This is a genomic window from Candidatus Methylomirabilota bacterium (assembly GCA_036002485.1).
Taxonomy (GTDB): Bacteria; Methylomirabilota; Methylomirabilia; order Rokubacteriales; family CSP1-6; genus AR37.
This window is the reverse complement of sequence record DASYTI010000175.1, coordinates 1-57274: the sequence shown is the minus strand read 5'-3', so window position 1 is coordinate 57274 and position 57274 is coordinate 1. Positions and strand designations below refer to the sequence as shown.

Sequence of the window (57274 nt, the reverse complement as noted above, 5' to 3'; positions counted from 1 at the left end):
TCTACCAGACCGACGTGCTCCACTTCTCGCAGCAGTTCATCGGTCACCTGAGCGCGCTCGCCGCGGTGGCGGGCATCGGCGGGGCCTTCATCTACGCTCCGCTCTCGCGGCGGGTGCCGCTGCGCCGGCTGATCAACTTCTCGATCGGCATCGCGGTGGCGGGCACGCTGGCCTATCTCCTGTATCGGGACATGTGGTCGGCTCTCGCCATCGACATCGTGTTCGGCGGCATCGGCATGATCACCCAGCTCGCCTTCCTCGATCTGGCTGCCAAGTCCTGTCCACGCCACGTGGAGGCGACCTTCTTTGCCTTGCTGATGTCGATCTTCAATGCCGGGACCCAGGCTTCGCAAAACGTGGGGGGCCGGCTGTACGACCACTTCGGCTTTGTCCCGCTCGTCCTGATCTCAACGGCCATGACGGCGGCAACCTGGCTGCTCGTCCCCCTCGTGAAGATCGAGCGGATCGAAGAGAAAGCCCGGCGCGCCGAGGCGCCCGCCCCCTGATGCGGTGGGTGCGGCTCGGCCTGCTGCTCTGTGGCACCGCGCTCTTTCTCGGGCTCCTCGTCCACATCGGCCCCGGCGCCGTCGCGCAGGCGTTCGCGGATCTCTCGTGGCGGCTGCTCGTCATCCTCGTCTTCCCCTTCGGAGTCACCACGCTGCTTGACACCTTGGGCTGGCGCTTCGCCTTCAGGCGGGACCGCGCCCCGTTCCGGGCGCTCCTGGCGGCCCGGCTCGCCGGCGAGGCCTTCAACCTCACGACGCCGACCGCGGCCGTGGGGGGCGAGCCCGTCAAGGCCTGGCTCGTGAGACCCTGGGCGCCGCTCAGTGAAGGCCTGCCCTCCGTCATCGTGGCCAAGACCACCATCATCATCGGCCAGGCGCTCTTCCTTGTCGTGGGCCTCGTGGCCGCCCATGCGGCCCTTCCTTCTGACTCGCTCGTGGTGCGCGCGATGCAGTGGCTTCTCGTCATCCAGGTACTGGCCGTGGGCGCCTTCGTCGCCGCGCAGGCGGGTGGAGCTCTGGGCGGGGGCACGCGATGGCTCCAGAAGCTCGGCTGGCTTTCGGGCAACCCCGGGCAGACGCTGGTCCAGGTCAATGACGAGCTGGCTCATTTCTACCGGCGCGAGCCCGGCCGGCTGGCCCTATCCATCCTCTTTCACTTCGCGGCGTGGCTGATCGGCGCCCTCGAGCCCTGGCTCATCCTGCGCTGGATAGGATTGCCGGTTTCCCTCGCCCAGGCCACGGCCATCGAAGCCTTCAGCACGAGCATCCGCTTCGCGGCGTTCCTGGTGCCGGGTTATGTAGGCGCGCTCGAGGCGGGGCATGTCGCGATCTTCGCGGCGCTGGGACTCGGAGCGCCGGCGGGGCTGTCCTTCACCTTGATACGCCGCGTGCGTGAGGCGGCGTGGACGGGATTGGGATTTCTGGCCCTGGCGCCGTTGAAGGCCCAGGCTCCTCCAACGGCCGGGTCGAGCTAAGGGCGCGGCGGCGCGGCGAGTTGCTCGGCGATCACGCGCAACGCCACCTCGAGCGCGCGCACGCCGAGGCCCGTGTCCATGCTCGGCTGCTCGAGGCCGGAGAGCGCGACCATGGGGGGAGAGAGAGGAACGTGCATGAATCCGACCTGGGCGCGCCGTCCGTCCCGTGCCACGCCGTGAAGGGTGGCATAGAGCGTCTGGTTGCAGAGATAGGTGCCCGCCGAGTTGGAGAGATAGGCGGGGACACCTTCGCGCGCCAGGGCGTCCAGGATCTCGGGGAGAGGGAGCGTGGCGAAATACGCCGCGGGCCCGCCCGGCACACACGGCTCGCCGCGCGCCAGATAGCCAGAATTGTCGGCAAGCTCGTAGTCCATGACGTTCACGGCGACCCGCTCGAGAGCGATCCGCGCGCGACCCGCGGCCAGACCTACGTGGACCACGCCCAGCGGATCGTGCTCGACGAGCAGGCGCGCGGCTTCCCGCGCGGCTTCGAGGTGGTGCACGGGCAAGATGACGGCGCGCACGGCCAGTCCTCCCACGATCCTGCCGTTCACGGCCTTGGCGATCTCCTCGGACGGGTTGGACGGATGGCCTCCGAAGGGCTCGAAACCCGTGACGAGGATCATCGCCTCTCCTCCTGTTCCACGATGTGCTTGGCCGTCTCGTAGCTTCGCTTGAGCCAGCCCAGCACCCGCGTCGCCTGGCTCAGATTTTCCACGCGGGTCTCGACCCAGCCGCTTGCGCTCATGCGCCGGTGGGGCGTCACCACGCCCGAGTCGATGGCACGCCGCTGGTCCTCACGCGAGAGCCGGATCCAGAGGTCCGTGTCCTTCACGCGCAGCGGAAAGCAGGCGAAGAGTCGCGGCCCTACGAAATACCCCCACCGCCCGAACATGGGGGTGATCTTGACCGCGGGCCAGGCGCTCAGACGCTGGTTGAGCTCGGCCGCGATTCCGGATCCGCCCTGGGCCAGCGTCCGGCGTGTCCGGCGTCCCGCCCCGAGGCCGCGCACGCGTCTGGGAGCGGCTATGGCCAGACCTTCCTCGGGATGGTCGCCTCGACGATGAACAGCACCGTGGCCATGCCGCCTCCAGGTTTCGAGTCAACGCTTGCCGCCGGCCAGCCGCCGCGACTCCGGCAGCGTGCGCAGCCACAGCATCGACAGCAGTCCGAGCACCCCGCCCACCCCCAGCACGGTAAAGGCCCACCCCCAGCCGGCGGACTGCGCGCTCGGTGCGCCGTAGATGTCGAGCACACTCCCGAATACCAGAGGCGACACCGCGCCCGCGCCGAAGCCCAGGAGCGAGCGTATGGCCAGGGCCGTGCCGAGGCGCTCGGGCCTCACCGTCTCCGTGATTCCCGTCGAGTATACCGACGAATCGCCGAGGGCGGAGAAGCCATAGACGCTGCCCACCAGCACGATGAGCAGGAGGGGCGCCGTGAGCATCCACCCGAATGTGAAAGAACAGGCCGAGCTCACCAGCATCATCCCGGCGATGACGGCGGTCCGGCCCCAGCGATCCGAGAGCGTGCCCCCGACGGCCGAGGCGACGATGCCCATGATGTGGAAGAGGGCCGCGAGGGAGGCGCCGAGACCCGCCGCCTCCGTGGCAGACGTGCCGCGCGCGGCAAGCGCGGCCGCCACGAAGGCGGGCGTCCACGCCCACATCCCGAGGAGCTCCCAGGAATGAAACACGTAGCCCCAGATCATCAGCTGAGCCGGTCGATTGCCCGACAGATCGGCATCGAAGCTCAACCGTCGCGGCGCGGCGGAGGCCGGGCGTCTCGAGGGCTCGCGGTGAAAGAGCACGAGCGAGAGCAGGAAGCAGAGGAGCGGCCCCAGGGCCAGCACGAAGAGCGCGCTCCGCCAACCGGCGCGCGCCACCACGGCGCCCCCGATCAAGAGGGCCAGAACATAACCCAGGGAAGACGCGGCAAGGAACCAGCCGACGGCGCGTCCCCGGCGCGCCGGCTCGAAGCGCTCGGCGAGCAGCATGATCCCCGGCGTATAGATGCCGGCCACCGCCACGGCGGCGGCGCCGAAGAGCAGCAGGGCCGAGAGATGGCCCTGGGCAAGCACGGGGATGAGCAGCGACACGACCGCCGTCAACCCGGCCGATACGCGGAAGACCAGACGCGGGTTGAGATAGTCGGCGAGCGCCGAGACGAAGACGAGGGCCACGGCGGTGCCGAGCTGGTAGGCGGAGGAGATGGAGCCGGCGGCCGTCGAGGACAGATGCCATTCCGCCTGGACCACGGAGAGGACGGCGGGGTACGCCATGGCCATCGTCGAGCCCGCGGCCCGGGCCGCGCACAGGCCGACCAGCCAGAGCGTGTCGCCGACAACCCGCCCCTGCCGCCCCCTGTCCGTTTACTTGACCTCTGGGTCGGGACGCGTCACGAGCGAGAGGGGGCGCGGGTCACCGACGATACCCGCCCTGAGGGACGCGATCAGGGGAAATGATAGCGCGAGATGTGCAGATGGACGTTGTTGCCCGCTTCCGGCTTGAGGGTGATCTCGCTTGCGCCGAAGAACATCATGGCGTCGATCTTGGAGAGGCGCTGCACGAGCGTCACCATCTCCGGGGCGACCATGGACAGAGCGGCCATGCCGAGCGTGCCCCCCACCTCGCTGGCCGGGACCATGAGCAGCGTCCCTCCCCCCGTCCAGCCGAGCATGCTCCGGGGCCCGTCGTTGACGGCGACCTCGGGCAAGCCGAAGAGCTGCTGATACGACTTGGCGGTCTCCTGCGGGTCGCGACAGCCGATGACGAGCCGCTTGAAGCGCACGGGCGAGTCGGGATGCTCGGCGGTCGGAGGCGGGGTGGCCAGCTCCACGAGAACGCCCGCGCACGCGGTTGGATGGAGAAAGGCGATGCGCCCGGCCAGCCCCTGGCGCGGCGTCTCGTCGATCAGGGGGACCCCCCCCGCCTTGAGGGCCGCGAGATCACCCTCGACATTGGCCGTCTCGAAGCACAGGTGATGGAGCCCTTCGCCGCGCTTGGCGAGGAAGCGGGCCACTCCGCCCTCCGTGCCCGTGGGCTCGAGCAGCTCGATCTCACTGTCGCCGGCCGCCAGCAGCGCCGCGCGCACGCCCTGGTCCGCGATCTCCGCCTCGCGCAGGAGGGGCAGCCCGAGCGCGTCGCGCCAGAAGCGATACGCCCGCGCGAGGCTCTCGACCACGATGCCGACGTGGTGGATCTTCTTGACCATGCTTTAAGTCACCCGATCCGGCCGTCGGAGGATGGCGTCTCAATGACGACGTAACACCGTAGCCGAGCCCTCATGGAAATTCAAGCCCTTTCGCCCCTCCGCGCCGGCTCAGGCGGGCGAGAAGAGCTTCTGAAACTCCGCCCACGGCACCGGCGCCACCGCGGCCAGGCCGAGCGCCTCGTCCACGTGGGGAATCGTCTTCATGCCGCAGAGCGCGGTGCCCACGCCGGGCGTCGAGCGCACGAACTGTAGCGCCCGTTGCGCGTCGGTCGAGAGCCCGGGCAGAAACTGTCCGATCACGGGCGGCAGGTTGCGGGCGAGCTGTCCCTGATAGATCGAAGCCGAGGTCATCACGTAGATGCCGAGGGCCTGCGCGAGCTCGAGCGCCGTCACGCTCGCCCGGCCACGCGACTGGGTGGGCGCCGTGAACGCCTCCGTCATGGCGAGGTTGTACGGGAGCTGGACCACGCGGAAATGATGCCCGGTCCCCCCCACCGCTTTCGCCGTCTTCACCACCTCGGCGAGGGAGAGCGCGTCCTGCGCGTCGGACGGCTGGCGGTAGGCCGTCCAGGTCGCCGTCCCGTAGACGCCGATGGTACCCGACCGCGCGGCGCCCTCGAGAAACTCGAAGGCCGCGCTCAGCCGATCGAGGACGGCCGCGCGGGGCAGCTCGGCGAGCTGGGTCTCCGGGTTGTGGACATAGTAGATGTCGACTCGCTCGAGCCCGAGATTGGTGAGGCTGCGCTCGAGCTGGTCTTGCAGATAGCGCGGGCTCATGCAGTGGCTGCCCGCGACGAGATCGCCGGGGTCGAGGAGTCCCCGCGGGGCGGGCCCGTCGAACGGGAGGAAGCCGCCCTTCGTCGACACCACGATGCTCTCGCGCTTGACCCGGCCCGACTCGTGGAGCGCGGTGAGGGCGCTCCCCACCGCGCGCTCGCTTCGCTGTCGTCGGTAGTTGATGGCCGAGTCCACGACATTGAGGCCGCCCGCCACCGCCCGCTCGATGGCAGCCTGGTAGGCGCGATCGGTGGCCTCGTCCTCAGGGCCGAGATACGTGCCGAGGCCGATGGAGGACACCGCGAGCCCTTGCCACGAGCGGAAATGATCGGCGGGGACGGTCGATCCGAGAGCCGCGCGATAGGATTGGGTGCCGGATGAGGTCGCCTTGCCTCGAAGCACTCAGGTCTCCCGGTAGACGAGCAGGACACAGTCGACACCATCCACGAGGGCCGACCGCGCGACCAGGCCGACGCCCAGGAGGCCGACGCCCAGAAACCCTCCGAACAGGGTCACGCGGCTACTTGGCCTCCAGGACGGAGAAGCGGAGGGCGCCTTCCGTGATATGCCCGTCGGCCGCCAGGACTTTGTAGCGGACGATGTAGGCGCCGGGACGGAGGGGACCGAGAGGGAACGAGAGGCGATCCGGGGCCTGACGGCCGTCCGCGACGACGGGGAGGGGAACGGCGCGGCCGTCGGAGGCCGTGATGCTGACCCGCGTCAGCCGCTTCTCGATCTTGCTGTTGAAGCGAAGATAGATGCGGGCGGGCGGCCCCGCGAGCCTGGCGTCACGGGCCGGCTCGGACTCGAGGATGATGGCGTGGGCGGGGGCGCCGGCGGGAACGGCGAGGAAGCCCCAGAGGGCGATGGGGGCGGCCGCGGCGCCGCGGAGAAGCCGGGCGCGCATGGCCTCAGCGCCAGTCGTCGAGCACCAGGTCGTCCGGGCGCTCGTCGTCGTCCTGCTTACCTTTCTTCATGCGCACCATGGTGAAGTCCGGATGGTATCCGCGCTCGAGCAGACTCTGGTAGGCGGCCCAGTAGTACGTGTACACGGGCGCCACCACGCGCTGGAGCTGCGCGGCATGCGCCATCTCCTCGACGGCGGCCAGCAAGGCGTGGAGATGCTCGGGCTTCCGGTGGTGCGGCTCTATGGCAAGGAACTTGATGTAGACGCTGCCGTGGGGCGCCTCGCTCACGCCCGGCATGTGCACGATGGCGAAGCCGATCACGTCGCGCCCCTTCTCGAGCAGCAGGGTGTCGCCGAGGGCGAGACCGTCCACGATCTCGACCTCCTTGCCGAGATCCATGCCCCGGTACAGCGAATTGGTGATGCGCCGCACCCGCTGCATGGCGGACTTCTTCTTCACCTCCTCCAGCGAGGAGTACCGGCGGACGCCAAGACCGGGCTTGGCGGGGCGCGTGGCCTGCACGATCTCGCGCCGATCCATGGGCTTGCCCGTCACCACCACGAGCCCCTTGGGCCGGTAGCCGAACCTCTGATACAAGCCGAGATGCTTGGGACTGTACGGATACGTCGCCACGCCCTGCAGCGTCGCCTTGTTCTCGTCGAAGAACCCCTGGCAGGCGGTCAAGAGCTGCTGCCCGATGTCCTGGTTCTGATAGTTCGTGAGGACGGCCACCGGGCCCACCAGCCCGACCGTCCCCCACATGACGGCGAGGGCGGCGCCCACGATCTTGCCGTCGCCTTCCTCGGCGACGAAGCATCCCCACGGCTCCATGAGCCAGCGGTGGTGCACGTACTGCGCGCCGTTGAAGACCTGGCGCGGGCGCGTGCCCATCTGGCGCTCGAAGAAGTCGCCAAAGGCCTGCTCGAGCACATCCCGCACCTTGCTGAGATCGCCCTTGCGGACGCGCCGGATCTTGATCAAGGGGGTGCGGCCCTGATTGTCCAGTCCCGGCCGGTCCACGGTGGCCCTCATGTCGGGTTTGGCATTCCTGCCAGCTCCTCCAGCAGCGTGATCACCCCGGAATGATCGAGCCCGCCCTTGCCTTTGACCCGGAGCGCGTTGAAGAGCTCCTGGACCACGGCCGTGCACGGCAGGGGGACACCCAGGGCGCGCGAGGACTCCATGATGAGCCCCAGATCCTTGAAGTGGAGATCGATCTTGAAGCCGGGGTTGTACGTGCCCGCGACATAGTTGGGCGTCTTCTGCTCGAGGCATTTCGAGCCGGCCAGCCCGCCCGCGAGCGCCTTGAGGGTCAGGGCGCGATCGAGGCCCGCTTTGCGCGCGAGGGTGAGCGCCTCGCCGAGAGCGGTCAGGTTGACCGCCACGATGATCTGGTTGGCGAGCTTGGTGAAGCCGCCGGCCCCCAGCGGCCCCAGGTGCGTGATCGTCTTGCCGAGCGCTTGAAAGACGGGCAGGGCCGCGTCGAAATCGGCCTTCTCGCCGCCGACCATGATGCTGAGCGCGGCCTCGATGGCGCCCTTCTCGCCTCCCGAGACCGGCGCGTCCAGCATCCTCACGCTCTTGGCGGCCAGCGCCTTGCCGACCTTCTGAGATACGAGCGGCGAGATGGTGGACATGTCGAGATAGAGCAGGCCCTTCTTCGCGCCCTCGACAATGCCGTCGGGCCCGAGCGCGACCAGCTCCACTTCAGGTGAATTTGGCAGCATGGTGATGAGGACATCCACCTGCCCGGCCACTTCCTTGGCGCTCGAGGCGCGCTTGGCGCCGGCGCCGACCAGCTCGTCTACCGGGCCCTGGCTCCGGCTATGGACCACCAGCGGGTAACCGGCCTTCAGAAGATTCTTGGCCATGGGTCGACCCATGATCCCGAGCCCAATAAATCCAATGGTTTGCGCCATGACGACCTCGCGGGGGACTGAAAAATTTGGGGGGACGACGTGAGCCCGCAAGGCGTGAAGTAACACATGCCGCCGCGACGAGTCAAGCCAGAACTCGCAGAAACCCGCGAAAACGCGGCCCTACAGCCTCAGTTCACCCGACGCTCACGACCCACCCAGTACGGCTCGCGCAGCTTGAACTTCTGGAGCTTGCCCGTCGCGGTGCGGACGAGAGCATCCCGAATCTCGATCGACGTCGGGCACTTGTAGTGCGCCATCCGGGACCGACAGTGCTCGATGAGCTCCCGTTCGGCGCAGGCGGAGCCCGGGCGCAGGACGACGAGGGCCTTGATGGTCTCGCCCCACTTCTCGTCGGGCACGCCGATCACCGCGACTTCGGCCACCGCGGGGTGCTGGAAAAGGCAGTCCTCCACCTCGATGGACGAGACATTCTCGCCGCCGCTGATAATCACGTCCTTCTTGCGGTCGGTGATGGCGATGTAGGCCCCGTCGCGGACGCCCCCGTCGCCCGTATGGAACCAGCCGTCGGCGATCGCCTTGGCCGTCTCCTCGGGCTGGTTCCAGTAGCCCTCGAACACGTGGTTGGAGCGCGCCAGCAACTCGCCCTCCTCGTCCACCCGCATGCGCACGCCCACCGCGGGGACGCCCGCCCGGGAGAGCCGGCGTGACCGCTCCGCCGCGTCGAGGCCGTCCCATTCCGCGGGCGCGCGGTTGAAGGTCAGCAAGGGCGCGGTCTCCGTGAGCCCGTAGATCTGGATGAACTCCCAGCCCAGCTCGGTCTCGACGCGCTCGATGGTCTTCGACGGCGGCGGCGCTCCGGCCACGACCACGCGCACCCGCCCGCGGCCCGGCACGGCCACGCCCGTCTGGCGGCGGACGGCCGCGGCGTCGAGCACGGCAGCGATCACCGCGGGCGCGCAATTGAACAGGGTGACGCCCTCGGCCTCCACCCGATGCAGGATCTCCTCACCGTCGATCTTGCGGATGATGACCTGACGCACCCCCATGCCGGTGACCGCGTACGGCATGCCCCAACCATTGCAGTGGAAGGTGGGCAGCGTGTGCAGGTACACGTCCCGATCGGTCATGGCCAGGTGCCAGCCAAAGGTGACGGCATTGAGCCAGAAGTTGCGATGGGTGAGCTGCACGCCCTTCGGGCGCGCCGTCGTCCCCGAGGTGTAGTTGATGGACACGGTGGCGTTCTCGTCGCTGACCTGGAGCCGCGGGGCCACCCCCTGGCGAAGGAAGAGCTGAGGATCGGTGCCGGCGCCGAGCACGAAGCGATGCTTCACCGGGATGTGCCGCAGGGACTCGTCGAGCTCGGGATCGACGAGCAGCACCGAGGAGCCGGAGTGCTCGACGATGTAGCGGATCTCCTCGGCATTCAGCCGGAAGTTGACGGGCACGAGGATGCGTCCGAACACGCTGACCCCGAACAGGCTGACCAGGAAGCGGGCCGCGTTGGGGGAGACGATGGCCACGCGTTCGTGCTCGGCGACCCCGAGCTCGTCCAGGGCCCCGGCGAGGCTTCGCGCCATGTCGCCGAACTGCGAATAGGTGAAACGGCCAAGTCCTCCGCCCGGCGGATTGGGTTCGTCGGCCACCGCCTCCCGGTGGCCATACACGAGCTCGGCGCGCTCCAGGAAGTCTCCCAAGGTGAGGGGGACAATCATGCCGGTTCTCCTTCAGCGAGCGGGAGGGCTCCGCGTGCGTGCTTGGCGCGCTCGGCCTCCTGGAGGGCGTCGATGGACTCCGCCGAGCGACCAAAGATGTCGGGCACGGGCCAGCCCTGCAATCCGGCATAGGCATCGATCTGCGAGCGATGGTGCACCTCGTGCTCGAGCATCATCATGAGAAGGCGCCAGCCGGCCAGCGACTGGCCGGGGGTATCGATCATCTCGATGCGGCGCGTGAGCCAGTCAGCCGGCGTCTCCCTCACCAGCGCCGCGAAGCGCTCCGCCGAGGCCTGCAGCCAGGGCAGCCATGTCTGCTGGTCATCGGGATCCGCCTCCGCCTTCGTCCAGATCCACCCCTCGTCGCGGTAGGCGCTGGCGAAGTAGAGCCGCGAGCCGCCGATGTGGAGGACGATCTGGCCGATGCTCCAGCCCGTCTCCCCGCCGATGGCGGGCGGCCGCCACGCCGCCGCCGCGGAGGGCAGGGCCGCCACGTCTCGCTCCGTGCGCCGCCGCACGCTGTCGAAGAATCGCAGATAGGACGGCATGTCGCTGATCATGTCGGCGCTCCGGCCCGAGCTGCGGTGCGGATGCGCGAGTAGCGTGACCGTCTCGTCATGGCATTGTCCTCCCGCCCCTACTGTGCCACAGGGGACTCCGTCGGCGCGCCCTGGCGTGGAGGATCAGCTAGCGCGGGGGACGCTGACGCACCTGGCGGCGGACCCAGTCCTTGTCGAAGGCCGTGATCTTCCAGGAGCGGTCCGGCTGCCGGCTCATCTTGAACTGCGTGACTCCTTGGCCCGGCTCGGTATAGGTCACCCACACCTCGTCTCCCTGCCGGACCATGTCCGCACCCTGGATGACGGCGAGGAGGCCGAGGGGCAAGACGCTGCCTTGACCCGCCGCGTCCGCCATCCGCTCCACCTCGGCGCGCAGTCGCGCGGCCGCCTGGAGCTTGACGTTCTGCTGCGCGGCGGATCGCGCGATCCCCTGCCCCATGGCCTCGAAGACATTCCTCGGCGGGCGCTGACGGGCAAAAGCATCGGCAACCAGCACGTCGGCCGCCGCCTCGGCCACACGGTCCACGTCGACGTAGGCGAGGGCGCCCGCGGGATCGCGGGAGTGAAGGGCGTGGGCGAAGCGATAGAGGGAGTAGGAGGGCGTGCCGACAACGTAGAACCAGCCGGAGAGGAGCGCGACGGCCAGGACAGCGATCCCGAGCCAGCGACGCGATCGTCGGGGCGGCGGCAGCGGTCGCGGGGCGTCTTCCCTTACCGGCTCATGATCAGGCACGACCCGCCCATGAACTGACCCAGCAGGGTGATCCGGTCACCATCTTTGAGCGGCGAATCGAGCTCGTGGGTGACGCCGAGGACGGCGTCGTTGACGATGACCTCGATGTGCTCGCCCAGCTCCGCGTGATCGGGGCTCCACAGCGCCGCATCCAGCTCCGGGTGTCGCGCCGTGAAGCGCCGCAGCACCTGGCGCACCGTCTCGCCGAGGGCGAAGGGCTCCGTGAAGAGCTTGCTGCCCGAGCCGTCGCCCCCCACGTGCTTGGTGACCCACGTGGTCACCTCGATCTGCGCCGTGAGGGAATCGCGGGCTATTTGCGCCACAGGTCTCGCGTGAGCCAGTCCAGGCCGAGCTTCTTCAGGGTCTCGCGGGTGGGCTTGCCCGTCTTGCGGTCATAGCCCACCGTCTCGTACCACACGTCCACCATGTGCTCCCACTGGTCCATGATGTTGTGATCCTTCGCCGGCCCGTCCACGGGCCTCGACCCGTAGCGCGCCGAGGGGTACTCGAGGTCGGTGCCGATGCCGCACCGGAGATTGAAGGCACGCAGGATGGCCGCCGTCCGCCGGCCCAGGCGGAGAGCCTCCGGCATCGTGTAGTTCCAGCCCGTGGCGGCGGAGAGAGCGCGGGCCAGCATCTCGATCCGCGAGCGGAAGGTGAAGATGCAGCCGCCCAGCGAATCCTCGAAGTGCTTCCGCCCCAGGATGCCCCCCACGAGCTTCGCCACCTCTTCGCCGTTGAAGGGATTGATGCGGCCGGGCTGCCCGAACTCCGTCTGGTGCGTCGGGTTGGCGCTCTCCATGGTGCCGTTCGACGACGTGCAGGTATCGAGCATCTCCTCCCACCGGCCGCGATGGTCGTGGCCGCGCGGCGAGGCGCCCTTCATGGTGTACACCGCGCACTTGGCGGCCTCGCCGCCGATCTTCTCGGACGCGCGCTTGACGCCCTCGGCCAGGAGATCCCCGAAGCCCTGCCGGTGGCTGATCATCTGGAGCAGACGGTACGCGCCGTCGATGTCGCCCCACGAGAGCTTGAAGCCGACCTGCTTCTCCGTGAGATAGCCCTTCTCCATGCATTCCATGACCCAGCCGCAGACCCAGCCGAACTCGTTGACGTCCACGCAGGCCCGGTCGAGGCGTGTGTTGAGCCAGCTGATCCCTTCCTGGTCCGTGGCTCCGATCGTCCAGCCTGCGCCCGACCAGCCTTCGTACTCGGGCTCGTCGACGAGCTCGCCGGCTTTGGGTCCCTTCCGTATGACCTGGATATGGCAATGGTGCATGCCGCAGGCACTGCACTGATGACCCCGGTGGTCGAATCCGTTGCGAAGCTTGGCCGGCTCCCACGTCGTCATGTCGACCGTGGTCAGGTTCGTCGTGTAGTTCTTGATGGGCAAGGCGCCGAGCTTGTAAAGGTTGGTGACGCCGGGCAGCGTGCCCCAGCGATAAAGCGTGGAGGCCGCGGGGTCGGTCTTGAGATCGTGGGCGATATCGTCGGCGGCCTGGACGAGCCCCCGCGCATCATGAGGGGTGAGGGCCTTGGTGCCGCGGACGATGCAGACGGCCTTCAGCTTCTTCTTGCCCATCACCGCGCCGCAGCCGTTCTTCGAGGCGACGTGGCCGTAGTCGCCCTGGATGGCGGCGAAGCGGACCAGGTTCTCTCCCGCGGGCCCGATGGAATACACGGACAGGCGATGCCCGGAGAGCCCGTGCTCGACCTCGAGCGCTTCCTGGGTTTCCCAGGTGTCCTTGCCCTTGAGGTGCGAGGCGTCGCGGATCTCCACCACGTCATCGTTGATGTAGAGGTACGAGAGCTTCTTGGCCTGGCCCTGGACAATGATGGCGTCATAGCCCGAGTACTTGAGGGCCGCCCCGAAGAAGCCATTGGCCTGGGTCGAGGTGGCGCCGTTGGTCTGCGCGCCGCGCGTGATGACGCTGAGGCCGCCCGTGCCCCAGACAGGCAGGCCGGCCAGCGGACCTGTGGCCAGGATGAGCCGGTTATCGGGATGGTCCCAGTTGACCTTGGGCCCTACCTCCTCGTAGAGGATCTTGGCGCCCAGGCCGACGCCGCCCAGATACTCGCGCATGTGCTCGGCCCAGGGCTGAGTCCAGATCTTCCCCGTGGAGAGATTCACGCGCAGGAGCTTGCCGGCGTAGCCGGGCACGGTGGCGGAAGCGGCGGAGGCCTTCGTCGTGGGGCGCGAGGCGGTCGCGGTCGGGCTCATTGGACCATCACCGATTGGGGCAGCTGGGGTGAATGGGATGCCCGTCCCAGGATAGTCTGGGGCAGGAGCTTGCCGGCCGTGTGCGTGGCCAGGTAGGCGGGCTTGACGTCGAAGGGATTGCCCTTCAAATGCGTCTTCCAGGCCGAGAGATCCGCGCCCGAATAGACGAGGCCCTTGAGCATGCCGACGTCGTTCGTCGTCCAGATGTCTTCGGCGGGGCCGCAGATCATGGCGCCCGTGAGCTTGCCGCCGCGGAAGAGAAGCTTGCGGTACTGCGAGCGATCGGCGCGCGTCGCCGTGAAGACCTCCGCCTTGGCGTCGTCCCACTGGCCGAAGGAGGCGATGTCCAGATGGCAGACCTCGACGATGTTCATGATGAGGCTGCCGCGGTAGGCGAGATCCCGACCGGCCATGTTGGCGCCGACCACGCGCCCGTGCTCCTGCGCGGTGGGCTCGATGGCGTGGACCTCGAGTGTCCCCGTGAGCAGGTTGGGGCCGCGGGCGACATCGCCCGCCGCGTACACGGTCTTCACGCTCGAGCGCAGATGATCGTCGACGAGGATGCCGCCGCCCGGCTCGGCCGAGACCTCGATGCCGGAGCCGTCGAGCCACTCGAGGTTGGTGCGGATGCCCGTGGCCATGATCACGACGTCGGCGAAGATGGGCGCGCCCTTCTTGAAGGTGAGCTTCCGCTTGCCCTTCCCCTCCTCGATCTTGGTCAGGGTCGCTCCCGCGCGGATGGTGACCCCATGGCGCTCGAGCCAGCGGGCCACGATGGCCGCGCAGGCCTCGTCCACCATGCGCGGCAGGATGCGCGGGGCCACCTCCACGATGGTGAGGGCGGCGCCGCGCGAGAGGATGGCGTTGAGGATGGTGAAGGAGATGAAGCCCGCCCCCACCATGACCACCTTGGTGCCGGGCTGCACCTCCGCGATCACGGCCCGTGCCTCCTCGAGCGTCCAGAAGGAGTGGACGCCCGGTCCCTCCGCGCCAGGGATGGGCGGCCGCGCGGCGCGCGAGCCCGTGGCGATGAGGCAATCGTCGTAGGCGACCGTGGCGCCGTCATCGAGGGACAGCCGGTGCTCGGCGGGATCGAGCGAGGCGGCCCGACGTCCGAGCATGGTCTTGACGGCCCAGGCGGCCAGCGAGGCCGGCGTCGCGGTATAGACGTGGGACTCCGAGATGGTCGCGCCCAGGTAGTACGGCAGGACCATGCGCGAGTACGGGCGCTCCCGAGAGACCAGGGTGATCTCCGAGGTGCTGTCTTCTTCCCGGAGGGTCCTGATGGCATTGAGCCCCGCGGTACCGCCGCCGATGATCAGGTGCCGGGTTGCCATCAGGCATGCTCCCGGGCCAGGATGCGGCTCGTGCGCGCCGCCGCGAAGTCGCCGATCCAGTCGGCCGTCTCGCCTTCGATGAACGTGATGGCCTGGGTGGGGCAGGCCTCCGCGCAGGCCGGGGCCCCGTCGCAGAGATTGCACTTGTAGGCCTTGGTGGTGTCCGCGTCATAGAACATGGTGCCGAAGGGACAGGCGATGGTGCAGAGCTTGCAGCCCACGCACTTGTCGTCCAGCACGTCCTTGGCGCCCGCCGCATTGATGGTGATCGCCCCCACCGGACAGGCCGTCATGCACCACCCCTCCGCGCACTGCGTGCACGTGTAGGGCGCATAGGACGTATAGCCCTCGAAGGGTGACACGCGGATGACGGACTTGGACGGCTGGTATGTGCCCGTCTGCATGTAGGAGCAGGCCAGCTCGCACCGGAGGCAGCCGGTGCACCTGTCGGGGTGGAGCGCGAGGACTCTCATGGGGCGGGAGTATAACAGAGCGGCGCACAGGCGGCTGAAAAGGGCCCATCTGCTTCGTTGGCGCCCTCGGCAGCAGGTTCAACGTACAGAGAGTACGCCTCACCTGCTGCCTTCGGGCGCCGCCTCGCATCTGGACCCTTTTGAGCCGCCTGGAAGCGTCCGCTACTCTTGGCAGACAGCTAGTCGGAGTCGTGCTCACCGATGGCGAACTCGATGCTGCCCTCGCCCGCGGTGGCCCGTTTCGTCTCGCCGACGGGCAAGCGCTTCTCTTGAATCCCCTCGGTTTTCACCATCCGTTCCCTGGTGACGGCCAGCCGCGCCTCCACGAGCTCCTTGACCTTTGGCTCGGGCACGGGCTCGCGGTCGCGCAGGAGCTTGAGCTGATCGTCAGGGGTCGGGGGGAGCTTCTCGCCGGGCAGCCGCACGGCGAAGTATCCGCGGATGGCCATGACCTGCTCGCTGATGCCCCGCTCCTTGGCGAATTGCTGGACCTTGGCCGCGACGGCCTCGGCCTTGAGCGTGTCGAGGTCGGCGGGAGCGACCACGGGATTGAGGGTCAGGGACACGTAGGGCGTCTGCCGCATGAAGTCGGCCACGCGGAGAAGCTGCTGCCCCGCGGCCGGGGCGAGCACCGCGCTGCCCGCCGCGAAGGTCACGGGGTTGACCTTGGGCTCTTCCATCTTCTCCTCGCTCGAGAAGAGGCTCCCGATGAGCCGGAACGGCGAGGCGAGGATGTTCTTCAGAACGTTCCTGACGGCGGACCAGATGGTCTCGGACCAGTCGAACTTGGGATCCTTGAGCGAGCCCGCGACGGGAACGTTGACCACGATGTTTCCGTTGCCGTCCTTGATGAGGGCAACGATGAGGCCGAGGGGCAGCCCGAGGCGCTTCTTGGCCTCGTCGTCCGGCCGGCTGGACTTGGCCACCCGCAGCTTCTCGACGAGCACCTCGTTCATGGCCACGACCTGATCGTTCTCGACCTTGAGATTGAACTTGTACTTGAGGTTGCCGCGCTGGATGAGCCAGGCTGTCATCTGATCTGAGTACGGGTTGGCCACGGGCAGCTTGACATCACGGATCTCGCCCACGAGATCGAGATACAGGGGCGCCCCCACCGCGCCGATATCGCCCCGGATGTCGATCGCACCTTCCCCTCCGATCAGGCTCGTGAAGACGAGCTTGGCGCGCTGGTCCGGCTTGTTCCCGAGCCCGGTGACGAGGAGATCCATCTTCGAGAGATCCTCGGAGAAGGCAGGCTCGGTCGTCCGGTCGAGGAAGCGGATGGAGCCTTCCTCGAGGCGGACTTCGCCGATCTGCAGGCTCATGGTCTCGAGCAGCCCCTTGGGCTTGCTCGCTCCCGCGGGAGGCGGCGTGGGTGTCGGAGGGGGCGTGGATGCCGGAGGGGGCGGCGGCGCCGCGGCATCCCCGGCCGGCTGAGCAGGACCGCCGAAGACCTTCGAGATGTCGAGGCTGCCGTCCTTACCGCGCTCGATTTCCGCCGCCAGCTTTTTAAAGCCCGCCTTGGCGACGGCCGCGCGCTTCGGCCAGTCGAGATCGATGCCGACCAGCTCCATGCGCTCGATACTCAAGGAGGGCCGCGGGGCGTCCGGCAAGCGCGCTTCGAACTTCTCCGCCCAGCTCGTGCCCGTGGACGTGAGGATGGTCTTCCCATCCTTGAACGCGACGCGGTTCTTGCTGTCGCCGTTATAGCGTCCGGAGAAGCGACCCGGGACCGGGATATACGCCTGGTAGGGCTCGATCGGCGCATCGCGCATCTTCATGGTCCAGGTGAAGTCGAGCGGCTGGGGAATGAGCGAGCCGTTGGTGATCTCCAGACGGCCCCCGCCGGGCAGCTTCATCCCCGCGGTGACCCGCGCGGGTCCGACGGCCGGCCAGGCCAGACTCTCGAGGGTCAGGCTCAGGTCGGCCAGCGTGAGCGTCGTCCGCGGCGACACGGACTCATCCACGAAGCTGGCCGTCCCCTTGGTGAGGGCCAGGCGTTCAAGGAGGAACTTGAAGGCGGGCCCCGGCTGGGCCTCGGTGACGGGTGGCTTGACCGGGGCCTTCGTGGGCGCCGCAGGTTTCTCTGGGGTGGCCGGTGGGGCCGCGGCCATTCGAAGCAGATCGATGTTGCCCTTCTTGTCTTTCAGGGCCTGTATGTTCAGGCCCTCGATCTCCACATTGGAGACCACCACGATGCGCGAGAGGAGATCAGCCTCTTTCACCCGCACGCTCAGGCGCGGGACGGTCATGAACGGCGCCGGGCCATCGCGGAGGATGAGCTTCAGGTCATCGAGGCTCACTTCGCCCGTGGCCACGGCTCGGGTGACGCCTTCCGTCCCGCGCTCGAAGGCGATCCGGACATTGAAGCTGAGCCGCCCCGCATAGGGTCCCGCCGGCACCGTAGCGGGCACGTAAGGCAAGACCTGGGTCAGGTCGAAGTCCTTGAACGACAGACCCAGCGAGACCGCGCCGGGGGCCAGGCGGATCTCGTCCGAGCGAAGCTCGAACGGCGACTCGCCGACCTTGGACTGGATGGCCAGGCGACCCGCGCGCTGCCCGGCTCGCGTCGTGAGATCGCCCGCCTCGATGGTCAGCCCCTGTATGCGCAGCTTGGTCGGTGGCGAGACCGCGTCGTCTCGAATGATGATGTTGCCCAGCACCAGACCAAGCCGCTCCATGGTGAACTTCCAGCGCGAGGGCTTGGCCTTGGGGTCGGCGGGCGGGATCAGGTCGAGCAGGTCGGAGAAGTTGAACTCCGTCGGACCCGTCCGGGCAAGCTGCACAGTGGGCGACACCAGCCTCACGTCCTTGAGGCGGATGTGGGCTCCAAGGAGCGATGGCCACGACCAGCGGGCTTCGAGACGCTCGAACTCCACGAAGGCCTGGCGCGGGTCGCGCTCGGCCAGCCGGAGATTCTTGACGACGAGCCGGCCCGTGAACAGATTGAGGTCGATGTCCCCGATGCTGAAGGCGCGACCGGTGATCTTGGGAACCCGAGTGACCGCCTGGCGTCGAATCAGCTCGGGCAGCGCCCACACGAAGGCCCCGCCCAGGAGCAGCACCACCACGAGGACGGCTATCCAGATCTTTCGGCGTCGGGTCACCGGCCGCTCCTAGACGGGCGCCTGGTCCGAGGACGGCTTGAGAAACGTGAAGACGCTCGTGAAGTCCTTGCGCCCCAGTCCGTGCGAGGAGGCCAGCCGGTACACCTGCTGGGCCGCCGGGGCCACGAAGAGGGGGATCCGCAAGGCGCGCGCGGCATCCACGGCGAGCCCCACGTCCTTGCACATGAGGTCGGTCATGAAGCCGGGAGCGTAACCATTGCTCGAAGCGGCGCGGGCCACCAGCCCGGGCACGGGATGCATCTGCTCCATCAGCCAGGTATTGCCCGAGGACTTGGAGATGACGTCGGTGACGACCTTGAGGTCGACTCCGAAGCCCTCGGCGATCCGGAAAGCCTCGCTCACGGCCACGGCGGCCACGCCGGCGATGAGGTTGTTGCAGAGCTTGGCGACCTCGCCGCTCCCCACGGGCCCGACATGAATCACGTTGGCGCCCATGGCCTGGAGCGCGGGCAGGGCGGACTGGAAATCCTCGGGGGTGGCGCCGACCATGATGGCGAGCGTCCCGTCGGTGGCGCGCGGGGTCCCGCCGGAAACTGGCGCGTCCATGAAGCGGATGCCGCGCTCGCCGGCCGCGGCCGCCACGCGCCGCGAGGCCGCGGGATCGATGGTGGACATGTCCACGCAGAGTGTTCCTTTCCGTGCCGCGGCCAGCACGCCGCCATCACCCGTGTAGGCCGACTCGACATGGGGCGATGAGGGCAGCATGGTGATGACGAGATCCACGCCGGCCACCGCCTCGGCCGCCGAGGCGGCGGCCGTCATGCCGCCCGCCGCGGCCGCGCGGACGGCTTCCGGGTTGAGATCGTACGCGGTGACGGCAAAACCCTTCTTGACGAGGTTCCTGGCCATGGGCAACCCCATGGTGCCCACGCCGATGAAGCCAATGCGCGTCATGCTGAATGGTCTCCTTTAGGTTCTGGGGGGAAGCGCGCCCCGCTCCTCCCCCAAATCTCCCCACGGCCCCACAAAGCGCGGAATCACTCCGCCTACGCTAGTACCCTCCGGAAGCGCTCCGAGTTCGACGCCGTCCTTGCTCTGGCCTCCGCCTATACTACCCGCGAGATGCTGCTGGGACTCGTCCTCGTCGGTCTGGCCGCGTGCTCTTGGGGCACGACCGGCGCGGCGATGACGCTCCTGGCGCGCGAGGGCACCTCGAGCCCGCTTGTCGTAGGCTGGGCGCGCATGGCGGGCGCGGCGCCCTGTCTCCTCCTCGCTACCGCCATCCTCCGGCCAAAGGCGCCCGTGGCCGGACCATGGGGATTTCGGGACACCGCGCTCACCGCCGTTCTCGGCGGCGCCATGGCGGCGTACCAGGTCTGCTATTTCTGGGCGGTGCCACGCACGGGCGTCGCGCTCACCGCATTGCTCGCCATCTGCTCGGCGCCCCTCATCATCGCTCTCGGCGCCGCGCTCTTCCTTGGCGAGCGACTGAGCGCTCCCGCGCGGGTGGCGCTTCTCCTCGCCGTGGTGGGCACCGCTCTGCTCCTGGCGGGGCCGCGCAGCCTCGATCGCCTGCCCGATGGCTTTGTCCTGGGCTCCCTTTCCGCGCTCGGCGCGGGGCTATCTTACGCCGTCTACGCGCTGACCGCCAAGGGCCTTCTGGCGCGCGCGGCGCCGCTGCCCCTCGCGGCGGCCACCTTCACGCTGGCCGCGGTATTGCTGACGCCGATCCTGCTCCTCGAGCGCGACATCGTCGGTCAGCTCACCGCAGGCTGGCCTCTCCTGCTCTACCTCGGCCTCGTCCCCACCGCGGTCGCCTACCTCCTCTTCAGCGCGGGGCTCAAGCGCGTGCCGGCAACGGCCGCGGGCATCGCGACGCTGCTCGAGCCGCTCACCGCCTCGATCCTCGGAGTGCTCGCCTTCGGTGAGCACCTGGGCACCTGGGGCTGGCTCGGCGCCGCCCTCCTCGCGATCGCCTTGGTCCTTCTCGCGCGCGAGCGCGCCGACAACGCGGCGACTGGAGCAGTAGGCAAGACAACCACACGAGCTTCATGAGTGAGTAGCCGACCGACCCAGCGCGGAGGGCGGGGCTGGACCGGGCATTCCCTCGGGAGCGAATCCGACGAGCCGTAGCGCGCCCCGAAGCGCAGGGCGCCTCCGCCGCGCGAGCCGCCCTGCTGCGCAGGACGACTCGCGCGGCGGAGGCGCCCGAGCGAGGAGGCGCGCGAGGCGAGGAGGTTGAGCGAACGAGGGAATGCCCGGTCCAGCCCCGCCCGTGACCTGGCGGGCACGCATCCTAGCGACGCGAGAGCGTGCTAGGCGGCGGCGAGGCGGTAGATGTGGACCGGATCTTCCACGTTGCGAAGCGGCTGCTCGCCCAGGTCTTCGAAGGTGAAGCTGCCGTCGAGGCGCCGCGCCGTCTCCGGGCCAATGAAGACCTCGTCGCCGATCCCGAGCGCCGCCAGTCGCGCCGCCACGTTGGTGACCGGACCCGAGGCGGTATACGTCCAGCGCGTGCCCGCGGCGGCCTCCAGTTTCGTCGCGCCCACCTGCGCGGAGCCCGAGTTGACGCCGACATGGAGCTGGATGGGCTCGGGCAGGTCTTTGACCTCCAGGTTGATCTCGCGCGCGCGTCGGACGATGCCGAGGGCCGTCTCCACGGCGGCCCGCGCGTGGCTCTCCGGGTCCTCATCCTGGAAGATGACCATGAGGCCGTCGCCCGCCGTCTCGTTGATGTCGCCGCCGTGCCCGATGATCTCGTCGAGGAAGGCCCCGAAGTACCGCTCGACCGCCTCGTTGAGGCGATCGGCATCGTGGCGCTCGGCCAGCCGCGTGTAGCCGGCGATGTCCACGAAGAGCACCGTCACGTCCATCTCGCGCTTGGCGAGCTCGGGCGCCTCCGGCGCCTGCTCGATCAGCTCGCGCACCGTGCGCGGCACGAACTTCGACAGATTAGCCCGGATGGATTCCAGCATCTCCACGCGACGGAGGGCCCGGCCGAGCTCGCGGTTGGCGTCCTGGAGGTCGGCGTAGGCCCGGGCGTTCTCGAGGGCGACGGCGCTCTGATTGACGAGCGTGCGGAGCAGCCGCAGGTCGCTCGTCGAGTATGCCGCGCCCGAGCGCTTCTCGCCCAGGCCGAGGAGCCCGGTCAGCCGCTCGCGAAAGAGGACGGGCAGCACGAGATCGATGCCGAGGGCCGACATCTGGGCCACACAGCTCTCCCGGCACGACGCGAGCTCGGGATCTTCCTCGTGCCGGGCGCGCGTGAGGGGCGACCGCTCTTCGGCCAGGTGAAGGGCCAGGGATGATTCGGCGGAGATGAACCCGCCCGCGCCCATGGGCCCGGCGCTTCCGGAGAGGACGCGGAAGCCGCCGCGCGGCTCGTCGAAGATGGCCAGGGTCTGCCGGACGGGATGGAAAGCCTCGTCCACCACGCGGCTGATGGAGGCCGCGATGCGATCGAGGTCGAGGGCCGAGGTCATGGTATCGGCGAGCTGCTCGATCGATCGGCGGACGTCGAGGCGCTGGCGAAAGAAGAGCCGGTCGACCAGCGCCTGCGTGCGCGAGTACACGGGATTCAGGAAGAGCACCACGGCGAGAGCGACCACCGCCGCGGGGACGAGGGGATTGACGGCGTCCTCGAGCCGGCCGAACAGCACATTGAGGCCGGCAATGGCGCCCGCATAAACCGCGACGACCACGCCGGTGACGACGCCGTAGATCGTGCCCAGGCGGAGAATGCCGCGGAAATCGAAGAGGTCGTAGCGAGCCATCGCATAGGCGACGGCGATGGGAAAGAGGATATTGAGGCGCCACAGGGCAAAGAGGAACGGCACGCGGGCGCCCGACACCATCTCCCACGCGGTGGCGAGCACCGGCACGAGCTGCCCGATGGCGAGCCCGCCCAGAAGCACCCGTCCCCGCTGCCGCCCTATGGCCGTGGCCCCGCCCACGGCCGTCTTGGCGAGCGAGAGCACGAGCACGAGCATGGCCGCGCCCCAGTAGATGGCGCTGACGAGGGGAAGCCAGAAGATCGCCGCCCGGGGAACGCTCGGCGGCGGAAGCACCAGCAACAGGGAGTCCACCGCCGAGAGCACATACGCGGCCACGATGAGCCGCGGATAGCGCGTGGCCACGCGATGGGGCTCGGGAAATATCCGGGCCAGATGCAGGTACACGGCGGGCGAGAAGGCCCAGGCCGTGAGGAAGATCCAGTCGAAGCGGTACTCGGAGACCGCGTCGGCGTACAGGGCGCTGCCCGCGAACCACGTCAGGCAGGCGGCGAGGAAGACGCGCGTCTGGGGCACTCCCGGCTTGAGGATGAGGACGGCGGCGCCAAGGGCCAGGTAGAGGAGTCCGGGCAGGACCGCGTCCATCACGAAGCGCTTGAAGCCCTGGATGGTCTGGAGGCGGCTCGGGATGTCCTCCTCGACGAGCTGGCCGCGTCGGCTGACGATGTAGTGGAAGACCGTGCCCGGCGGGTGACGGCGAACCTCGTCCTGGACTTCCCGGCCGGCCGTGAGCACCTGTCCGTTCATGACGCGGACCAGGTCGAAGGGCTCAAGCGCGCTCGTCTCGGGGCCACCGATGCCGACGAGGAGGACGCGCAGGACGCCGAAGCCGGGCTGGGGCGCCCCCACACGATGCCAGGCATCGAGCGTGGTCCAGCCCGCCAAGGACAGACAGATGGCCAGCACCAGCCACCAGAGCGCCTTCTCTTTCAATGCAATCCTCTTTAAGTTTCGCACCTCGAGGCGCCTTCGCAGAGCCTCCGGCGCCCGAGGGTCGGGCGAATCACTCTCTACTTCGGTTCTTGCCGGAGGCGCCTTCGCAGAGCCTCCGGCGCCCGAGGGTCGGGCGAATCACCCTCTACTTCGGTTCTTGCCGGAGGCGCCTTCGCAGAGCCTCCGGCGCCCGAGGGTCGGGCTGATTACCCTATGCTTCTATGACCTTGCTCACGGCCCGGCTGAAGCAGCAGTTGGGCACGACGCAGGAGTGCTTGCCCGATCCGCCGCCGACCAGCAGGTATACGTCCTCGGGCGCGGGCACCATGGGCAGAAGCGCGGCCTCGTCCGTGACCTTCTGCATCCAGAGGGGCCAGTCGTGCATGCCCCACATGCCGCCGAGCTTGAGCCGGCCGAGGGGGATGCGCGCATGCTCGAACACGAAGCGCTGCACGTCCGCGGCGCTGAAGCCGTCGGCGGCCACGGTGGCCGCGTGCTCGGGGCCCAGCACGACGAGGAGCTGGCTCTGGGCCATGTACCAGCCGACATTCGAGCCCAGCGTCGCCGCGACGTCGGCCACATTGTTGAGGATGCCCGCCGCGGTGGTGGCCACGTGATCATTGACGTTGTGCGGCGCCTCGCCGCCGAAGACGGTGACCACGCTCTGCTCGGCCGTGAAGCCCAGCCGCGCGTGGAGGGGCAGCCACGGCGAGACGTCCTCACGCTCCGCGATGGCGAAGGAGAACTTGGCCGGGCTGCCCTGGGTGGCCATGTCGTGGCGCCCCGGCCAGCCCCCGCCCACGTTCATCAGGATGAGCCGGATGGCGCGCCCGATCGTCGCATTGGCCCGAAAGCCGGGGCCAAAGAGTCCGGATCCCGCATGCATGCCGATGGCCCGCGCGACGGGCCCGCTGACGATCAGGAGCGGCGCCACGGGATGGGTCGTCGCCTGCACGCCGTAGAGGTTGAAGGCCGGCTCGAGCAGGGCGCGCACGGCCGCCACGATCACCGGAAAGTACGCGGGCTCGCAGCCGGCCATGACGGCATTGACGGCGAGCTTCCCCACGCTCACCTCGCGCCAGAGGGGAGGCATGACACCCAGCACGCGGGAGGCATCGGCTCCTCCGAGCATGGCGGCCACGCGCTCCTGGGTGGGAGGCACGATAGGCAGCCCGTCGCACCAGTCGCGCTTGACGAACTCCGCGTAGACCTCGTCTTCGGGGACCTGGAGATGGTCAAGGGCAGCCGCGGGATCGGACACGGGCACTCCTCCCTCGAAAGATGACCGCTCAGCGAGATAGTGTACCGCTCTTGAAGCGCCGGAGCGTCTCCCGGAACTCCGCGTTGCCCGGCTCGAGGGCGGTGGCGCGCTCGAGATACGCGCCCGCCTCCTGGACGCGGCCGAGCCACCAGGCCGCCACACCCGCGAGAAAGAGCGCCGCGGGCGGCGGAGGCTGCCGAGCGAGGGCCCGCCGCGCGAACTCGAGCGCAGGGGCCGGATGACCGAGCTGCAGCGCGGCGGTAGCCGCCGCGATGGCTGCGGGGGCATGGGTCGGATCGAGCTGGAGCACCCGCTCGAAGTGCGCGAGCGCCGAGGCGGGATCCGCGCGCCGGAGACAGCCCACGCCCGTCCAGTACCGGTTCTCTGTCTGCTCCATCAACGGCGCGCTCTCCGGGGTCAAGGCGGGCAGGTCGGCGCTCCGGAAAAACGCGACCATCGCGCGATTCGGGATCGAGGTCTCGAGATAGAGCGCGCGGGGGGCGCCGAATTCGAGAGGCAATCGATCGTCGGTGTTGACGCCCGCGCCCGCGGCCAGCCGAGCCGTGTCCTCTTCCCCCAGGACGAAGAGGCCGAGCACGCCCGCCCAGCTGCCTATCCCCAGCCGCTCGAGGTCGGCGCGCACTCGCGGCTCCGTCTCCCACCGCTCGCGCAGCCGGCGCGCGTCCAGCGGCACCTTCTCGACCCGGCCCAGGAGCAGAAAGTCGCCGGGTCTCGGCTCCCAGATGCTCGTGGCCGGGAAGGTCTCCCGGAAGGTGGCCACCACCATCTTGAGGTCGTCGGGGGCCAGGTTGTAGCTCTGCACCCACTGCAGCATCACCCCGCCCGGCCGCAGGCGCTCGCGAGCGAGCCGGAAGAACTCGCGCGAGAAGAGCGCGGCCAGCCCGCTCATCCAGGGATTCGACGGCTCCGAGATGATCACGTCGTAGCGCGCGGGCGAGGCTTGCAGGAAATTCCGCCCGTCTCCGACCATGGCGCGAACACGCGGATCGCGGAGGACGTCGCCGTGGAAATCACGGAAGAAGCGCGATGCCTCGATGACGGCGGGCTCGATCTCGAGAACATCCACGCGCTCGACGGGATGGCGCGCGGTGGCCCCCGCCGTCATGCCCGAGCCCAGGCCCAGGATGAACACCGTCTTGGGGGCCGGATGCGCGAGCAGCGGGAGATGCGCGGCCATGACCTGGGTCGGCATGTCCACCACGGTGCCTGCATCGATCTTGCCGTTGATGCGCAGGAGTGTGTGGCCCCCCTGTCGGGTCACCGCCACCGTGCCGCTGCGTCCGTCACGATAGAAGAGGACCTCCTGCCCTCCCACGAGCTCTCGCAGGGGGCGGGTGGTCCCGGCTTCGAGATAGCTGCGAGCGTAGACGGCGGGAGCGCTCGACATCAGGCGCGCATCCCAGCTCGGCAGGAAGGCGGCGCCCATGGCCAGCAAGAGCGCGGCGGCGGCCCCGACCCCGCGCCGGAGGGTCGAGCCCCGGCCGGCGGCGAGGAGCGCTCCGCCGAGAGCCAGGGTGGCGACGATGGCGACCTTGAGCGCGCCGTGAATCCCCCACGTGGGAACGAGAACGAGACCGCCCAGGAGAACGCCGACAATGGCGCCGGCCGTATTGGCGGCGTAGAGGCGGCCCACCCCCTGCCCTATCCTGATTCCGGCGCGAGCTCCTCCGGACGCCGCGGCAATGGCGCACGGAAAGGCCGCTCCCATCCAAATCGTCGCCATGGTGAGAGCGGCGACGCTCACGAGAATCTCGACGAGATCCACCCAGCTGGGCGACGTGGACATGCGGAGCGCGGCCAGAATCACATCTGGGAAGCGCTCGAAGCTTGCCAGGACGACCGCGGCCGAGACACCCACGCCTATCTGGATCACGCCCAGGGCGGCCGGGCCGACCAGCCGATTCCCCCAGCGCCATGCATAGACCGCGCTGCCCGTGGCCAGGCCCACGAGCACGGCGAGGAGCATGGCCGCGAAGGCGTACGTCGAGCTTCCCAGGAGGAGCGAGAGCGCGCGCGTCCACGCGACTTCGAAGACCATGGCCGCCGCGCCCGAGACCGCCATGGCCGCCGGAATCAGCCCGCGGCGCACTCCGAACGTCTCGCCCGCGGAGGGAGCAACGGCGGATTCACGCGGAGAGCGCGGCTCGAGACGGCGCGAGATGATGAAGGCAAGCGCCGCCGCCACCATGTTGGCGCCGGCAGCGATCCACACGGTTGCCCGATTGCCCATGGCGGGGAGCAAGAAGTATCCGGCGGCGAGCGCCCCGGTCACCGCGCCCCACGTATTGACCGCGTAGAGGGCGCCCACCCGACGGCCGGGCGCCTCGCCGCCCGAGGCGAGGGCCTGGGACACCAGCGGCAGCGTGGCCCCCATGAGCGCGGTGGGAGGCAGCAGCACGAGGAAGGCGAGCGCCACCTGCAGCAGGCTCCAGCCTTCATACGAGAGGCCGAGGGCGCCGCGAACGCTCAGCGAGACACGGGTGAGGGCGGGAAGCCCGGCGGGCAGACCGAGGGCATAGACCGCGATGCCCACTTCGAGCCAGGCATAGGCCGCGAGCGGCGCGCGCAGGCGGGAAGAGAGCCGGCCGCCCACCGCGCTGCCGAGGGCGAGCCCCGCCATGAAGGCGACCAGCACGGCAGTGAGCGCGTCCACGGCGTGGCCGAAGACGAGCCCGAGCATGCGGAGCCAGACGACCTGATAGACGAGCCCGGCCGCTCCCGAGAAGAAGAGAGCGGCCGAGACGACGAGGAGCGAGAGCCGCATCAGACCCGAAGCAGCCTGAAGCGGGGAGGAGTTGATCTTCGAGCTGAGACGCTGCCGACGAGCCGCAGGCGAGGAGAGCGGCGAGGCGAGGGCTGAGTGAAAACGGCGCCCGGTCGCCTCACGCCGAGCCGAGCAGGCTCGCCAGCTGCTCGATGGCCTGCAGGGCGCGGCGGCTCACGGCCTCAGGCTTCTCACCGCCGAGCGGGTGCTGCACCACCAGAAGCGGCAGGGCGGTGGCGCCCAGGGCCGCCATCTCGCTCGTGGCGAGCCCCTGGAAAACGGTGGTGGCAATGAGCCCCGAGGGGGTGCCGCGCTTGGCCAGCTCCAGCGAGTCGTGGAGACTCCACGACGTGCAGGAGCCTCAGTCACCCGAGCCGGCGAAGACGACATCGCAATCCTTGGCCAGTCCCTCGATGATCTCGTCGGCCGCGGGCGTCGAGGCATTGGCCTTCTTCCGGTGTATGACGGCCTTGACGCCGAAGCGCTCCTTCAGGAGGGCGGCCATACCCTCGACGAGAAGATCAAAGTTGTGCTTGGTGTTGTCCACGAAGCCGACGGTAAGGCCACGGAGGTCCGCGGGCAGGGGCGGCACCGCGAAGGTCGCCTGCCTCAGCTCCCCCACGGGGCTCAGCACGGTGATGATGGCCATGGAAGCTCCTCGATAGGTACTAGCGGGAAAACCGTGTGGAGCGCGTGAGGAGACGCTGCAGGGTGCGCGACACCTCCTCGAGAACGCTCCGCTTGACGCGCAGCCGCACCTGCTCGACCGGCTCCGCGTGGCCGGCCCGGTGGATGACGAAGGTGCCGACGAACTCGGCAGCCGTCTCGTCGGTCATGGACAGCCCCTGCACCGTCAACAGCTCCCACTCGGGCTCCGCCATCCGGGATCCTCTCTTTCCTTCGCGCGCCGGCAAAAATCCGTGCCGCACTCGCGCGCCGCGTAGCCCAGAATATACCGCACCCATGTGGGTTCTGGCGCTGGATGTGGGCACGAGCTCCGCGCGTGCCGTCGGTTACGATGCGACGGCCCGCCCGGTGGCCGGCCTCGACGCGAGTGTGGCCTATGAGCCGGTCTTCACCGCCGAGGGCGGGGCCGAGCTCGACGCCGATCGCCTGCTGGAGGCGGTGGTCGACACCATCGATCGATGCCTGGCCGCCGCCCGCGAGCCGCCCGCCGCCATTGGCGCTTCCATCTTCTGGCACGGCCTCCTGCTCCTCGACGGGGCAGGCGCTCCGCTCACGCCTGTATTCACCTGGGCCGATACCCGAAGCGCGGCGGCGGCCAGAACGCTTCGCGCCCGACTCGACGAAGCCTCGATTCACGCACGCACGGGGGCGCCGCTCCACGCCACCTTCTTCCCGGCCAAGCTGACCTGGCTCCGCGAGAGAGATCCCGCGCTGCTCGCGCGCGCGGCCACCGTCTGCGGATTCGCCGAGTATCTCCTGATGCGGATAACGGGGCGGCTGGCCTCGAGCCTGTCCATGGCCTCGGGCACAGGACTCCTCGATCAGTCGGGCGCGGTCTGGGATGAGGCCATGCTCGAGGCCTCGGGCGTCACGGCCCGTCAGCGGCCGCCCATCGACGACGCGCCGGCCTGCGGCCTTCGGCCTGAATGGCGGCGCCGATGGCCGGCCCTCGACAAGACGCTCTGGCTGCCCGCTGCCGGAGACGGCGCCTGCTCGAATCTCGGCTCGGGGTGCACGGGGCCCGACCGCATCGCGCTCAATGTCGGAACCTCCGCCGCGCTCCGACTCGTGACGCCCACCGCGCCACGCGTGCCGGGGGGGCTCTGGCACTATCGCATCGACGCTCGCCGGCACCTGGTCGGCGGCGCGACGTCGGAAGGCGGCAATGTCTGGGCCTGGGCGCGTCGCGTGCTTGCCTTGCCGGAGCGTGACGGAGCCGTCGAGGAGGCTCTCACCGCGGCCGCCCCTGATGAGCACGGCCTCACGGCGCTGCCCTTCCTCGCGGGCGAGAGGAGCCCGGGCTGGAACGAGGACGCGCGCGCCGCGCTCTCTGGGCTCGGTCTCGCCACCACGGCGACGGACTTGCTCCGCGCCCTCCTCGAAGCCGTGGCCTATCGTCTGGGTGCGGTCTACGAGCTCCTGGCCCCCTTGGCCTCACCCGACCACACCGTCGTCGCCACCGGGGGCGCCCTCGCGCGCTCGCCGGCCTGGGCCCGCATCGTGGCCGATGTCCTGGGCCGGCCACTGGAGATCTCCTCGCTGGCGGAGGCCTCGAGCCGTGGAGCCGCGCTCCTGGCCATCGAGGCCCTCGGGGCGCCCGCGCCGCCCGCATTGCCGCCCGGCCGCCTGGTCGTGCCCGATGCGCGCCGCCACGCCGTGTACGACGCCGCCATGAGGCGCCAGCGACACCTGTATGACATCATTGTGGGGCCACGCCTCTCCTGAGAGAATAAGGGGCCCCATGCGAATCGCCATCGGCTGTGACGACACTGGCTTTCCGCTGAAGGAGTACGTAACCGCAGCCCTCGAGACGGCAGGCCACGATCTCCTCGACCTCGGCACCTTCTCGACTGATCCGGTGGACTACCCGGACTATGCTCGCGCGGTCGGGCAGGCCGTGCTGCGGGGCTTCGTGGACGCGGGCATCCTCATGTGCGGCAGCGGCACCAGCGCCTCGATCTCGGCCAACAAGCTCCGCGGCATCCGGGCCGCCCTCTGCCACGACGCGCAGGCGGCCCGCCTGTCCCGCGAGGAGGACGACGCCAATGTCCTCTGCCTGGGCGCGCGGGAAGTGGACGCGGCGCGCGCCGTCGAGATCAGCACCGCCTGGCTCGCCTCCGCCTTCAAGAGCGACGAGCGCTTCGTGCGGAAGGTCTCCAAGGTGGCCCTGCTCGAGGCCAGCCCGTCGGTGATCGACAAGGCCCCGCCTCGTCCGGGCGCCGTCCCCCCGCGGCTAGACGCGAGGCCGGTCGCGGCCGGCGCGCGCGAGGCCTGGGCCGAGCCTCCGGATGCCATCGCCGAAGCCTACGAGGAGAGCGCGGCCGAGCCGGATCGGGCGCCGGAGCATGCCGCGAGCAGCCTGGCCACGGGGGCGCCGGTCGTCCCAACCGGCGCCGCCCAGCCCGTGGACGAGGTCTTCAAGCTCCCGGCGGTGCAGGAGACCATGGATCTTCTCGAGAGGCAGGATTTCCTCGACCGGCTCTGGGTCAAGGACGCCTCGCTCTGGAAGGGTGAGACGACGGCCATTCGCAACCGGCTTGGATGGCTGACCTCGCCGACGATCATGCGCGGGCACTCCGATGACATCAAGAGCTTCGCCGACGAGATCCGGCGGCTGCAGTTCACCCACGTCGTGCTCGTGGGTATGGGCGGCTCCTCGCTCGCCCCCGAGGTCTTCAATCTGACCTTCGGCTCCAAGATGGGCTTCCCCGACCTCCTCGTGCTCGACTCCACGGATCCGGAAGCGGTGAAGCGCACGCTCGACCACCTCAACCTGACGCGCACCCTCTTCATCGTGTCGAGCAAGTCCGGGGCCACCGCCGAGACCCTCGCCTTCTACCAGTTCTTCCGCGGCCAGGTCGAGTCCTCCTCGGTGCCGCGGGCGGGAATCCACTTCGTGGCCATCACGGATCCGGGCCGGCCCCTCGACAAGCTCGCCACCGAGTCCGGCTTCCGACGCACCTTTCTCAATCCCTCCTCCATCGGGGGACGCTACTCGGCCCTCTCCTTCTTCGGCCTCGTGCCCGCCGCCCTCATCGGCATCGACATCACCATGCTCATCGACCGCGCCCATGCCATGGTCGAGACGTGCGGCAATGCCCTGGGCCCCCGCGACAATGCCGCGGTGCGCCTCGGGGCCGCCCTGGCCGGGCTCGCCAAGAGCGGACGCGACAAGGTCACGCTCGTGCTGTCGCGCAAGCTGCGGAGTCTGGGTCCCTGGATCGAGCAGCTCCTCGCGGAGTCCCTCGGCAAGGACGGCAAGGGTCTGGTTCCCGTGGACGACGAGCCGCTAGGGTCACCCATCGTGTATGGCTCAGATCGCGTCTTCGTGGCCATCACCCTCGAGGGTGACAGCACCCACGAGGTGTACCTCACCGCCCTCGAGGACGCCGGGCATCCCGTCATCCGCATTCCCGTCAAGGATCCTCTCGAGATCGGCGCGGAGTTCTTCCGCTGGGAGCTGGCCACCGCGGCCGCCGGCGTGGCCCTCGGCGTCAACCCCTTCGACGAGCCTGACGTCACGCGAGCCAAGGAGAACACCACCGCCCTCCTCGCCGCCTGGAAGAAGAACAAGAAGCTTCCCGAGTGGCCGGCGGACGCGGAGGAGAACGGCCTCCTGCTCATGACGAATTCGAAGTCAGGCAAGACGGTGGCGGGCTTCGCCGCAGGGCTGAGCGCCCATTTCGCGCAGGCCCAGCCCGGCGACTATCTCGCGATTCAGGCCTACCTGGCCCCCACCGCCGACACGTGGAGCCGGCTGCAGGAGCTCCGGACGCTCCTGCGGGACCGCCTCAAGATCGCCACCACCGTGTCCTTCGGGCCGCGGTACCTGCACTCGACCGGCCAGCTCCACAAGGGCGGGCGGGCCAATGGGCTCTTCATCCAGATCACGGGCGAGGACAAGGAGGACATGGCCATTCCCGGGTCTGGCTATGGCTTCTCGACGTTCAAGGCCGCGCAGGCCCTGGGCGATCTTCAGGCTTTGCGAGAAGCCGGACGGCGCGTCGTGCGCGTGCACCTCACGGGCAAGCAGACGCACGGCGTCGAGCAACTCGTCCAGGTCGTCCAGAAGCTTCTGAAGAAAAGATGACCGCCGCCGCGCCGCGCGCAGCGGGATGAACGAGCCTGGAGACAGCTCCGCGCGCCCGGACGGGCTACTGCTTGGTCGGGGTCGCCGTCGGCGGAGTGCTGGCCGTCCCCGCCGGGCTCATCACCCGTGTCGCGGCCATTTCGACCCAGGTGTAGTACCAGCCCTCGTAGACGGTCACCTGCAGCGAGCTCCCGGCCTTGTCATAGACCTGGGTGATCCCCTTGTCCGACGACGTCGTCGAGGACAGGTGACGCCAGCCGTTCGCCTCGAGCGTGGTCCGGAGCGCGACGGCGAGGCTGTCCACCTCGAGGCGGCCCTTGTAGAAGATCCGGGCGGCCTTGACAGCGGGGGATTCGATCACCGTGGACCGGTTGATGTCCACCGTCAGCCCCTTGGGAACCGGGATGTCTTCGAACTCGCTGCGCTGCACGCGCGGCGGGTTGGACGCGCAGGCCGTCGCGGCCAGAAGACAGAGCGAGAGAGCAAGGACACGGCGCATGGCTAGTACCTCCTGCGCGTCATGGTATAGCCGCCGGGGGTGGCCCGCCAAGTTTTTGGCCTGGCTTCTCGTCATTTCTCTGCTCGCCGGATGCGCCTCGAGCCAGGTGCCGCCCATGGGCTACCAGGGCAAACCGTACCGGCCGGAGCCTGACGAGAAGCAGCTCTGGAGCGACGCCGAGAAAGAGGAGGAAAAGCTCGCCAAGCTCGGCAAGGTCTGGGATGACCCGCTGCTCGAGGAGTATCTCTCGGGGGTGGCGGCCAAGCTGGTGCCGGAGGAGGCCAGGCAGGCGGGCGCCCCCGCCGTGCGGATCGCCGTGGTGCGCGACCCGACGCTCAATGCCTTCGCCATGCCCAACGGCAAGGTGTACCTCCATACGGGGCTGCTCAGCCGGCTCGAGAACGAATCTCAGCTGGCCATGATCCTCGGCCACGAGCTGACCCACGTGACGAACCGGCACGCCCTCAGGTTCAACCGTGACGCGCGAAACAAGCAGATCTTCTTCACCATGGCGGGGATCGCCGCCGCCCTGGGCGTGGCCGTGGCCCCCGGTCAGCAGCAGGGCCAGGGCAACTACGTGTCGCCCGAAGTCTTGCGAGCCTCCTCCAACGTCTTCCTGGGGCTGGGGCTCCAGCTCGCCTTCATCGCCGCCGTCAACGGGTACGGGCGTGACCTCGAGCGCGAGGCCGATCGCGAGGGGCTGGAGCGCATGGTGGCGGCGGGCTACGATCCGCGGGAGGCGCCGCGGGTCTTCGAGCTCCTCAAGAACGACCACGGCGACGGCCGCCGACTCGAGAATTTCTTCTTCGGCAATCACCCGCGGCTCGACGAGCGCATCACCAGTACCCGCGAGCTCCTCAAGACCCTGCCGGCCCCGGCCGGAACAACGAGCGCCCTCGCGTTGAGTGCCGAGGATTTCACGCTCCGCACCCGCACGGTGGTACGCGAGAACGCGGCCCTCGACATCCGGGCCGGGCGCTTCGGGCTCGCCAAGGCGCAGCTCGACCGGGTGCTGCCCCTGGCGCCCAAGGATCCGACCACGCACCTCTACTTCGGCGACCTCTACCGCCTGCAGGCCCAGCGCGCCAAGAATCCGGCGGACAAGCCGCTCCTGCTGAGCCAGGCTCGTGAGGCCTATGAGCGCGCGGCCCAGCTCGACTCGACCTTTCCCGATCCTTTCCGCCAGCTGGGCCTGCTCTACTACCAGAGCAAGGATCCCGAGAAGGCCAAGGCCGCGTTCCGGGCCTACCTCGGCCTCAAGCCCGACGCGCCCGATGCCCGCCGGATCAAGGAATACCTGGTCGAGCTGGAGCGATGACGCCCCGCGCGCGGCGTGGTCTCCGATGGACGGCCGTCCTGGCCGCCCTCGCCATCGCGGTCCTCCTGGGTCATGCTCCCGCCTTCCGCTGGCTCGCCGGAGCCCTCGTGGTGCAGGACGCCCTCGAGGGGGCCGACGCCATCGTCGTCCTCGCCGGGGGCATTCCCTCCCACGAGGCGGCGGCCGCCGCGCTGTACCGCCAAGGGCTGGCGCCTCGCGTCGTGGTCTCCAATCACCACACGCCCTCGCGCGTGAACGAGCTCATCCGGATGGGCATACGCGCGCACGATTTCCAGGGCGAATCGCGGCTGGTGCTCGAGCGCCACGGCGTACCGCCCGGGGCCCTGGTCCTCCTGCGAGAGCCCGTCCAGATCACGGAGACCGAGCTCCGGCGCGTGGGGCTGGCCGCGCAGGAACAGGGCTGGCGCCGCGTCATCCTCGTCACCTCGCCGCACCATTCACGACGGGTCAGGCTCGTCTGGGGACGTGAGGCGCCGGCGGGCATCGAGGGGCTCGTGGCCCTGGCGCCGGAGGACGGCTTCCAGGTTGACGGCTGGTGGCGCAAGCGCCGCGCGGCCGAGGCGGTCTTGCACGAGTATCTGGGCCTGGCGGCCCTGTACCTAGGAATCTCCCGCTACTTCAGATAGCAGGCGGCTCATGGCAGGCGGCTCAAAAAGGTCCAGATGCGAGGCGGCGAGGGCGGCGGCACCCCGAGGCGTAGTTCTCACCCGGCCCTCGCCTCGTGCCTGCGCCTCTCAGCTCGAACTGCCACCTACGTTGAGCGGGTGCCGCCGCCCTCGGCAACGACGCAGATGGGCCTTTTTCAGCCGCCTCGGCGGGAGGGGGCGGCGGCGCGGCCGTAGTCGTCGTCGCGTCGGATGATGTCGTCCTCGCCGAGATACGGCCCGTGCTGCACCTCGATGATGACGACCGGGCGTCGGCCGGGATTTTCGATCCGATGCCAGGCCCCGCGCGGGACGAGTACCGTTTCGCGCAGCGAGACGCGGCGGGCCCGGGTTCCGATCACGACCCGCGGCGTCCCCGCCACCACTACCCACTGCTCCGCGCGGAAGCGATGACGCTGGAGGCTGATGCGATGGCCGGGCATGACCACGAGGCGCTTGACCTTGTAGCCCGGACCTTCCACGACGTTCTCGAAGCCGCCCCAGGGCCGCCGCTCGAAGACCCTCGGCTTCCGCGAGGCCCGGCGCTTTTTCGCGGCGGCGGCCGGCATCATGCGCCCAGGCGAACGAGGCGGGCGAAATCGGCCTCCACGGCTTTGGAGACCTCTTCGATGACCTCGGCCGACACGTCCTCGTCGAGAAGAAGCACGACGATGGCCCGTCCGCGCTTGGTGCGGCGCCCCACGTGCATGGAGGCGATATTGACGTTGTGGCGCCCGAGGATGGAGCCGATCTTGCCGACCATGCCGGGGCGGTCCTCGTAGGAGAGGACGAGGATGTGCCCCTCGGGGATGAACTCGATGTGGAGATCCCTGAGGCGCACGATGCGCGGCGCCCCGTCGAAGACGGTGCCCGCGATGATCTTCCGTCCCGAGCCCGCCTGGGTGGTGACGGTGACGAGGTTGGTATAGCCGGAGGGCGCGGCCTCGTCGGTGCTGATCACCACCTCGAGCCCGCGCTCCCGAGCCACCAGGCGCGCGTTGACGAGATTTACGGCCTCCGCGGTGACGCCGTCGAGGAGGCCCTTGAGCACGGCGCGGCCGATCAGCTCGGGATCGCGCTTCGCCACCTGTCCCGCCACCTCGACCTCCACGCGCTCGACATTGTCTTTCTCGAGCTGCAGGCAGCAGCGCCCGAGGATCTCGGCCAGGGCCACGAAGGGCCTCTGCTCGGCCATGGCCTCCCGGTCGCCCACGGGCACGTTGACGGCATGCTCGACGAGCTCGCCGTCGCGGAAGGCGACGAGCTGTCGGGCGACGTCGACGGCGACGTTGACCTGCGCCTCCTGCGTATTGGCGCCGAGGTGTGGGGTCACCACCACCCGGGGATGCTGCACGAGCCGGCGGACGAGGGGCGAGACGGGCGGCTCCTCGGTCCACACGTCCACGGCGGCGCCCGCCACGTGGCCCGACTCGAGGGCGGCGAGCAGATCGCCCTCGTTGACGATGCCGCCGCGGGCGCAGTTGACGATGCGCACGCCGGGCTTCATGAGAGCGAGCTCACGGGCGGCCAGCATGTTCTCCGTGTCGTCGGAGAGGGGGACGTGGACGGTGACGATGTCGGCCTGGGTGAGGAGCGTCTGGAGGTCGGTGAGTCGGACGCCCAGATCGCGGGCGCGGCCCTCGGGAATATACGGATCGTAAACCAGGACTTCCATGTCGAAGGCGCGCAGCCGCGCGGCCACGCGCGAGCCAACCTTGCCGAGGCCGATCACGCCCGCCGTCTTGCGGAAGAGCTCGGAGCCGGAGATGCCGCGGTCCCATTCGAGGCGCTTGAGGGCTTCGTGGGCCACCGGGATCTTCCGCACGAGGCCGAGGAGCATGCCAATGGTGTGCTCGGCCGCCGAGACCACATTGCCGTAGGGCGCATTGGCCACAACCACCCCCTGGCGCGAGCAAGCCTCGACGTCGATATTGTCCACGCCCACCCCGGCCCGGCCGAGGAAGCGGAGGCGCCGGGCGTGACCGAGGAACTCCGCGTTCACGGTGGTGGACGAGCGCGTGACGATGGCCTCGTAGCCCGCAATGGTCGCGAGAAGCTCGGCCCGCGGCATCTTCGACGACACCTGGTCGACCTGAAAGCCGCGCTCCTCGAGGTACGCGATGCCTTCGGGAGCGATGGCGTCGATGACCAATACACGCATGTTGCTATGCTATCACGCGAGGCGTTCGGGACCCGCGTGCGAGCGCGGGCGGGCGGCGGGCAGGCATTCCCTCGTGCGCTCAACCTCCTCGCCTCGCGCGCCACCTCGCTCGGGCGCCTCCGCCTGCCCCCCATCCCCCGAGACGGGGGTTGCGCTCGCCGCCCTGCTTCGCAGGGACGGTTCGCGCGGCGGAGGCGCCCTGCGCTTCGGGGCGCGCTACGGCTCGTCGGATTCGCTCCCGAGGGAATGCCTGCCCGCCACCCGCCCTCCCGGAGAGGAGAGGACAACTCGCGCTGTCTGGAGTGCCCGTCACTGAAAGTGCAGGAAGTCACGCCGGCGCCACCCGCCCGCCACCGCGCGACGACGAAGCGATGGGGTACTAGTTGATCGCGGGAACTGCAGCGCGGTGCTGGCGGAGGAAGCGGAGGAAGTCGCGCCCCTCGTGGAGCCGGCGGCGCATCACCTCGCGGTCGCGCAGCATCTCCGCGCCCAGCGAGATCATCTTTCGCGGGCGGAAGTAGAAGCGCCGGTACACGAGGTCCACGGACTGGAAGATCTCCGTCCGCGAGAGGTGCGGATACCCGATGGCGCTCGCCTGCACCCCCGCCTCGTCCACGAGCGCCTCGGCCTCCATCCAGCCATTGCGCTGGGCCTCGGCAAAGAGCGCCGTGCCCGGATACGGCGCGGCGAGAGAGACCTGGATGGTCGTCGGGTCGATCTCGCAGGCGAACCGGATGGTCTCCTGGATGGTCTCGCGCGTCTCCCCGGGCAGGCCCAGGATGAAGGTGCCGTGAATCGCGATGCCGAGCGCCTTGCAGTCGCGCGTGAAGCGCCGGGCGAGGTCGAGGCGGACGCCCTTCTTGATATTGTTCAGGATCTGCTGGTTGCCGGACTCGTACCCCACGAGCAGGAGGCGCAGGCCGTTGTCCTTGAGGACCTTGAGCGTCGCGTAGGGCACATTCGCCTTGGCATTGACCGACCAGGTGATGCCGAGCTTGCCCAGCTCCCTCGCGATGGCCTCGGCCCGCGGCAGGTCGTCGGTGAACGTGTCGTCGTCGAAGAAGAACTCCTTCACCTGCGGGAAGAGCCGCTGGGCCAGGGCCATCTCCTCCGCCACGTGCCCCACGCTCCGTGTCCGGTAGCGCTGGCCGCCCACCGTCTGGGGCCAGAGACAGAACGTGCACTTGGAGCGGCATCCGCGGCCCGTGTAGAGCGAGACGTACGGGTGGTGGAGATAGCCGATCGCGTAGTGCTCCACCGTCAGGTCGCGCTTGTAGATCGGCGTGACGAACGGAAGAAGATCCATGTTCTCGAGGATCGGTCGCTCCGGCGTGTGCTCGAGCCGGCCGTTGACCCGACAGGACAGTCCCGCCACGTCGACGAGCGGGCGCCCCTGGGCCACTTCCTGGATGGTGAAGTCGAACTCGCTCCCCGCCACGAAGTCCAGGGCCGGGCTCGCGTCAAGCGACGCCTCGCGGGCCACGGCCACCGCCGCGCCTACCATGCCGATGAGCAGTCGCGGGTTCTCGGCCTTGAGGGCTTCGGCCACCCGCACGTCTCCCGGGAAGGACGGCGTGCTCGTGTGCATGACGCAGAGGTCGTACTGTCGCGCGAGCGGCCGGACATCGTCCAGGGTGAGCCCGTCGGGCGGCGCATCGATCAGCCGGGAGCCCGGGACGAGGGCCGCCGGCTGGGCAAGCCAGGTGGGGTACCAGAAGGAGCGAATCTCTCGCTTGGCCTGGTAACGAGAGCCGGCGCCGCCGTCGAAGCCGTCCGGAGACGGCGGGTGCAGAAAGAGCGTGCGGAGATAGTCAGCCATCATGTCCCCGCCACCTTAGCAAAAGCGGTGCGGCCCCACCACCCAATCTGTCGCGTGGCGAGCTACTTCACGAACGCGGGCATGATGCTCATGCTACCATTTTGCCGCTGTGGGTACGGCCGCTCCGCGAGTCCTCATCCTGTCGGCCAGCTACGGCTCCGGACACAATGCGGTTGCCCGCGCCCTCGACGCGTCTCTGCAGGCGGCCGGCGCGGAGACGCGCATCGTCGATCACTTCCGCGATCTCGTGCATCCCGCCTTCGACCGGTGGAGCCGCCGTCTCTACGGGGCGATCCTGCGCCGGGCTCCCGCTCTCTGGGGCTTCGGCTACTGGGTGGGCGACCGGTTGAGCCCGTCCTCGGGGCTCGTCTTCGGCATGGGGTCGCTGGGCACGCCGCGGCTCCTGAGCCTGCTCGAGCGCGAGCGGCCCGATCTCGTCGTCTCCACGCACCCGACGCCGGCGGGCGCGTTGTCGGACCTGCGCCGCCGCGGCGTCACGCGCATTCCCCACGCCCTCGTGTATAGCGACTTCGCCGTTCACCGCCAATGGATTCCGCCCCTGGTGGATCTCCACTGCGTTCCCGCGGAGAGCGTCCGCGCCGATCTCATCGCCCACGGCATCGCGCCCGATCGCGTGCTCGCCAGCGGCCTGCCCGTGCGCGCCGAGTTCGAGCAGCCGGCCGACCCCACCTCCGCGCGCCGGGCCCTCGGTCTCGATCTCGAGCGCCCGGTCGTGCTCGCCATGGCGGGCGCCTTCGGATGGACGGGCGACCTGCCCGCGGCGACCGGCGTGCTTCGCGATCTGCCCGTGCCGCTCCAGGCCCTGATCGTCGCGGGTCACGACGGCGCCCTCCGCGCGCGGCTCCAGGAATCCATCCGGGGCGCCGGCCGCCGCGTCCGCGTGCTCGGCTACACGGACGAGATGCGCCAGCTCATGGCGGCCGCCGACCTCCTCGTCACCAAGGCGGGCGGCGTGTCCCTGGCCGAAGCCATCGCCTGCGATCTGCCCGTGGTCTGCTTCGGGTCTCTCCCGGGCCACGAGCGGCGCAATGAGCGCTTCATCGTGGAGGCGGGCGCCGCCCTCCGCGCCCGGTCGGCCGCGGAGCTGGGTGCCGTAGTGCGCCGGACATTGACCGAGCCGGGTCTCTTGACCGATCTCGCCAAGCGCATGCGGGAGATCCGGCGCCCCGGCGCGGCCCGCGTCATCACCCTCGCCTTGCTCGAGCGTCTGGCCGGCTCCCCCGTCGCTCGCCCCTGAGCCGCAGGCCATGATTGCTCTCGTCCAGGTCTACCTGAGGGCGCTCGGCCTGGTGGGACAGTCCGTGGCCATAGGCGGCGCGGTGCTCGGCTTCCTCGTGCTACGCCGCTGGCTCTTGCGCGAGCGCGATGTCGAGCGGGACATCGGACGCGCGCTCGGAATCGCTGCCACGGGGGCCGGGCTTGCCGCGACCTGCCAGGTCGGATCCTTCCTCGTGGTGCTGGCCTCCACGGCCGGCCCGGACGGCTGGCCCGTGACCCAGGCGCTTGGGACACCTCTCTTCTTCGCCGCCCTCGCGCGCGTGCTGCTCTTCGGCGCCGTGATGGCCACTTGCGCCCTCGTGCGCGGGAGCCCATGCTCGCTGGCCCGCTGGCTCGCGCTGGTCGCCCTGGCCGCGGCCGCCACGGCGAGCGCGGCATGGATGAGCCACGCGGTGGGCCGGCTAGACCGGGGCGCACTCTTTCTCGCTCTCGATGCCGCCCATCAGCTCGCCGCGGGTGTGTGGGTGGGTTCACTCGTCCATCTCCTTGTGTTGGCATGGCGTCGCGCCTCGCGGCCCTGGCCGGCCGAGACGCTCCGCCGATTCTCTCTGATGGCTCAGGGGGCCGTGCTGATGCTGGCCGCCGCGGCCGTCGGGCTCTGGCTTCTCTATGTGGGCGGGCCCGGCGCCGCTCTGGGCACGGCGTATGGCGCCATGACCTTGACCAAGAGCGTGCTCTTTCTCGGTCTCCTCGGCCTGGGAGCGCTCAATTTCCTCGCGGCGCGTCGCCTCCGCGGAGACGCGCACGTGCCGTCCCTCACGCTCCGCCGGCTCGTCGAGGTGGAAGTTGGCGCGGCCGTGACCGTGCTCTTCCTGGCCGCGGCCCTCGGCTCCGTGCCGCCCGCCGTGGACCAGATGGCCGATCGCGCGACTCTCGCGGAGGTCGCGTTCCGCTTCACGCCGAGGTGGCCGACGCTCTCCACGCCGTCCTTCACCGAGCTGGCGCAGGCATCGGACCTCACGGACAAGGAGGCGCCCCGCACGATCCAGGACAGCCTCTGGTCCGAGTACAACCACAATGTCTCCGGGCTCTTCGTCCTGGCCATGGGCCTCCTCGCCGTTCTCGAGCGCACGGGACGGGCGCCGTGGGCGCGCAACTGGCCGCTTCTCTTGGTGGGGCTGGGGGCCTTCCTGCTCTTTCGAAGCGATCCCGAAGCCTGGCCGCTGGGACCGCAGGGCTTCTGGCAAAGCTTGGGGGATCCGGAGGTGCTGCAGCACCGTCTCCTCGGCGTCCTCCCCGTGATCTTCGGCGTCTTCGAGTGGCTGGTGCGGACGGGGCGACTGCGCGACGAGCGGCTCGCCCTCGTGTTTCCCTTTGTCTGCGCGATCAGCGGGGCGCTGCTCTTGGCGCACGCCCACACGCTGCAGAACATCAAGGAGGCGTACTTGATGGAGGTGACTCACCTGCCCCTGGCCGTGGTGGCCATCGTCGTGGGCTGGTCCCGATGGCTCGAGCTCAGGCTTCCGGAACGAGAAGGCGCCATCGCGGGGCGGATCTGGGCGCCCGGCCTGGCTCTCGTCGGGCTCCTCCTGCTCTTCTATCGGGAAATCTGAGGGGACAGGCGGCTGAAAAAGGCCCATCTGCGGCGATGAGCGCTTGCGCGAAGAGACCCAGGCGCTGAACCAGGGTCATTCTCATCTACGCAACCATGTGACGGCGCCCTCGGCCGCAGGTTCAATGTACGTGGCATTTCGAGCTGAGGGGCGTAGCCACGAGGCGAGGGCTGAGTGAGAACAACGCCTCACCTGCGGATCGACTCAGCCCTCGTCTCCCGTCGGCCGATGGCCGGAGCGTAACTCGAACGGCGGGGCGCCGCCTCGCATCTGGACCTTTTTGAACCGCCTGCGAGTTCTTGAGCACTCGTCTCTAGGCTCGGGGCGGAGTATTGCTCCAGAGCCAGCGGCCCTGCCGAGAGGCCAGGAGATGCACGCGGTCACGCGGCATTTTCGCGACGAGGCTTCGCGCGGGATCGCGCGTGGTCACGAGCAAGGCGCGACGGTTCGATAGCCACACGCGCGTGAACCGGTCCGCATCCCAGAAGGTATCGGCGGCCTCGGGAAAGGTCGACCCGATGCCGAGCACGCTGCGCCTCGCCTCCACCAGCACGGGCCGCACGCCCGCATAGAGCTCGAGGGCCCCTGAGTTCTCGATTGGACCCTCATGGATGAGCACGCCGTCAGGCGACCAGCCGAGCCGTATCTCTGCCGCCATGGCGGAGACGGCGCGGGCCGTGGAGACGAGCCCCAGAGCCTGGCCTATGCTCGGCACGATGGCCAGCATGGTGACGGCGACGGTGCAGGCGGCGAGCCGTCCCGCCCGCCACACGGCGGCCGCGGCGAGCAGGGCGGCGGCCAGGGCAAAGACGAGCGCGGTGTGCCAGACGAGCGGGCGCAAGGCCGACCACGCGGGGAGCGGCGCGATCTGCGTCGCGAGCGCTTCTTTGCGTGAGTAGACATCGGTGGCCGAGAAGATCGTGTCCATGAAGCCGCGCCCATCCGTGAGGGCGGCGGCTCCGAGGATCGCGGCGAGCAGCCCGAATACGGCCAGATGCCAGAGGGCGGGTCGCCGGTCCGGCGGCTCTCGCCGCGACCACCAACGCGCGGCAAGCAGCGCGATGGCCGGATAGGCGGGCAGACCATAGTGCGGCAGCTTGAAGGCCGAAAGCGTGAAGACGAGAAAGATGCCGACGGCCCACAGGGCCAGGGCCACCCACGGGATGTCCTCGGCGAATCTCCAGGCTCGGCGTCTCGCGAGCTGCCCGACCTCGAGCGCGGCCGGAAGGATCCAGGGAAAGGCGCCGAGTCCGGCCACGAGGAGGAACTCGAGCGAGGAGAGCGGCACGTCTTCGTCCGGGAACTGGCGTAGCTGGAGCGCGTTGAGAAGGTGATTGTCCACGACGGTGTACCAGAGAAAGCCGGGATTGCGCATCGTGGTGAGCGCATACCAGCCCAGGCCCAGAATGAGAAGCACGGCCAGGCCGAGAGGGGGCAGCCAGCGCCCCATGGGATAAAGCCGCCCGCCCAGGACCAGCGCCAAGGCGACGGCGCCGAGCGGTCCCACGAGCCCGAAGACATCCTTGCTCAGCGCCGCCACGCCGAGCGCGGCGCAGCCAACCACGGCCCACCACCTGGCGCGCGGCCCTTCATCATCCGGTGGCCGGGTCTGGGGTGGCCGTGTGAGGCGCAGCCGAACGCGAGCCGAGCCAACCCCCAAGAAAACCGGCGCCGCTCCCCCCCGGAACCAATAAGGTGCGAGCGCGAGAAGGAGGCCGGTGAATCCCCACTGGATCGCGGCGACGAAGAGGGTCTCGGGTCGCACATAGCGGCCGAAGGCGGCGAAGAGAGCGCACGAGAGCAGTCCCGCGCCGGCCAGGGCGCCAGCTCCGGGGCCCAGAAGGCGGGCGCCGAGAAGCGTCGTCCCTCCCACCGCGGCGGCGGCCCCCAGGGCGGCAGGCAGGCGCGCCACCCATTCCGAGATACCCATGGCCTTGAACCCCGCGGCGATCAGCCAGTAGAGCAGCGGGGGCTTGTCGAAGTAGCGGATGCCCGTCAGGCGGAGGGTGAGCCAGTCACCCGAGAGGACGATCTCACGCGCGATCTCCGCGTGCTGTCCCTCGCCAGGATCGTCGAAGGGGACCGCGCCCAGCCACGGCAACAGGAGGGCCAGCGTGAGCAGCGCAAGAAGGCCCGCGACCGCCCAGGGCGAGCGGAGAATACTCACGCGGCGGGCGGAAAATGCCGGGCGAGTTCTGTCCTCATCGAGTCGCGAGCCGTCCCTGATCGAGACGCAGCACGCGATCGGCCCGGGCGCTGGCCTCGGTCCGGTGCGTGACGAGCATCACGCCCGTGCCGCGGTCGGCGGCCAGCGCGTGGAGCTCGTCCAGGATGACCCGGGCATGCTCGTCGTCGAGGTTGCCCGTCGGCTCGTCCGCGAGCACGAGGGGTGGACGGTTCAGCACGGCGCGACAGAAGGCGACGCGCTGCTGCTCGCCGCCCGAGAGCTGCGCCGGATGATGCGTGGCCCGGTGGGCGACACCCAGACGCTCCATGAGCCCGAGGGCTTCCCGGCGGGCGTCGGCGCGATCGCGGCCGACGTAGCGAGCGGCCAGCATCACATTGTCGAGGGCCGTCAGGCCCGCGAGGAGCAGGAAGGACTGGAACACATAGCCGATGGAGGCGCCGCGGACGCGACACTGGGCCTGACGCCCCAGGTGACTCACGCGCTCTTCACCAAGCCAGATCTCTCCCGCGTCGAGCGGCTCCAGCAGCCCGATCAGGTTGAGCAGGGTGGACTTCCCGGAGCCCGAGACGCCGGAGACGGCGACCAGCTCGCCGCCCTTGACCTCGAGGTCAATACCATGGAGCACGGGAACGGGCGTGCCGCCGGGGCCCGTGAAAGTCTTGCTGAGTCCCCTCGCCCTCAGGAGCATAGATGTTCGAGCTGAGACGGGGCCGACGAGCCGGAGGCGAGGAGCCCGGCGAGGCGAGGGCCGAGAAAATCGAGCTGAGACGGGGCCCGCTGTTCGAGCTGAGCGGCGGCCGCCGGCCGTCCCGAGGCGAGGGCTGAATGGCTCCCGGAGGCGTGGCAGTTCGAGTTGAGTGGCGAAGCCACGAGACGAGAGCTGAGTGGATCAGCGGCGAGGCGAGGGCTGAGAAAATGCATCTCAGCTTCCCCGCCGGATGGCTTCGGCGGGAGAGAGGCGCGCAATGCGGAGGGTGGCATAGGCGGCCGCGAGCCCGCCCAGCACGACCGAGAACACGACCGCGAAGGCCAGGAGGCGAGGCGAGAAAAGAAAGAGCTGCTGTCCTTCGCGTATGGCCCGCGTGTCGACGGCGGTGCCGACGCAGAGGGCCAGCAGCACGCCCGCCACCCCGCCCGAGAGGCTGACGCCGAGCGCCTCGCCCAGGACTTCGCGGAGGAGGTGGAGATCGGTGGCGCCCAGGGCGCGCTTGACCCCGAAGTCGCGAATGCGCTCGAAGATGGCCGCGGTCACCGTGTTGGACAGGGACAGGCCGCCGATGAGAAGCCCCAGGACCGCGATACCCAGGAGGAGCGCCGAGAAGAACGCGGTCGACTGACGCAGGAGCCGGCTGATCTCGCCGGGGATGGTGACATTGACCTTGGGCACGGTGGCCTGGATGCGTCGGGCGAGCGCGTCGGGGTCCTCGCCGTCCTTCCAGCCCACCGCCGCTCCCGTGTTGAGGTCATTCCGTCTCAAGCTGCCCGCCCCGAAAGCCTGGACGAGGAGGGGGTCGCGGCGCAGCCACAGATCGCGCGCGTCGTCGATCGAGACGAGGGCGAAGCGATCCGGAGCCGTGAAGGTCTTGTCGAGAACGCCCACCACCGCGAAGTCCTGCCCGCCGAGGGCGACGGAGTTGCCCACCCCGAGCTTCCGCGAGATCGCGAAATCGGCGCCCAGCACGGTCACGCGCCGGTCTGCTGCGCGAAGAGGGCGGCCCGCCCGCACCGGCAGCTCCCGATAGTGACGATTGGGAATGGGCACGCTCAGGTCCATCCCGAAGACCAGCTCCTGGGTGAGGGTCAAGAACTGCGAGGTGCTCGTATTGAGCGGCATCATGACCTGGGCCTGGACACCCGAGACGCCCGGCACCGCGGCGATCTCGGCGATCTTGGCGGCGGAGAGCAGCCCGCCCGCGGTGAAGCCGGTGCCCATGCCCATCCCTTCGCCCGCGACCGAGATCTGCCCGAGCACGAAGCGATCGCCGCCCTCGATGAAGCGCGTGATCCGCTCGGCCATGGCCCCGAGGGCGACGAGGCCCGCCACGCCGACCGCGATGCCCACGATCGTGAAGGTGTACCCGCGGGGGAGAAGCTCGCGAAGCCTCACGCCCACCGGCGACGCCATCGTCTCCCGCTCACCACTCGAGCCGGGACTCGACGGGCAGGTTTCGGCGTCGACGCCCCCATCGATTGAAGCGGACGATGGCGAAGAAGAGCACGAGGGACAGGCGCATGCGCCAGCGCATGCGGAGAAAGGCGCCGCCCGCCAGCACGCCGGTGACGCTGTCGAGCATGGCGAAGTTCTTGCGGGGCCTGAGAAAGATCTCGAGGAAGGCTGGCTCGTAGTACTGACGGATGAAGCGCACGAAGGGGCCGATGCCTCGCTGGAATCGCCGCTGGTAGGCGCGAAAGCGATCCGCCTCGAAGTGGTCCGCCGCGAAGGCGCGGAGGATCTCGCCCGAGGCGATCTCCGCCGTCTGCATGGCCACGTACACGCCCGAGGAGAAGATCGGGTCGACGAAGGCCAGGGCATCGCCCACACAGAGAAAGCGGTTGCCCACCACGGGGTCGGCGCGGTAGGAGAAGTTGGCCGCGGACATGACCGGCGTGATGCGGCGCGCTTCCCGCAAGCCCTCCGCCACGCGGCGGCAGCGGCGAATCATCTCGTCGAACAGCGCCTCGAGAGAGCCCGGGCGGTCGCGGGCCGTCCGGGCATGGAGCACGCAGCCCACGCTGGTCACCGTCCCCGCCAACGGGATCCACCAGAACCACCCGTCCTCGAAGACGAAGATCCGGATCATGCCCTCTTCCCGCCCCGTCCAGCGCGCCGCGCCCTCGAAGTGGGCGAAGAGCGAGACCTTGCCGAGCCCGGGAATGGCCGTGCGGCGGTGCTGCCGGCGAGAGGCGAGAAATCCGTCGCGTCCACTGGCGTCGACGAGGAAGCGAGCGCGGACGACCCGGCGCGCATCGCCCTCGCGTATCTCGGCCGTCATCCCCTCGGCGTCGAACTCCACGCTCTCCACGGTGGCGGGCTGGAGCAGGGAGACCCCGGACTCCGCGCCGGCGTGCTCGAGGAGGACCTGGTCGAACTCGGCCCGCGGCACTTCATAGGCGTGATTCGGCCAGGGTTTGCCCTCCTGGAAATAGAAGCGGTACTCGAGATCGGACTCCTGGTCGTGAAAGGCCGCGCCGTACTTCAGGATGAAGCCGCGCTTCTCGATGCGCTCGCGCACCCCGAGACGGTCGAGAACGGGAAGGTTGGCGGGCAGGAGCGACTCGCCGATATGGAATCGCGGGAAGACCTCACGCTCGGCCACCGCCACGCGAAGCCCGCCGCGCGCCAGGAAGGTCGCTACCGTGGATCCGCCCGGGCCGCCCCCCACCACCAGCACGTCGTAGTCCGCCCGCGCCTGGGCTCTCGCCCCGCGCGCAGAAGCCGGCCCCGTCGCGGCGCGGGCGAGGCGCTCCTGGCCGTAGGCCGAGCGCACGAGCGGAGCGACGAGATCGATGCCGAGCCGACGGAGACCCAGCGCCCACTGGACGGTCGCGGCCAGGCCCAGGGCCGGCAGCATGGCGGTGGCGAGGGCGGCCCGCCGCATCACGCGTGCGCGCGGATCGCTCCACCAAACCCGCCATGTCTCGGTGATCTGGTGGAGCGTGAAGACGCCGAGCGCGGAGGCGAAGGCGCCCGGGTTGTGGCGGTACGGCGCGGTGAACCGCGCGAGCTCAGCGTGGCGAGGCCGCCGCCGCGCCCCCGTGAAGGGACGAACGAGGGCGCGGGCCACCATGCCGGCATCGCGGGCCCAGCGACGCAGCCCCTGCCCCGCGAGGTAGCTCGTGACGGCGGCGCCGTCGCGGAGCGGGCGGAAGCGGCTGGGCCGGCTCGCGGTGCGAAGCGCGCTGATGGGAACTTCCTGGATGGCATACCCGGCGGCCGCGGAGCGCACGAGCACCTCTGTCTCGAACACGAAGCCGCCTCGGCGGGGGGCCACGCGCTCGAGAAGGTCGCACGGATAGACGCGGAAGCCCGACTGCGTGTCGCCGATCGGCTGACCGGTGAGCCAGTTGATGAAGAATCCCGACACTCGCAGCGCGTGCAGTCTAGCCGGCTCCATGAACCCGCCGCCGCCCAGCCGGCCTCCGACCACGAGGGCCCGGGGCTCGGGCTCGGAAGCCGCGAGGAGGCGCGGGATATCATCGGGGTCGTGCTGGCCGTCGCCGTCGAGAGTGACCACCCGCTCGGCCGCGCGAGCGAGGGCGCCCGCGAAGCCAAGGCGGAGGGCCGCGCCCTTGCCCGACCGCCCGCCCGTCCGGAGGATGACGGCTCCGGCCGCCGCCGCCGCCTCGTCGCTCCCGTCCCACGAGCCGTCGTCCACCACGATGACCGGGCCATGGAGGGCGGCGCGCGCGACGAGGCCGCCAATCGTGGCCGCCTCGTTGAAGACGGGAATGACGGTGACGTGATCGCTCATGCCGCGCGGTCGATGAGAAGCGCGGTGCGGCAGCCGCCACGGGCGAGCCCGTGGACCATGACGAGCTCACGGGCGGGGGTGGGCATGCTGCCCCCGTCATGGAGGGCCGCGGCCGCGACCCGGAGCGCGCCGAGCCCACCGTGCTGTCCGAAGCGAGGGGCCAGCGATATGGGAGCGGGGAAGCGGTCGGCGGCCAAGAGGCCAAGCTCCCAGTCGTCGAGGGCGGGATCGCCATTGCCGGAGCCGTAGCACGCGGTGACGGCCGACGGCGCCGCTCCCGTCGAGGCCAGAGCCCGGAGGGCCGGCGAGTGGGGATCGCGCCGGCCGCGGGGGGCGGTGTGGGGAGCCACGGGCAGATTCCCGGACGCGGCCGACCGGATCTCGGCGTAGACGACCGCTCCGCGCGCGCGCGCGGATTCCAGATCCTCCAGGACGAGAAAGGTCGCTCCTTCGCCGAGCACCGCTCCATTGTGGTCCGGCTCATACGGTCGGCAGCCTTCCGTGCCGCGGCCGGCCCCGGGCGAGAGCATGCCCATCTCGCTCAACCGCCGGTAGACGTGGGCGAGGAGCTCGTCGACGCCTCCCGCCACCACCGCGACCGCGCGTCCATCTCTCACGAGGGCGGCCGCCCGCGCCACGGCCAGATCTCCCGCCACCGTGGCCTGGTTGACCGTGACCGATGGCCCCCGGGCGCCGATCTCGATGGCGGCCACGGCGGCCATGCTGTTCATGACCGTATTGGGAAAGATCATCGGGGAAAGCCCCGACGGCCCGCGCTTGAGGTAGCCGGTGACGAACTCCTCGCTCGAGCGGAAATCTCCATGCTCCGTGCCGACGACCAGGCCGAGGGCGGGACCCCGCGCCACCCCGGAGTCCTCGACGGCGAGACGACAGGCCGCCACGGTCAGACGGCAGATCCGCGACAGCCGGCGCGCGGCGGCGGGATCGAGGAGAGCCTCGAGCGCGGCGTCGTCCACCTCGGCCCCGAGCCGGCTCGGCCAGCCCGTGGTGTCGAAGGCGCGTACGGGACCGATGGAGGTCGCCGAGGTCTCGGCCAGGATCCGGGCCACGGAGGCGGTGCCGCCAATGCCGCCGGCGCTGACCGAGCCCATCCCGGTGATGACGACGCGGCGGGGCGCGCTCATCGGCCGAAGACCAGGGTCACGTTCTGGCCGCCGAAGCCGAAGGAATTGGACAGGACCGCGTCGAGCTCGACGATTCGCGCCGTCTCCGGCACACAATCGAAGGGCACGTCCGGATCCGTCGCGCGCAGGTTGGCGGTAGGAGGGACCAGACCGTGCTGAAGCGCGAGCACGCTTGCCACCGCCTCCACGCTGCCCGCGGCCGCCATGGTGTGCCCCACCAGCGACTTGGTCGAGCTCACGAGCACGCGGCCCGGGCCGAAGACTCGCGCCAGGGCCAGCGCCTCGACCCGGTCGTTCTGCGGAGTGCCCGTCCCGTGAGCGTTGACGTAGCCGATATCCTCGGGCGCACGCCCGGCCGCGGTCAGCGCTTCCTCGATGGCGCGGACCATCCCCTCCCCCGCGGGCTCGGGCGAGGTGACATGATGCGCATCGGTGGTCATGCCCGCCCCCAGGAGCTCCGCATAGACGCGCCCGCCGCGGTCGCGGCAGTGGTCGAGATCTTCGAGCACGACGAAGGCGGCGGCTTCGCCGATGGACATGCCCTTCCGGTCGCGGTCGAAGGGACGGCACGGCTCGAGGTCGAGGAGGCGAAGGGCATTGAAGCCCATGAAGCAGACGCGCGTGAGGGCATCCACGCCACCGCAGACGGCGAGCGGGGTGGCGCCGGAGCGGATCAGATCGAGTCCGAGCGCGAGCGAGGCCGCGCCGGAGGCGCAGGCCATGACCACGGTCTCCTTGGGACCTCGGAGGCCGAGGCGGAAGCCCAGAGTCTCGGCATGAGTCGACGGGAGGACGGAGCGGAGCGCGCCTATCCTGGGCGAGGGGCGGCCCGTGCGCGACTCTTCCCAGTACCACTCCTCGGCCTCGAGCATCCCGCCGCCCACGGCGCCGATGAAGAGCCCCGCGCAGGCGCGATCGCCCGGGGAGATGTCGGCATCGGCCAGCGCCTCGCGCGCCGCGGCCAGGGCCAGGCGGTCGGCGCGGGCGCGCCGCCGCGAGGGGCCGAGCGAGGCGAGCACCTCGGCAGGCACCTCGGCGCCTATCCGGGAGCGGAAGCCGGCGGTGTCTATCGCGGTCAGGGGACGGATCGCGCAGGTTCCATGCGCAAGCCCGGTCCAGAAGGTCTTGGCGCCAGTCCCGTAAGGGCTGACCACGCCCAGCCCGCTGACCACCACGCGGGTCATGCGGTCTTGGAGAGGATCCAGCGCGAGAGGCTGTCGAGGGAGCGGAACTCGTCGGCCAGATCCTGGCCCTCGTCGATGACGATGCCGAAGCGCTCCTCCATGGCCACGGAGAGCTCGATGAAGTCCAGCGAGTCGAGCCCGAGCGAGCCTTCGATGCCCTTGGGCAGGGTGGTGTCGGCCGTCATCTCGGCCGCGCGCCGCGGATCGAACTTCAGTCGCTCCACGATAATGGCCTTCAGCTCGTCCAGGATTTCCTTCTGCGTCATCCAGTCCGCCTCCGATCAGGCCGCGCGTCGGCGCGCCCGGTATGGTGCATGGCTCCACCGCAAGCTCGTGGTCTCCCCGCGCCAGCCCGCGTGGATCTCGAGTGGTCCCCGTCCGTGCGACTCCCGGTCGAGCGCGAGGGTGGCCAGCGGCTCGCAGGCGAGCATCTCTCCCAGCCGCCGCCGCGCGCCGCCGGAGCCTCCGCGCCCGCCCCGACCCCGCACGAGGGTCAGGGCGCCCTCGCCCGGCTCGAGCCAGAGAGAGCAGGCGGCCTCGACGAGGGGCCCGCGGAGTCCGCCCGCCCGGTCATAGAGGTCGGCACATTCCTCGAAGATCTCGACGCCGAGCACGAGCACCCGGCGGCACGTCTCCTCGTCGAGCATTCCGGCGGCATGCGCGATGGCATCCACGCCGGCCGTCGGCCCACCGATCAGGATGCCGTAGGGCCCGGTGATCCCGTACTCGATGGCGACTTCCCCGGACATGGCGGCCGGCGCGGTATACGGGAAGTACACGTTCGCGCCGCGGGGATCGATGTGCTGCCGGTTCGATGCCGCATAGGCCGCGGCCGTCACGAACACCAACCCGGTGTCCTCGCCCGAAATGGCCTCGCGCCCCTCTCCCGCATCTTCGAGCATCGCGGCCACCGCCGCAACTCCCAGCACGCATTCGCGAGGCGAGCGCCGGAAGCGCTCGGGGTCGAGGGCGGGCCGGTCGAGGCCGAGCACGTCACGGCCCTTCGCGGCGGCCGCGGCATCCGGCGGCACGGCTGCGGCCCCCATGCCCCAGCCCGTCAGGAGCCCGATGGCGCGGATGGCGGGCCCTCGCATCACGCCGCACCCTCCAGCACGAGCGCGGCATTGCACCCACCAAAGCCCAGCGAGGTGCTGAGCGATACGCGAGGGCGGAGCTCCCGGGGCCCTCCCTGGATCAGGTCGAGGTCGCAGTCGGGGTCGAGCTCCTCCAGACCGAGGGTGGCCGGGACTTGCCCATGTCGCCCCGCGAGCAGGCAGAGGATGGCTTCCAGCGCCGCCGCGGCGCCCATGGTGTGGCCGATCGCTCCCTTGATCGAATTGACGGGAACGGGCCGCGCGCCCAGCACGCGTCGCAGCGCCTTGGCCTCACTGGCATCGTTGAGCGTGGTGGCGGTACCGTGGGCGCTGACGAAATCCACGTCATCCGCGTCGATGCCGGCTTGAGCGAGGGCGCGGCGCATGGCCCGCTCTATCCCGCGACCGTCCGGATCGGGCGCGGCGATGTGCGAGGCATCGCTCGCGCTGCCATAGCCCAGGAGCGTGCCCAGACGGGTCGTCCCGGCATCACGCTCGCGGCACAGCAAGACCAGGCCCGCGGCCTCGCCCAGCAGCAATCCGCTCCGTCTCCGGTCGAAGGGGCGGACCTTGTCTCGCGTGAGCGACCGGAGGCCGTTGAAGCCGCGCAGGACGAAGCGGCAGAGCCCATCGTAGCCGCCCGCCACGACCATATCGGCCTCGTCTCGTCGCAGAAGCTCGGCGCCCATGCCCATGGCGCTCGCCCCCGAAGCACACGCGGTGGCGACCGTGATGGCCGGCCCGCGGGCCCCCAGCCAGCGCTTGAGCGCATGCGCGGGCGCGTCATAGAGCGCGCGCGGCAGGCGCGCCACCTCGCCGGCCAGCGCCCGCTCGCCCTCTTCGACGCCGCCCAGCGCCGTGCCGACCACGACGGCCAGACGCTCCGGCGCCACGGCGAGAGGCCGCGCGCCCGCCTGACTCAGGAGATCATCCGCGGCGGAGACGAGCAGACGGCTCGCCCGGCAATCGGGCACGCGGGGCCACTCGACGGCACGGGTGAGCTTCTTGATCTCGCCGCCGCTCCCCACGCGGAGATCGTCGACGGCAAAGCGCTCGATGCGTGAGATGCCGTCGGCGCCCGTGAGCAGGCCGGACCAGAAGGCATCGAGGTCTTGACCGATCGGGGTGCACACACCGCCGGCAAGAATGGCGATACGTTCGGGCCTCGGAGTCGGGCGCCCTCCCGACGGTGTTCCCGGCCCCTCCTGGAGAGCGCCCATAGTTAAATGATGGCCGATGCCAAATTGCGAGCCAGACGAGGCCCGAGGGAGGCCCCGACCCGAGGCGTACGCGTTTGTACGTTGAGGGTCGGGGCCGACCGAGAACGAAGTATGGCGAAGCAAGTTGGCATCGGCCTAAAGGAGGGGGGAGTAGTACATCCGGAACGCGCGTATGTCGCCCGGATTGGTGTCGAAGACATCCGAGGCGAAGAAGCGCCGCTCGGCGCGGTCGAAGGCGATATAGCCGGGCTTGGCGGGATCGTTGGGATCATAGACCCGGAGCTCGAGAAAGCGCCCTTCGTAGACCCGGTAATCGTAGGCGACCACGGTGTGGTTGAGCTCGACGGTGGGCAGGTTCGTCACGAGGAGCTGCACCGGCCGTCCCGCCTCGATCTCGGCCAGGGTCTCGACGACGACACGCTCCTGCCCGGCTCCCGTCACGGGAAAGGTGACGCGCCAGTTGGTCCAGTGCACCCACCCCCATAAGCGGCCAGGCAATCCCGCCTTGACGGCCTGCTCCTCGGCCGCCGACAGCTCATAGAGCGAAGCGAAGCCCGGGATGACCACCCGCTCCTCGAGCGGCAGCGGATCATGCCATGGCGCCCGCGACGTCACCTGGCGCACCCGCTCGGTATACTCGGCGGGGGTGAGCCGTGACGCATCCGGCGCGAAGCGCGCGAAGTGGTGGAACTGCGTGATGGCGCGGGCCATCACGAAGCAGTAGTTGGCGTAGAGGTCGGGCTTGCCGACATTCTTTGACCGGCTCTCATTGGCAAAGGCGAAGGTGTCGACACCGAAGCGAAGGACAGGGGCAGGCGCCGAACGCCCGATCGCGGGCTCGAGATATCCCACCGTGGCGCACCCGGGGAGGGCAAGGGCGAGACATAGCAGAAGGGAATGTCGAGCAGGTCGACGCATCGCGTTCTTCGATTCTAGCGTCACTCAGCCCTGTATGGAATAGCCGCCGTCCACAGGAATGGCCGACCCCGTCACGAAGTCGGAGGCCGGGCTCGCGAGGAAGACGGCCACTCCCGCCATGTCGGCCCCCGTGCCCCAGCGCTTGGCAGGTGTCCTGCGCAGGACGCTGTCGTGGAGGCCTTCGACTTGCTGCCGGGCCCGCTGGGTCAGCTCGGTATCTATCCAGCCCGGGAGCACGGCATTGACCTGGATATTGTCGAGCGCCCAAGCGGAGGCACAGGCCTTCGTGAACTGCACGATCCCACCCTTGGAGGCCCCATAGGCGGGCGCGAAAGAGGCGCCGAAAATCGACATCATCGACCCGATATTGATGATCTTGCCGCCGCCCTGCCGCTTCATGATCGGATGGACGGCGTGGCTGGCCAGGAAGGCGCTGGTGAGATTGGTGTCGAGGACCTGGCGCCACTCGTCGAGGGAAAGCTCGTGCGGCGCTTTCCGGATGTTGATACCCGCATTGTTGACGAGGATGTCGAGGCGGCCAAAGCGCGCCACCGTCTCCTTGACCAGGGCCTCCACCGAGGCTTCCTGCGCGACATCCACGGCAATCGCCTCGGCATCCGCGCCGAGCCCCTTGAGCTCGGCCACGGCCCGCGCGCTCTTCTCGCGGTTGCGCGCCGCCACCACGAGCGCCGCCCCGGCCTCCGCGAGCCCGCGCGCCATGCCCAACCCGATGCCCCCATTGCCGCCCGTGACCACCGCCACCCTGCCCTTCAGGTCGAATGCGCCCACGACGTGGGGCCTCCTCTTCGCTTGGCGTTCGTGATTCAGGTGAGGGGCAGTGTACCCGACATTTGCTTGATTCACGGCGGCACCTCGCCTAGCATGGCTTCCATGTGGCAGGGCTCGGTGGTCTCGATCCACATCACGCGGTCGGCCGGCCAGCCCATGGAGACGGTGCCCCAGGTCCACGCCGTGACGGGTCGCGGCCTCGAAGGCGACCGATACTTCCTCGGGACCGGCTACTACTCGGACAGGCCCGGCGCGGGCGGACGCGAGGTGACGCTCATCGAGACGGAAACGCTCGAGGCCTTGCCCGCCGAGGGGCCCATCAAGATCTCAGCCTCGGAGAGCCGCCGCAACATCGCGACGGCCGGCGTGCCCCTCAACCACCTGGTGGGTCGCGAGTTCTGGGTGGGCGACGTGCGTATGCGCGGCACGCGGCTCTGCGAGCCCTGCCGCTACCTCGACGGCCTGACCCAGACCGGCGTCATGGCCACGCTCATCCACCGCGCCGGGTTGCGCGCGCAGATCCTCAACGACGGGGTCATCCGCCCCGGCGACACCGTCAAGCCCGCCTGACATCCGGGAGGAGACCGCCCCGGCGACAAGCTCCAGTTCTAGCAGGCGGGATCTCCTCAGAAACCCGTCCCTGCCGAGCATCCCTCTCCCCCATCGGGGGAGAGGGCAGGGTGAGGGGGCAGACGAGAACCTGTCAGACCTTCTTCTTTTCCTTCTCGGAGTAGGAGACGGAGAGGCCCGCGCCCGCGTCGCTCTGGATGCCGTAGGGCGGCACAGGGTAGCGCAGACCGTTCTTCGACAGGGCGGCCAGGCCGTCGAGCATCTTGGGCAGGTAGCAGGGCGGCGTGGCCATGAGCATCTCGTCGTCGGCGACCCCGCCATAGCGCCGCTCCGCATAGCACGGGATGGTCAGGGCCGGCTCGCCGGTCTTGAGCGCCTTGCCCCATGAATCCGCGCAGGCCGATTCGCCGACCGAGGTGAAGGCCATCTTTCTGTAGCCCACCCACTGCAGGCCGTTGATCATGAAGATCATCTGCCCCGGCGTGCCGTAGAGCAGGCAGATATCCGGGGGATCGAGCCGGTTGGAGGCGAGCGGCGCCACGGCCATGGCGCGGTAGCGGCCATAGGGAACGCAGTCCATGGCATGCTGGTGGAGGCTCGCGTCCTCCGGCGTCTTGAACCACACCCCGGCCATGCGATGGCCGGAGAGCCATTCCTCGTCCTGGGGATGGAGCCCGATCACCGCGCCGCACTGGGCGCCGATCAGGTCGTCCATGGTGATGCCCACCGTCCAGCCGAGCTGGCGGGCCTGGGCCACGATCTGGTCCGTGGTGTGCTTGCTCTTCGGCCGGCGGATCTTCGGGATGGCCTCCATCTCCTCGACGGTCTCGAAGAGCTTCATGCCGATGGGGATGCTCCGGAGACGGAGGTACTGGTTCAGCCCATTGATGATCGCGTCCCAGTCATAGGTCTCGGTGGCCACGCTCGTCTCCCTGGGAATGACCTCGCCGCCATGCCCACGGTGAGCGTACCACAGCGACCCCCGCCCTCACTGATGGGCGTGGAGGAACTCCCGCCACGTCACGCGGTGCCAGCTCAGGAGATACCCGAGCATCACGCCGGCGGCCAGGAGGTTGCCCACCAGGATGGTCCACCACGCGATGGTCTCGAGCAGCCAGTAGGCCAGCGTGGCGATCATGGCGAAGACGAAGACCTCGAAGCAGCAGAACAGCATGATGAAGCCGAAGAAAAGGCGGGGCTCGCGATCGGCCAGGGCGAGCAGGCCGGCGGCCACCCAGCCGAAGAGGATGAAGACGAGGCCGTGAAAGAACGTGTACTCGAGAACCAGGGGCACGGTGATGACGAGGGCCGCGGGATCGCGCAGACCATGAAAGAGGGCGGCCCCGAGAAGGGCCGGGGTGCGCAGAGGCACGCCGGCCACCGTATCGTAGATGAGGAACCACACGGCCACCACCGCCGCCCCGAGCAATCCCGAGACGAACCCTTCGCGCACGATGCGTGTCCACGGTCCGAACAGGTGGCGCCCGAGCGGGCGATAGCCGACGAAGAAGTAGAGGAGCATGCTCACAGCGGCGAGGGCATTGCCGATCAGGATGGCCCACCAGCGCACGGTGGTCATCACCGGATGCACCCACCACGTCAGCACGGCAAGGATGGCCACCTCGAAGCAGAGAAGCGCGATGACCACCATCAAGAGACGGCTGGGCTGGCTCTGCGCCGAGACGATGAGGAAGGCGATGAGCACGCCGACTATGGCGAAGACCACGCCGTGGAGCACGGTGTACTGGACCACCAGGCCCGGAGAGACCGTCACCGCGCTCGGATCGCGCATCCCCTGAAGGGCGGCGGCCCCCAGCAGGGCCGGCGTGCGGAAAGGATAGCCGTGGGCGGCGTCGTAGATGAGGAACCAGACGGCGACGATGGCCGCCCCGATGAGACCGGCGATGATCCCATCACGCAGATAACTGGATCGGGAGTCCATTGAGAACCCTCCTCTCCATTGAGTGGGGCCGCGGGTCCTGCCTATTGGTGTCCGTGTACCACCGTCGAGAAGTCACCGCAAGCCGGCCTAACGCGACTCCGTGCCCCGCGGGAAGGGCGGGTTTGGCGGTCAACATCTCCGCGGGGAGGGCGGGTGCGGTGACCGGCATGCCCTCGTCCGCTCAAACCTCCTCGCCTCGCGCGCCACCTCGCTCGGGCGCCTCCGCCTGCCCCCCATCCCCCGAGACGGGGGTTGCGCTCGCCGCCCTGCTACGCAGGACGGCTCGCGCGGCGGAGGCGCCCTGCGCTTCGGGGCGCGCTACGGCTCGTCGGATTCGCTCCCGAGGGCACCCTTGCCAGCCCCACCCGCCCTGCGCTTGTTGGCCTCTTCGGCGCACGAGAGGCCGAAGTCCTTGAGGTTGATTCGGTGCCAGACTTCCGGAGGGACGCGGTGGCGGGGCGTGTAGGCCGAGAGGGAGGGCTTCGCGGTGGCGTCCACGCCCCACTTGGCGGTGTAGCCGTCCTCCTTG

At 69.6% G+C, this 57274-nt stretch carries 51 protein-coding genes (1 of these 51 cut by a window edge); 10 read left to right on the top strand and 41 right to left on the bottom strand.

Annotated elements, in window-relative coordinates; translation table 11 throughout:
* Both VGT00_16500 and VGT00_16495 read left to right on the top strand, forming a co-directional pair.
* Positions 1-506: the end of an MFS transporter gene (locus tag VGT00_16500; GenBank protein HEV8533025.1), read on the top strand. The gene continues 745 nt to the left of window position 1, outside the view; the window shows 506 of its 1251 coding nt (coding positions 746-1251); the start codon falls outside the window, past its left edge; the stop codon is at positions 504-506.
* The gene (locus tag VGT00_16495; protein ID HEV8533024.1) at positions 506-1480 is read left to right on the top strand and encodes a flippase-like domain-containing protein; all 975 of its coding nucleotides are present in this window, start codon (positions 506-508) and stop codon (positions 1478-1480) included. The genes VGT00_16500 and VGT00_16495 overlap by 1 nt, the downstream gene beginning before the upstream one ends.
* On the opposite strand, the gene VGT00_16490 is transcribed toward VGT00_16495, so the two are convergent.
* The 17 genes from VGT00_16490 to mmsB form a co-directional block, all read right to left on the bottom strand.
* A complete protein-coding gene (locus tag VGT00_16490; GenBank protein ID HEV8533023.1) occupies positions 1477-2106 on the bottom strand; it encodes a pyroglutamyl-peptidase I in 630 nt (209 codons plus the stop codon). The two genes, VGT00_16495 and VGT00_16490, sit on opposite strands and share 4 nt — an antisense overlap.
* The gene (locus tag VGT00_16485) at positions 2103-2492 is read right to left on the bottom strand and encodes a luciferase family protein (GenBank protein ID HEV8533022.1); all 390 of its coding nucleotides are present in this window, start codon (positions 2490-2492) and stop codon (positions 2103-2105) included. The genes VGT00_16490 and VGT00_16485 overlap by 4 nt, the downstream gene beginning before the upstream one ends.
* A 90-nt stretch (positions 2493-2582) precedes the next feature.
* Positions 2583-3767, bottom strand: a complete 1185-nt coding sequence (locus VGT00_16480; GenBank protein HEV8533021.1) for an MFS transporter — start codon at positions 3765-3767, stop codon at positions 2583-2585.
* A 164-nt stretch (positions 3768-3931) separates the two neighbouring features.
* Positions 3932-4693, bottom strand: coding sequence for a methylmalonyl-CoA epimerase (gene mce / locus VGT00_16475; GenBank protein ID HEV8533020.1), 762 nt, complete (start codon positions 4691-4693; stop codon positions 3932-3934).
* Between the two features lie 108 nt (positions 4694-4801).
* Entirely contained in the window at positions 4802-5872 is a 1071-nt protein-coding gene (locus VGT00_16470; GenBank protein HEV8533019.1) for an aldo/keto reductase, read from the bottom strand.
* Between the two features lie 118 nt (positions 5873-5990).
* Positions 5991-6377, bottom strand: coding sequence for a copper resistance CopC family protein (locus tag VGT00_16465; GenBank protein HEV8533018.1), 387 nt, complete (start codon positions 6375-6377; stop codon positions 5991-5993).
* Positions 6378-6381: 4 nt separating this feature from the next.
* Complete coding sequence (locus tag VGT00_16460) at positions 6382-7398, bottom strand: GNAT family N-acetyltransferase (protein ID HEV8533017.1); 1017 nt, start codon at positions 7396-7398, stop codon at positions 6382-6384.
* Between the two features lie 8 nt (positions 7399-7406).
* Positions 7407-8297 carry a 2-hydroxy-3-oxopropionate reductase gene (locus VGT00_16455; protein ID HEV8533016.1) on the bottom strand — a complete coding sequence of 297 codons (891 nt, stop codon included), beginning with the start codon at positions 8295-8297 and terminating at the stop codon, positions 7407-7409.
* A 128-nt stretch (positions 8298-8425) separates the two neighbouring features.
* Complete coding sequence (locus VGT00_16450; GenBank protein ID HEV8533015.1) at positions 8426-9970, bottom strand: AMP-binding protein; 1545 nt, start codon at positions 9968-9970, stop codon at positions 8426-8428.
* Entirely contained in the window at positions 9967-10530 is a 564-nt protein-coding gene (locus tag VGT00_16445; GenBank protein HEV8533014.1) for a DinB family protein, read from the bottom strand. Before VGT00_16445 ends, VGT00_16450 begins: the two co-directional genes overlap by 4 nt.
* A 127-nt stretch (positions 10531-10657) precedes the next feature.
* On the bottom strand, positions 10658-11263 hold the full coding sequence (locus VGT00_16440) for a DUF2939 domain-containing protein (protein HEV8533013.1): 606 nt from the start codon (positions 11261-11263) through the stop codon (positions 10658-10660).
* Positions 11242-11586, bottom strand: a complete 345-nt coding sequence (locus tag VGT00_16435; GenBank protein ID HEV8533012.1) for a MoaD/ThiS family protein — start codon at positions 11584-11586, stop codon at positions 11242-11244. The genes VGT00_16440 and VGT00_16435 overlap by 22 nt, the downstream gene beginning before the upstream one ends.
* On the bottom strand, positions 11574-13484 hold the full coding sequence (locus tag VGT00_16430) for an aldehyde ferredoxin oxidoreductase C-terminal domain-containing protein (GenBank protein ID HEV8533011.1): 1911 nt from the start codon (positions 13482-13484) through the stop codon (positions 11574-11576). Before VGT00_16430 ends, VGT00_16435 begins: the two co-directional genes overlap by 13 nt.
* Positions 13481-14821: an FAD-dependent oxidoreductase gene (locus tag VGT00_16425; protein HEV8533010.1), complete on the bottom strand. Its 1341-nt coding sequence runs from the start codon at positions 14819-14821 to the stop codon at positions 13481-13483. Before VGT00_16425 ends, VGT00_16430 begins: the two co-directional genes overlap by 4 nt.
* Positions 14821-15294, bottom strand: coding sequence for a 4Fe-4S dicluster domain-containing protein (locus VGT00_16420; GenBank protein ID HEV8533009.1), 474 nt, complete (start codon positions 15292-15294; stop codon positions 14821-14823). Before VGT00_16420 ends, VGT00_16425 begins: the two co-directional genes overlap by 1 nt.
* 179 nt (positions 15295-15473) lie before the next feature.
* Complete coding sequence (locus tag VGT00_16415) at positions 15474-18401, bottom strand: DUF748 domain-containing protein (protein HEV8533008.1); 2928 nt, start codon at positions 18399-18401, stop codon at positions 15474-15476.
* A 9-nt stretch (positions 18402-18410) separates the two neighbouring features.
* Positions 18411-19316 carry a 3-hydroxyisobutyrate dehydrogenase gene (gene mmsB, locus VGT00_16410; protein ID HEV8533007.1) on the bottom strand — a complete coding sequence of 302 codons (906 nt, stop codon included), beginning with the start codon at positions 19314-19316 and terminating at the stop codon, positions 18411-18413.
* A 168-nt stretch (positions 19317-19484) separates the two neighbouring features.
* Between mmsB and VGT00_16405 the strand changes: the two genes are divergently transcribed.
* Entirely contained in the window at positions 19485-20417 is a 933-nt protein-coding gene (locus tag VGT00_16405; protein HEV8533006.1) for an EamA family transporter, read from the top strand.
* A gap of 260 nt (positions 20418-20677) precedes the next feature.
* Here VGT00_16405 and VGT00_16400 read toward each other — a convergent pair whose 3' ends face one another.
* The 6 genes from VGT00_16400 to VGT00_16375 form a co-directional block, all read right to left on the bottom strand.
* A complete protein-coding gene (locus VGT00_16400; GenBank protein HEV8533005.1) occupies positions 20678-23086 on the bottom strand; it encodes an adenylate/guanylate cyclase domain-containing protein in 2409 nt (802 codons plus the stop codon).
* A 211-nt stretch (positions 23087-23297) separates the two neighbouring features.
* Positions 23298-24347, bottom strand: coding sequence for a hypothetical protein (locus tag VGT00_16395; GenBank protein HEV8533004.1), 1050 nt, complete (start codon positions 24345-24347; stop codon positions 23298-23300).
* Positions 24348-24375: 28 nt separating this feature from the next.
* Positions 24376-27132, bottom strand: coding sequence for a fused MFS/spermidine synthase (locus tag VGT00_16390; protein HEV8533003.1), 2757 nt, complete (start codon positions 27130-27132; stop codon positions 24376-24378).
* A 118-nt stretch (positions 27133-27250) separates the two neighbouring features.
* Entirely contained in the window at positions 27251-27385 is a 135-nt protein-coding gene (locus VGT00_16385; protein HEV8533002.1) for a hypothetical protein, read from the bottom strand.
* A 108-nt stretch (positions 27386-27493) separates the two neighbouring features.
* Entirely contained in the window at positions 27494-27781 is a 288-nt protein-coding gene (locus VGT00_16380) for a hypothetical protein (protein ID HEV8533001.1), read from the bottom strand.
* A gap of 19 nt (positions 27782-27800) precedes the next feature.
* Positions 27801-28013, bottom strand: coding sequence for a hypothetical protein (locus VGT00_16375; protein ID HEV8533000.1), 213 nt, complete (start codon positions 28011-28013; stop codon positions 27801-27803).
* An 82-nt stretch (positions 28014-28095) separates the two neighbouring features.
* On the opposite strand from VGT00_16375, the gene VGT00_16370 reads away from it, so the two are divergent.
* Entirely contained in the window at positions 28096-29544 is a 1449-nt protein-coding gene (locus tag VGT00_16370) for a gluconokinase (protein ID HEV8532999.1), read from the top strand.
* A 16-nt stretch (positions 29545-29560) separates the two neighbouring features.
* The gene (locus VGT00_16365) at positions 29561-31909 is read left to right on the top strand and encodes an RpiB/LacA/LacB family sugar-phosphate isomerase (protein ID HEV8532998.1); all 2349 of its coding nucleotides are present in this window, start codon (positions 29561-29563) and stop codon (positions 31907-31909) included.
* Between the two features lie 64 nt (positions 31910-31973).
* On the opposite strand, the gene VGT00_16360 is transcribed toward VGT00_16365, so the two are convergent.
* Entirely contained in the window at positions 31974-32408 is a 435-nt protein-coding gene (locus tag VGT00_16360) for a hypothetical protein (GenBank protein HEV8532997.1), read from the bottom strand.
* Here VGT00_16360 and VGT00_16355 point away from each other — a divergent pair.
* Positions 32407-33726 (top strand): tetratricopeptide repeat protein, encoded by a 1320-nt coding sequence (locus VGT00_16355; protein ID HEV8532996.1) that lies wholly within the window; start codon positions 32407-32409, stop codon positions 33724-33726. The two genes, VGT00_16360 and VGT00_16355, sit on opposite strands and share 2 nt — an antisense overlap.
* Positions 33723-34373 carry a YdcF family protein gene (locus VGT00_16350; protein HEV8532995.1) on the top strand — a complete coding sequence of 217 codons (651 nt, stop codon included), beginning with the start codon at positions 33723-33725 and terminating at the stop codon, positions 34371-34373. The genes VGT00_16355 and VGT00_16350 overlap by 4 nt, the downstream gene beginning before the upstream one ends.
* A 176-nt stretch (positions 34374-34549) precedes the next feature.
* On the opposite strand, the gene VGT00_16345 is transcribed toward VGT00_16350, so the two are convergent.
* The 3 genes from VGT00_16345 to hpnJ all read right to left on the bottom strand — a co-directional run bounded on the left by VGT00_16345 (position 34550) and on the right by hpnJ (position 38371).
* Complete coding sequence (locus VGT00_16345) at positions 34550-34963, bottom strand: phosphomannose isomerase type II C-terminal cupin domain (protein HEV8532994.1); 414 nt, start codon at positions 34961-34963, stop codon at positions 34550-34552.
* On the bottom strand, positions 34960-36552 hold the full coding sequence (gene serA / locus VGT00_16340) for a phosphoglycerate dehydrogenase (GenBank protein HEV8532993.1): 1593 nt from the start codon (positions 36550-36552) through the stop codon (positions 34960-34962). The genes VGT00_16345 and serA overlap by 4 nt, the downstream gene beginning before the upstream one ends.
* Positions 36553-36931: 379 nt before the next feature.
* Positions 36932-38371 (bottom strand): hopanoid biosynthesis associated radical SAM protein HpnJ, encoded by a 1440-nt coding sequence (gene hpnJ / locus VGT00_16335; GenBank protein HEV8532992.1) that lies wholly within the window; start codon positions 38369-38371, stop codon positions 36932-36934.
* A 109-nt stretch (positions 38372-38480) separates the two neighbouring features.
* Between hpnJ and VGT00_16330 the strand changes: the two genes are divergently transcribed.
* Together VGT00_16330 and VGT00_16325 are read left to right on the top strand one after the other, a co-directional pair.
* The gene (locus VGT00_16330; GenBank protein HEV8532991.1) at positions 38481-39629 is read left to right on the top strand and encodes a glycosyltransferase; all 1149 of its coding nucleotides are present in this window, start codon (positions 38481-38483) and stop codon (positions 39627-39629) included.
* A gap of 10 nt (positions 39630-39639) precedes the next feature.
* A complete protein-coding gene (locus tag VGT00_16325) occupies positions 39640-41223 on the top strand; it encodes a CopD family protein (GenBank protein HEV8532990.1) in 1584 nt (527 codons plus the stop codon).
* Positions 41224-41536: 313 nt separating this feature from the next.
* On the opposite strand, the gene VGT00_16320 is transcribed toward VGT00_16325, so the two are convergent.
* The 11 genes from VGT00_16320 to VGT00_16270 all read right to left on the bottom strand — a co-directional run bounded on the left by VGT00_16320 (position 41537) and on the right by VGT00_16270 (position 54233).
* A complete protein-coding gene (locus VGT00_16320; GenBank protein ID HEV8532989.1) occupies positions 41537-43390 on the bottom strand; it encodes a glycosyltransferase family 39 protein in 1854 nt (617 codons plus the stop codon).
* A 34-nt stretch (positions 43391-43424) separates the two neighbouring features.
* The gene (locus VGT00_16315; protein HEV8532988.1) at positions 43425-44099 is read right to left on the bottom strand and encodes an ABC transporter ATP-binding protein; all 675 of its coding nucleotides are present in this window, start codon (positions 44097-44099) and stop codon (positions 43425-43427) included.
* Positions 44100-44333: 234 nt separating this feature from the next.
* Complete coding sequence (locus tag VGT00_16310) at positions 44334-45536, bottom strand: ABC transporter permease (protein HEV8532987.1); 1203 nt, start codon at positions 45534-45536, stop codon at positions 44334-44336.
* A 10-nt stretch (positions 45537-45546) separates the two neighbouring features.
* On the bottom strand, positions 45547-47883 hold the full coding sequence (locus tag VGT00_16305; GenBank protein HEV8532986.1) for a tryptophan 7-halogenase: 2337 nt from the start codon (positions 47881-47883) through the stop codon (positions 45547-45549).
* Positions 47880-49028, bottom strand: a complete 1149-nt coding sequence (locus VGT00_16300; protein HEV8532985.1) for a beta-ketoacyl synthase N-terminal-like domain-containing protein — start codon at positions 49026-49028, stop codon at positions 47880-47882. The genes VGT00_16305 and VGT00_16300 overlap by 4 nt, the downstream gene beginning before the upstream one ends.
* Entirely contained in the window at positions 49025-50212 is a 1188-nt protein-coding gene (locus tag VGT00_16295) for a beta-ketoacyl-[acyl-carrier-protein] synthase family protein (protein ID HEV8532984.1), read from the bottom strand. The genes VGT00_16300 and VGT00_16295 overlap by 4 nt, the downstream gene beginning before the upstream one ends.
* A complete protein-coding gene (locus tag VGT00_16290) occupies positions 50209-50478 on the bottom strand; it encodes an acyl carrier protein (protein ID HEV8532983.1) in 270 nt (89 codons plus the stop codon). The genes VGT00_16295 and VGT00_16290 overlap by 4 nt, the downstream gene beginning before the upstream one ends.
* A 15-nt stretch (positions 50479-50493) precedes the next feature.
* Positions 50494-51306 (bottom strand): beta-ketoacyl synthase N-terminal-like domain-containing protein, encoded by an 813-nt coding sequence (locus VGT00_16285; protein HEV8532982.1) that lies wholly within the window; start codon positions 51304-51306, stop codon positions 50494-50496.
* The gene (locus tag VGT00_16280; GenBank protein ID HEV8532981.1) at positions 51306-52526 is read right to left on the bottom strand and encodes a beta-ketoacyl-[acyl-carrier-protein] synthase family protein; all 1221 of its coding nucleotides are present in this window, start codon (positions 52524-52526) and stop codon (positions 51306-51308) included. The genes VGT00_16285 and VGT00_16280 overlap by 1 nt, the downstream gene beginning before the upstream one ends.
* A gap of 135 nt (positions 52527-52661) precedes the next feature.
* Positions 52662-53378 carry a hypothetical protein gene (locus VGT00_16275; GenBank protein HEV8532980.1) on the bottom strand — a complete coding sequence of 239 codons (717 nt, stop codon included), beginning with the start codon at positions 53376-53378 and terminating at the stop codon, positions 52662-52664.
* 90 nt (positions 53379-53468) lie between these two features.
* Positions 53469-54233 carry a glucose 1-dehydrogenase gene (locus VGT00_16270; GenBank protein HEV8532979.1) on the bottom strand — a complete coding sequence of 255 codons (765 nt, stop codon included), beginning with the start codon at positions 54231-54233 and terminating at the stop codon, positions 53469-53471.
* 102 nt (positions 54234-54335) lie between these two features.
* On the opposite strand from VGT00_16270, the gene VGT00_16265 reads away from it, so the two are divergent.
* Positions 54336-54803: an MOSC domain-containing protein gene (locus VGT00_16265; protein ID HEV8532978.1), complete on the top strand. Its 468-nt coding sequence runs from the start codon at positions 54336-54338 to the stop codon at positions 54801-54803.
* A 133-nt stretch (positions 54804-54936) separates the two neighbouring features.
* Here VGT00_16265 and VGT00_16260 read toward each other — a convergent pair whose 3' ends face one another.
* The 3 genes from VGT00_16260 to VGT00_16250 all read right to left on the bottom strand — a co-directional run.
* Entirely contained in the window at positions 54937-55725 is a 789-nt protein-coding gene (locus VGT00_16260; protein ID HEV8532977.1) for a DUF169 domain-containing protein, read from the bottom strand.
* Between the two features lie 66 nt (positions 55726-55791).
* Entirely contained in the window at positions 55792-56745 is a 954-nt protein-coding gene (locus tag VGT00_16255; protein ID HEV8532976.1) for a hypothetical protein, read from the bottom strand.
* Between the two features lie 318 nt (positions 56746-57063).
* On the bottom strand, positions 57064-57274 hold a 211-nt coding region (locus VGT00_16250), incomplete at its 5' end, for a hypothetical protein (GenBank protein ID HEV8532975.1).

Bases quoted from the DNA above. Each gene is read 5' to 3' on its own strand.
- VGT00_16445 (HEV8533014.1), bottom strand. From the start codon at position 10,530: ATGATCAGCGACATGCCGTCCTATCTGCGATTCTTCGACAGCGTGCGG.
- VGT00_16365 (HEV8532998.1), top strand. From the start codon at position 29,561: ATGCGAATCGCCATCGGCTGTGACGACACTGGCTTTCCGCTGAAGGAG.
- VGT00_16425 (HEV8533010.1), bottom strand. From the start codon at position 14,821: ATGGCAACCCGGCACCTGATCATCGGCGGCGGTACCGCGGGGCTCAAT.
- VGT00_16280 (HEV8532981.1), bottom strand. From the start codon at position 52,526: ATGGGCGCTCTCCAGGAGGGGCCGGGAACACCGTCGGGAGGGCGCCCG.
- VGT00_16355 (HEV8532996.1), top strand. From the start codon at position 32,407: ATGGCTAGTACCTCCTGCGCGTCATGGTATAGCCGCCGGGGGTGGCCC.
- VGT00_16455 (HEV8533016.1), bottom strand. From the start codon at position 8,297: ATGGCGCAAACCATTGGATTTATTGGGCTCGGGATCATGGGTCGACCC.
- VGT00_16315 (HEV8532988.1), bottom strand. From the start codon at position 44,099: ATGCTCCTGAGGGCGAGGGGACTCAGCAAGACTTTCACGGGCCCCGGC.
- VGT00_16405 (HEV8533006.1), top strand. From the start codon at position 19,485: ATGCTGCTGGGACTCGTCCTCGTCGGTCTGGCCGCGTGCTCTTGGGGC.
- hpnJ (HEV8532992.1), bottom strand. From the start codon at position 38,371: ATGGCTGACTATCTCCGCACGCTCTTTCTGCACCCGCCGTCTCCGGAC.
- VGT00_16305 (HEV8532986.1), bottom strand. From the start codon at position 47,883: ATGAGCGATCACGTCACCGTCATTCCCGTCTTCAACGAGGCGGCCACG.
- VGT00_16265 (HEV8532978.1), top strand. From the start codon at position 54,336: ATGTGGCAGGGCTCGGTGGTCTCGATCCACATCACGCGGTCGGCCGGC.
- VGT00_16420 (HEV8533009.1), bottom strand. From the start codon at position 15,294: ATGAGAGTCCTCGCGCTCCACCCCGACAGGTGCACCGGCTGCCTCCGG.
- VGT00_16370 (HEV8532999.1), top strand. From the start codon at position 28,096: ATGTGGGTTCTGGCGCTGGATGTGGGCACGAGCTCCGCGCGTGCCGTC.
- VGT00_16385 (HEV8533002.1), bottom strand. From the start codon at position 27,385: ATGGCGGCCCTGGGCGCCACCGCCCTGCCGCTTCTGGTGGTGCAGCAC.
- VGT00_16465 (HEV8533018.1), bottom strand. From the start codon at position 6,377: ATGCGCGCCCGGCTTCTCCGCGGCGCCGCGGCCGCCCCCATCGCCCTC.
- VGT00_16390 (HEV8533003.1), bottom strand. From the start codon at position 27,132: ATGCGGCTCTCGCTCCTCGTCGTCTCGGCCGCTCTCTTCTTCTCGGGA.
- VGT00_16310 (HEV8532987.1), bottom strand. From the start codon at position 45,536: ATGGCGTCGCCGGTGGGCGTGAGGCTTCGCGAGCTTCTCCCCCGCGGG.
- VGT00_16430 (HEV8533011.1), bottom strand. From the start codon at position 13,484: ATGAGCCCGACCGCGACCGCCTCGCGCCCCACGACGAAGGCCTCCGCC.
- VGT00_16450 (HEV8533015.1), bottom strand. From the start codon at position 9,970: ATGATTGTCCCCCTCACCTTGGGAGACTTCCTGGAGCGCGCCGAGCTC.
- VGT00_16375 (HEV8533000.1), bottom strand. From the start codon at position 28,013: ATGGCGGAGCCCGAGTGGGAGCTGTTGACGGTGCAGGGGCTGTCCATG.
- VGT00_16360 (HEV8532997.1), bottom strand. From the start codon at position 32,408: ATGCGCCGTGTCCTTGCTCTCTCGCTCTGTCTTCTGGCCGCGACGGCC.
- VGT00_16495 (HEV8533024.1), top strand. From the start codon at position 506: ATGCGGTGGGTGCGGCTCGGCCTGCTGCTCTGTGGCACCGCGCTCTTT.
- VGT00_16285 (HEV8532982.1), bottom strand. From the start codon at position 51,306: ATGCGAGGGCCCGCCATCCGCGCCATCGGGCTCCTGACGGGCTGGGGC.
- mmsB (HEV8533007.1), bottom strand. From the start codon at position 19,316: ATGACGCGCATTGGCTTCATCGGCGTGGGCACCATGGGGTTGCCCATG.
- serA (HEV8532993.1), bottom strand. From the start codon at position 36,552: ATGCGTGTATTGGTCATCGACGCCATCGCTCCCGAAGGCATCGCGTAC.
- VGT00_16490 (HEV8533023.1), bottom strand. From the start codon at position 2,106: ATGATCCTCGTCACGGGTTTCGAGCCCTTCGGAGGCCATCCGTCCAAC.
- VGT00_16350 (HEV8532995.1), top strand. From the start codon at position 33,723: ATGACGCCCCGCGCGCGGCGTGGTCTCCGATGGACGGCCGTCCTGGCC.
- VGT00_16480 (HEV8533021.1), bottom strand. From the start codon at position 3,767: ATGGCCATGGCGTACCCCGCCGTCCTCTCCGTGGTCCAGGCGGAATGG.
- VGT00_16290 (HEV8532983.1), bottom strand. From the start codon at position 50,478: ATGACGCAGAAGGAAATCCTGGACGAGCTGAAGGCCATTATCGTGGAG.
- VGT00_16255 (HEV8532976.1), bottom strand. From the start codon at position 56,745: ATGGACTCCCGATCCAGTTATCTGCGTGATGGGATCATCGCCGGTCTC.
- VGT00_16295 (HEV8532984.1), bottom strand. From the start codon at position 50,212: ATGACCCGCGTGGTGGTCAGCGGGCTGGGCGTGGTCAGCCCTTACGGG.
- VGT00_16380 (HEV8533001.1), bottom strand. From the start codon at position 27,781: ATGGCCATCATCACCGTGCTGAGCCCCGTGGGGGAGCTGAGGCAGGCG.
- VGT00_16325 (HEV8532990.1), top strand. From the start codon at position 39,640: ATGATTGCTCTCGTCCAGGTCTACCTGAGGGCGCTCGGCCTGGTGGGA.
- mce (HEV8533020.1), bottom strand. From the start codon at position 4,693: ATGGTCAAGAAGATCCACCACGTCGGCATCGTGGTCGAGAGCCTCGCG.
- VGT00_16345 (HEV8532994.1), bottom strand. From the start codon at position 34,963: ATGATGCCGGCCGCCGCCGCGAAAAAGCGCCGGGCCTCGCGGAAGCCG.
- VGT00_16300 (HEV8532985.1), bottom strand. From the start codon at position 49,028: ATGAGCGCGCCCCGCCGCGTCGTCATCACCGGGATGGGCTCGGTCAGC.